Annotated in this window: 40 protein-coding genes and 1 pseudogene (2 of these 41 running past the window's edge); 16 read left to right on the top strand and 25 right to left on the bottom strand. The window is 38.4% G+C overall.

Annotated features, from left to right (window positions below):
- Both mazG and H4J70_RS04980 read left to right on the top strand, forming a co-directional pair.
- Positions 1–556, top strand: the 3' portion of a protein-coding gene (gene mazG / locus H4J70_RS04985; RefSeq protein ID WP_182213394.1) for a nucleoside triphosphate pyrophosphohydrolase. It extends 263 nt beyond the left edge of the window; 556 of the gene's 819 nt are visible here — the last part of the coding sequence; its start codon lies off the left edge, out of view; its stop codon occupies positions 554–556.
- Positions 553–1,356 carry an enoyl-CoA hydratase-related protein gene (locus H4J70_RS04980; RefSeq protein WP_182221109.1) on the top strand — a complete coding sequence of 268 codons (804 nt, stop codon included), beginning with the start codon at positions 553–555 and terminating at the stop codon, positions 1,354–1,356. The genes mazG and H4J70_RS04980 overlap by 4 nt, the downstream gene beginning before the upstream one ends.
- Before the next feature lie 113 nt (positions 1,357–1,469).
- On the opposite strand, the gene H4J70_RS04975 is transcribed toward H4J70_RS04980, so the two are convergent.
- The 5 genes from H4J70_RS04975 to H4J70_RS04955 form a co-directional block, all read right to left on the bottom strand.
- The gene (locus H4J70_RS04975; protein ID WP_070374723.1) at positions 1,470–2,198 is read right to left on the bottom strand and encodes a YebC/PmpR family DNA-binding transcriptional regulator; all 729 of its coding nucleotides are present in this window, start codon (positions 2,196–2,198) and stop codon (positions 1,470–1,472) included.
- A 298-nt stretch (positions 2,199–2,496) separates the two neighbouring features.
- Entirely contained in the window at positions 2,497–3,426 is a 930-nt protein-coding gene (locus H4J70_RS04970; protein WP_182213396.1) for a PDC sensor domain-containing protein, read from the bottom strand.
- A gap of 177 nt (positions 3,427–3,603) precedes the next feature.
- Positions 3,604–3,741 carry a hypothetical protein gene (locus H4J70_RS04965; RefSeq protein ID WP_182229998.1) on the bottom strand — a complete coding sequence of 46 codons (138 nt, stop codon included), beginning with the start codon at positions 3,739–3,741 and terminating at the stop codon, positions 3,604–3,606.
- Between the two features lie 35 nt (positions 3,742–3,776).
- On the bottom strand, positions 3,777–4,295 hold the full coding sequence (locus tag H4J70_RS04960; RefSeq protein ID WP_182229999.1) for a hypothetical protein: 519 nt from the start codon (positions 4,293–4,295) through the stop codon (positions 3,777–3,779).
- A gap of 125 nt (positions 4,296–4,420) precedes the next feature.
- Positions 4,421–5,302 (bottom strand): LysR family transcriptional regulator, encoded by an 882-nt coding sequence (locus H4J70_RS04955; RefSeq protein WP_231907471.1) that lies wholly within the window; start codon positions 5,300–5,302, stop codon positions 4,421–4,423.
- Positions 5,303–6,278: 976 nt separating this feature from the next.
- Here H4J70_RS04955 and astB point away from each other — a divergent pair.
- Positions 6,279–7,616, top strand: coding sequence for an N-succinylarginine dihydrolase (astB, locus tag H4J70_RS04950; protein WP_182221108.1), 1,338 nt, complete (start codon positions 6,279–6,281; stop codon positions 7,614–7,616).
- A gap of 105 nt (positions 7,617–7,721) precedes the next feature.
- On the opposite strand, the gene glsB is transcribed toward astB, so the two are convergent.
- The 4 genes from glsB to ltaE all read right to left on the bottom strand — a co-directional run bounded on the left by glsB (position 7,722) and on the right by ltaE (position 13,879).
- Positions 7,722–8,654 (bottom strand): glutaminase B, encoded by a 933-nt coding sequence (glsB, locus tag H4J70_RS04945; protein ID WP_182221107.1) that lies wholly within the window; start codon positions 8,652–8,654, stop codon positions 7,722–7,724.
- Positions 8,655–9,133: 479 nt separating this feature from the next.
- Positions 9,134–11,443, bottom strand: coding sequence for an ATP-binding protein (locus H4J70_RS04940; protein ID WP_182221106.1), 2,310 nt, complete (start codon positions 11,441–11,443; stop codon positions 9,134–9,136).
- 54 nt (positions 11,444–11,497) lie between these two features.
- Positions 11,498–12,760 carry a PotD/PotF family extracellular solute-binding protein gene (locus H4J70_RS04935; protein ID WP_182213400.1) on the bottom strand — a complete coding sequence of 421 codons (1,263 nt, stop codon included), beginning with the start codon at positions 12,758–12,760 and terminating at the stop codon, positions 11,498–11,500.
- 99 nt (positions 12,761–12,859) lie between these two features.
- On the bottom strand, positions 12,860–13,879 hold the full coding sequence (gene ltaE, locus H4J70_RS04930) for a low-specificity L-threonine aldolase (protein WP_182213401.1): 1,020 nt from the start codon (positions 13,877–13,879) through the stop codon (positions 12,860–12,862).
- 268 nt (positions 13,880–14,147) lie between these two features.
- Here ltaE and H4J70_RS04925 point away from each other — a divergent pair, with 268 nt between their 5' ends.
- A complete protein-coding gene (locus tag H4J70_RS04925; protein ID WP_404842484.1) occupies positions 14,148–15,662 on the top strand; it encodes a leucyl aminopeptidase in 1,515 nt (504 codons plus the stop codon).
- Positions 15,663–15,771: 109 nt separating this feature from the next.
- On the opposite strand, the gene H4J70_RS04920 is transcribed toward H4J70_RS04925, so the two are convergent.
- The 13 genes and pseudogenes from H4J70_RS04920 to H4J70_RS04860 form a co-directional block, all read right to left on the bottom strand.
- Positions 15,772–16,473, bottom strand: coding sequence for a VC0807 family protein (locus tag H4J70_RS04920; RefSeq protein WP_182230000.1), 702 nt, complete (start codon positions 16,471–16,473; stop codon positions 15,772–15,774).
- Between the two features lie 137 nt (positions 16,474–16,610).
- Positions 16,611–19,301 (bottom strand): nitrate reductase, encoded by a 2,691-nt coding sequence (locus tag H4J70_RS04915; protein ID WP_182250715.1) that lies wholly within the window; start codon positions 19,299–19,301, stop codon positions 16,611–16,613.
- Between the two features lie 97 nt (positions 19,302–19,398).
- Positions 19,399–20,853: pseudogene (nirB, locus tag H4J70_RS04910) on the bottom strand (nitrite reductase large subunit NirB); the annotation flags it as partial.
- 116 nt (positions 20,854–20,969) lie between these two features.
- The gene (locus H4J70_RS04905; RefSeq protein ID WP_182250714.1) at positions 20,970–22,154 is read right to left on the bottom strand and encodes an alginate export family protein; all 1,185 of its coding nucleotides are present in this window, start codon (positions 22,152–22,154) and stop codon (positions 20,970–20,972) included.
- Between the two features lie 60 nt (positions 22,155–22,214).
- Positions 22,215–23,075, bottom strand: coding sequence for an ABC transporter ATP-binding protein (locus H4J70_RS04900; RefSeq protein WP_182221102.1), 861 nt, complete (start codon positions 23,073–23,075; stop codon positions 22,215–22,217).
- Positions 23,076–23,099: 24 nt separating this feature from the next.
- Positions 23,100–24,056, bottom strand: a complete 957-nt coding sequence (locus H4J70_RS04895; protein WP_404842485.1) for an ABC transporter permease — start codon at positions 24,054–24,056, stop codon at positions 23,100–23,102.
- A 123-nt stretch (positions 24,057–24,179) separates the two neighbouring features.
- Entirely contained in the window at positions 24,180–25,526 is a 1,347-nt protein-coding gene (locus H4J70_RS04890) for a CmpA/NrtA family ABC transporter substrate-binding protein (RefSeq protein ID WP_182213585.1), read from the bottom strand.
- A 410-nt stretch (positions 25,527–25,936) separates the two neighbouring features.
- Positions 25,937–27,010, bottom strand: coding sequence for a CmpA/NrtA family ABC transporter substrate-binding protein (locus H4J70_RS04885; RefSeq protein WP_182250712.1), 1,074 nt, complete (start codon positions 27,008–27,010; stop codon positions 25,937–25,939).
- A 41-nt stretch (positions 27,011–27,051) separates the two neighbouring features.
- On the bottom strand, positions 27,052–27,687 hold the full coding sequence (locus H4J70_RS04880) for an ANTAR domain-containing response regulator (RefSeq protein ID WP_259366313.1): 636 nt from the start codon (positions 27,685–27,687) through the stop codon (positions 27,052–27,054).
- Positions 27,688–28,030: 343 nt separating this feature from the next.
- On the bottom strand, positions 28,031–28,366 hold the full coding sequence (gene nirD, locus H4J70_RS04875; RefSeq protein ID WP_182202631.1) for a nitrite reductase small subunit NirD: 336 nt from the start codon (positions 28,364–28,366) through the stop codon (positions 28,031–28,033).
- Positions 28,367–28,392: 26 nt separating this feature from the next.
- Positions 28,393–30,936, bottom strand: a complete 2,544-nt coding sequence (gene nirB / locus H4J70_RS04870) for a nitrite reductase large subunit NirB (RefSeq protein ID WP_182250711.1) — start codon at positions 30,934–30,936, stop codon at positions 28,393–28,395.
- 230 nt (positions 30,937–31,166) lie between these two features.
- Entirely contained in the window at positions 31,167–32,948 is a 1,782-nt protein-coding gene (locus tag H4J70_RS04865; RefSeq protein ID WP_182250710.1) for a bifunctional protein-serine/threonine kinase/phosphatase, read from the bottom strand.
- 6 nt (positions 32,949–32,954) lie between these two features.
- On the bottom strand, positions 32,955–34,427 hold the full coding sequence (locus tag H4J70_RS04860) for a NarK family nitrate/nitrite MFS transporter (protein WP_182213418.1): 1,473 nt from the start codon (positions 34,425–34,427) through the stop codon (positions 32,955–32,957).
- Positions 34,428–35,082: 655 nt separating this feature from the next.
- On the opposite strand from H4J70_RS04860, the gene H4J70_RS04855 reads away from it, so the two are divergent.
- The 11 genes from H4J70_RS04855 to H4J70_RS04805 all read left to right on the top strand — a co-directional run bounded on the left by H4J70_RS04855 (position 35,083) and on the right by H4J70_RS04805 (position 51,801).
- Complete coding sequence (locus tag H4J70_RS04855; RefSeq protein ID WP_182250709.1) at positions 35,083–37,551, top strand: S8 family serine peptidase; 2,469 nt, start codon at positions 35,083–35,085, stop codon at positions 37,549–37,551.
- A 184-nt stretch (positions 37,552–37,735) separates the two neighbouring features.
- Complete coding sequence (locus H4J70_RS04850; RefSeq protein ID WP_182250708.1) at positions 37,736–38,572, top strand: DUF6689 family protein; 837 nt, start codon at positions 37,736–37,738, stop codon at positions 38,570–38,572.
- Positions 38,573–38,607: 35 nt separating this feature from the next.
- Positions 38,608–39,510 (top strand): FHA domain-containing protein, encoded by a 903-nt coding sequence (locus H4J70_RS04845; RefSeq protein WP_182221099.1) that lies wholly within the window; start codon positions 38,608–38,610, stop codon positions 39,508–39,510.
- Between the two features lie 26 nt (positions 39,511–39,536).
- Positions 39,537–42,890, top strand: coding sequence for a serine/threonine-protein kinase (locus tag H4J70_RS04840; RefSeq protein WP_182250707.1), 3,354 nt, complete (start codon positions 39,537–39,539; stop codon positions 42,888–42,890).
- Positions 42,880–43,602, top strand: coding sequence for a sensor histidine kinase (locus tag H4J70_RS04835; RefSeq protein ID WP_182221097.1), 723 nt, complete (start codon positions 42,880–42,882; stop codon positions 43,600–43,602). The genes H4J70_RS04840 and H4J70_RS04835 overlap by 11 nt, the downstream gene beginning before the upstream one ends.
- A complete protein-coding gene (locus H4J70_RS04830; RefSeq protein WP_182213428.1) occupies positions 43,599–44,237 on the top strand; it encodes a response regulator transcription factor in 639 nt (212 codons plus the stop codon). The genes H4J70_RS04835 and H4J70_RS04830 overlap by 4 nt, the downstream gene beginning before the upstream one ends.
- Positions 44,238–44,338: 101 nt before the next feature.
- A complete protein-coding gene (locus H4J70_RS04825) occupies positions 44,339–46,813 on the top strand; it encodes a S8 family serine peptidase (RefSeq protein ID WP_182250706.1) in 2,475 nt (824 codons plus the stop codon).
- 179 nt (positions 46,814–46,992) lie between these two features.
- Positions 46,993–47,586, top strand: coding sequence for a PEP-CTERM sorting domain-containing protein (locus tag H4J70_RS04820; RefSeq protein ID WP_182221095.1), 594 nt, complete (start codon positions 46,993–46,995; stop codon positions 47,584–47,586).
- Positions 47,587–48,047: 461 nt separating this feature from the next.
- Positions 48,048–50,165, top strand: a complete 2,118-nt coding sequence (locus tag H4J70_RS04815) for a bifunctional diguanylate cyclase/phosphodiesterase (RefSeq protein ID WP_182250705.1) — start codon at positions 48,048–48,050, stop codon at positions 50,163–50,165.
- A 50-nt stretch (positions 50,166–50,215) separates the two neighbouring features.
- Positions 50,216–50,500, top strand: coding sequence for a MazG nucleotide pyrophosphohydrolase domain-containing protein (locus H4J70_RS04810; RefSeq protein ID WP_070374689.1), 285 nt, complete (start codon positions 50,216–50,218; stop codon positions 50,498–50,500).
- A gap of 479 nt (positions 50,501–50,979) precedes the next feature.
- Positions 50,980–51,801 carry an RMD1 family protein gene (locus tag H4J70_RS04805; RefSeq protein ID WP_259366312.1) on the top strand — a complete coding sequence of 274 codons (822 nt, stop codon included), beginning with the start codon at positions 50,980–50,982 and terminating at the stop codon, positions 51,799–51,801.
- A gap of 95 nt (positions 51,802–51,896) precedes the next feature.
- Here the strand turns inward: H4J70_RS04805 and speB are convergent, their stop codons facing one another.
- The 3 genes from speB to H4J70_RS04790 all read right to left on the bottom strand — a co-directional run bounded on the left by speB (position 51,897) and on the right by H4J70_RS04790 (position 56,567).
- Positions 51,897–52,823: an agmatinase gene (speB, locus tag H4J70_RS04800; protein WP_182221093.1), complete on the bottom strand. Its 927-nt coding sequence runs from the start codon at positions 52,821–52,823 to the stop codon at positions 51,897–51,899.
- A gap of 12 nt (positions 52,824–52,835) precedes the next feature.
- A complete protein-coding gene (gene speA / locus H4J70_RS04795) occupies positions 52,836–54,746 on the bottom strand; it encodes a biosynthetic arginine decarboxylase (RefSeq protein ID WP_182213454.1) in 1,911 nt (636 codons plus the stop codon).
- Positions 54,747–55,040: 294 nt separating this feature from the next.
- Positions 55,041–56,567: a carbon-nitrogen hydrolase family protein gene (locus tag H4J70_RS04790; protein WP_182213456.1), complete on the bottom strand. Its 1,527-nt coding sequence runs from the start codon at positions 56,565–56,567 to the stop codon at positions 55,041–55,043.
- Positions 56,568–56,934: 367 nt separating this feature from the next.
- Here H4J70_RS04790 and H4J70_RS04785 point away from each other — a divergent pair, with 367 nt between their 5' ends.
- Positions 56,935–57,671 carry the 5' portion of a transposase gene (locus H4J70_RS04785; RefSeq protein WP_182250704.1) on the top strand. Its footprint extends 238 nt past the window's final position, so 737 of the gene's 975 nt are visible here — the first part of the coding sequence; the start codon lies at positions 56,935–56,937; the stop codon falls past the right edge of the window.

Below are 57,671 nucleotides of genomic sequence, written 5' to 3'. Positions count from 1 at the left end.
TTTTGACAGTGTCGTCGCGGCCATTTGTGAGAAACTCATTCGTCGACACCCTCATGTCTTTGGCGATAAAAATCTAACATCTGATGCAGAGATTAATGCCAATTGGGAAAATGAAAAAGCGCAAGAAAGACAACAAAAAAACCTCAACGAACACATCAGTATTTTAGCCGATATTCCGCGAAATTTACCCGCACTTTCTCAAGCCGCTAAAATTCAAAAACGCTGCGCACATGCTGGTTTTGACTGGCATAACATTGAAGATGTCTTTGCTAAGGTTGTCGAAGAAGTCGAAGAAGTTCATCTTGAAATTGAGCAAAATAATCCGCAAGCGCTCGCTGAAGAATTAGGTGACTTAATGTTTGCCGTTGTCAATCTTTGTCGCCATGCCAAACAAGACCCTGAGCAGTTATTACGCCAAGCAAATCAGAAATTTACAAAACGGTTTCATGGTGTTGAAAAACAAGTGGCAAGCTCTGGCGTAGAATTTGAACAACATTCGCTAGAAAAACTTGAAGAATATTGGCAACAAGTCAAACTTGATGAGAAACAACGATGAAAGAAAATCTTCCCCAATTAGCCGACTGTCTACTCGCACTAGATAATAATATTGCTACGCTAACCTTTAATCGCCATGACGTACGTAATGCGCTAACAAGTACCGCAATTGCTGATGATATTGTTACCACCGTCGAGTGGGTTAATAAAACGGCTGATGTGGCTGTGCTGATTATTACCGGTGCCGGCTCTGCGTTTTCATCGGGGGGAAATATTAAAGATATGGCTGAACGTGGTGGTGATTTTGCTGGTGATGTACAAGAACTTGAAGCTCGTTATCGTCAAGGAATTCAGCGCATTCCACTAGCATTACATAAATGTGAAGTCCCTATTATTGCTGCTGTTAATGGTGCAGCAATCGGTGCCGGTTTCGATGTTGCTAATATGTGTGATATCCGAATAGCCTCAACAAAAGCTAAGTTTGGCGAAACATTTGCTAATTTAGGTCTTATTCCAGGGGATGGTGGTGCATGGTTTATGCAGCGAGTTATTGGTTATCAAAAAGCCGCGGAGTTAACTTTTACAGGCAGAATAATTAATGCCGATGAAGCGAAAGAAATGGGGGTGGTGTTAAATGTTGTTGATGCTGAGTGTTTAATGGATAACGTTATGGCTTTAGCAAATGATATTGCCAGTAAACCAACGGCGGCAATGCGTTTAACTAAGCGGTTAATGAAAATGGCACAACGTACCGACTTACCAGACTTTCTTGATATTTGTGCGGTATTTCAAGGAATGTGTCATAACAACCCTGAGCATTTAGACGCGGTAAACGTGATGATGGAAAAGCTGGCTAAATAAAGGAGCGTTCCCCTTTAACACCGATGTGAACAGCATATAAGGTTGATACATATTGATATAGTAGAAAACAGGATGTCTGATAACAGACATCCTGGACTTAATACTGTTGCAAATTACGACTCTGCAATATCGGCATTATGATAAACGTTTTGTACATCATCACAATCATCTAACATAGCGATAAATTTCTCGAAATTTGCTGTGTCATCTTCACCGGTAATTTCAGTGTAGGTTTGCGGTACCCAAGTGATTTCTTCAACTTCTAAATCAAACTCTGGCATTGAATTAGCAAATTCAGTTTTTATTTTGAAAAACTCAGTATGTGGTGCATAAACAGTAATGATACCGTCTTCAAGTTCAACATCTGTTACATCAATGTCAGCCATCATTAAGGTTTCTAATACAGTTTCATCATCTTCGCCTTGAAAAGCAAAGACAGCTTGATGATTAAACATATGAGAAACGGTGCCCGATGAACCAATTTTAGAATAGGTCTTGGTAAAACATTGGCGAACATCTTTAATCGTTCTATTACCGTTATCCGTTAAACAATCAATAATAACCATACAGTTACCTGGACCAAAACCTTCATACCTTGCGGCAACAAAATCTTCGCCTCCAGCGCCTGATGCTTTCTTTATTGCATTTTCAATGACGTGAGTAGGTACTTGATCTTTTTTAGCTCTATCGATTAAGCCACGTAGTGTTAGGTTACCATCTGGGTCAACACCGCCTTCTTTGGCACTTACATAAATTGCTTTACCGTATTTTGAATAAACTTTAGTTTTTGCGCCTGCTGTTTTCGCCATTGATAATTTGCGATTTTGGTATGCTCTGCCCATCTGAATGCATCTCGTCGTTCTTAATAAATTGATGGGCTAGATTCTACCCGCTGAAGTCAATTTTGACTAGCCTGTAGTGAATTAATCATCGATATTTTTATTTTGAACGCCATTAAATCATAGCTAAGGGACTTGAACTCTTGGTTAATTAGTGGAGCAAAATATTGCTAAAGATAAACTGACATGATTTTAGTAAAACCTTAAATAACTTCTGTCAGTAATAACAGTGAATATTGTCAGCCATTTAAATGAAATAGACACTAAGGTAATCTTTTTTTATTATCTTCATTGGAAAGTGTTATTTTTTTAGTAGTGTTTCTGCTTTTGCGCCAAGGTAAACATATAGGCCTAAACCAACAAGTAGGCCAACTGAAGTAGCCATCATAGCAACAGCATTAACTAAATATTCAGGGGAGCCAAGTACTGACTTAAACATTAGCAATAAAGCTTCTATTGAAACGGCAATTAAGATAGTGGCAATAAATCGAGTTATTGTTCGTCTTGTTGAACTATGGCGTAATATATCTTTTTGCATTAACACTTCTTCTTCTATCGTTGTTTTGCCTAAGTCGAAAATGGCCAGTGCTAAGGTCAGAAAAATAATAATACCAAAAGGTTTTATTTGTAGATCTTCAGGGGTTGGTGAGAGTAATAAATTAACTATTTCGCTACCGGCAGAATATAAAAGAATACCGACAATAAAGAATAGTCCAACGACAATACATGAATAGACACTGACGAAAAAAGGATGGAATTTTTTTCTTTTTACATCCCCCATTAAAAATTCAATGGCTTGAGCTAAGTTAATATCAATCACCAATACACCAATAACATCACCATTTTTATTAGCATATTTCATTGATGTAGAAATACATAGATTATGGCTAGAGGTTGATAAATAAGGCTCAGTAACAATGATGGTATTATTTTTATCTGCCTTTATATAATAGGGGCGATAAGAGCGGTCTATCCCAAGGCCTTCGGCAATACTTTTATTTATATTATTCTTCTTAGAAATATTTTTACTACTTTGAACGCCATCGCTATCTAAAGTGAACATCAACTCAATAAAAGGGTAATGTTTAGTTAGCCAGAGCATTGAAGTTTGTAGCAGGGTTTCGTCTTTAAAAAAGTTTTCATCAAAGGCTCCAGCGACGATTGACGCCATAAGTTCATGAATAGCATTGTGATATTCATGATATCTATCTATTACACTTATATAATTCATTAAACTCTACTTTGATGATAAATATTATTTAGGGGGGATTAGTAAGTCGAATAGGGTTAACCTACAGGTGTTTATATTATGAGTAAGCTGGGTGGGAAAGTAGCAACGCCATTGATATCCTGAAATATTTAGCGATTTCTGCTTGCGCTGCTACCGTTTATTAAATAAGCCATTCATTTACCTTGGTTGTCGAATTTCGTTAAAATTTTGGCTATTCTCTGTTTCTTCAATATCCCACTGACTCACAGATAAGTGCTTGATGTTAATGAGTAAACTGGTAAAAGATAAAATACTGTTTAGCATGCGTTTGATCATGATATATCTCCTGAAATCTAGTGTTAAGTTATTGATTAATCTGCAATCAGTGGTGAGGTTTCTGAAAGTGATGCCAATCGATATGCTTTTTGCTTGATAATTTTTAAGTTACCTAACGTAATTGTGTTTTCATCAATTAATATCGCTTGGTTTAAATCAGCTAGGGCACCGCTAATATCATTGTTTTTGTACCTTGAAATACCACGATTACTGTAACTTAATGACTTAAGGTAAAGTCCAATGGTGTTATTTAAGTTCATGGCTTCAATACTGTCGATTGCCGCAGTACATGCTAACTCTGACTGTTCTGCATTATCAGCTTGCAAATAGGCAACACATAAACTCATATGGCTGTTATACGAACTTTCATCTTGATGGCGTTTAGTGAGTTTCATAATGCTTTTATTAAAATTGCCTTTAACAATATCTTGAGTACCTCTGGCATCTTTAACTACCGCAACTTTTAATGCGGTGTCACTTTCAAAAGCTGATACAGGGTTACTTACTAGTAAAGTTATCAATAATGGGGTTAATAAAGCTAATGTAGTTTTCATTTTTTTTCTCTCTATTTAAAAGCGCATCCGGTTGATGCAGGTCAACTATAGAAATTTTCATTTCGCGAGACAAACGATTAAAATCGACGTATTGAGTGAATAAATTTCATCTATCATTGGCGTCGTTATTCGTTGTTATTGGCGAAGGTTTCTTTAACCCAGTCAGCAAATAAAGTTAGCTCAGTTTTATTTTCCATATTTTCATGTTGGATCAAATAGTATTTGTCATTGGTATTGAGTTCTTCATCGAAGAGTTTTACTAATAACTGTTCAGTAAACCATGTTTTACTGATCGGAAGAGGCACTAATGCTATGCCCATTCCTTGTTGAGCCGCTCGTGCAACGCCAAACATACTGTCAAACTGTATAATTTGTTTTGGATCAAAATCATTAATATTGACGTTGTCGGCCCATTGATGCCATGACCAAGGACGAGAGCGATGTAAAATCAGTGGGGTATTTCTTAATGCCGAAGTCCCCATGCTTTTAAGTTTTTTATAAAGTTTTTTATTACAAGCTGGGGTATAACGCACAGGGAATAATTCATGAACAATACTCGCATTTGGCTTGCCATTCGCCAATACTATTGATAAATCAGCAATTTGTGAGGGCTCACTGCCTGATTTTATCGTTTCTAATTGTAAGTTTATTTCTGGATTTTTTTCAGACCATGTACTTAACTGGGGAATAAATAACTCACTGGCAAAAAACTCAGGCAAACTAATGACAATAGTTTTATTTTGTTGATTATGAGTGAACTCCGAAATTGTTGATTCAAGCTGATGAATTATCGGTTGAATAGATTGATAAAACTGTTTCCCTGAACTGGTTAGCTCTATTGAACGTGTTCCTCTTTTAAAGAGGTCAAAACCTAATTGTTCCTCTAGCTGTTTTATTTGATGGCTAACCGCTGAAGGTGTTAAAAACAATTGTGCGGCAGCATGTTTGAAGCTTAAACATTTTGAAGCCACGCAGAATGACCGTAAACCACGGATGGGTGTTTGAATAGGCATGTGAGTAAAATAAATTGATGAAGACAACTAGTAATAGCAATAGTTATACCGAAGTGTAACTAGTTGATATTATTATTAATACTTTTTTTATAAAGCTGCCGTTTTTTTCGGTTTGCACCATGTTGGTTCATTTGCACTATAAGAACAATTTGTTTATAGAATTATAAGCAGAAAAAAAGGACATCAATGATGTCCTTAAATGTAGCAGTTTAGCAATACAAACAGGTGTTTTTAAAGAATCTATAAATTATTATTAGAGCGACTCAACAAACAACTGCATCGTAAATCTATTTATTAGGCACAGCAAACGAGATAAATTCATTCGATGGATCAATATTTTTCACCTATAAAATTAAATGGGAATAAATCATGCTATTAAAAAGGTATTTTTTACCCATCAACATAGTGTAATCAAGGGCGTTGTAAAATTATTAGCAAGTGTCAGTATTCAGTATAATTGAGATCAATAATGCTCATTCGTTAGAAATTTATTCGCTAGGGACAGTAAGTAAGATCCATTTTATAAAAGTTAGCTTATTTAATCGCCTAGCTAAAAAAAAGCTAAAAAAAAAGGACATCAAATGATGTCCTTAAAATGAAACAATTTAACAATATAAGCAGTACTATTAAAGAATCGGGGAAGATTCAAAATACAAATGCATCGTAAATTGATTCGTCAGTCACAGCAAACGAGATAAATTCATCTGATAGGTTAACTTTTTTCATCTATCAATTTTTATACAATTAATAAGTGTTTTCGGGCTTATAGCCCTTATGGTATTTATAACTTACGCGCTTTATTTACATTATAGATTGTTGCAGGTTATGTTCAGTTAATGACGCTATGACTACTGATAAATTAAACGTTAATATAAAATTTTTATATATTGATGATCAATATTTTGATTGGTGCGTATTTTACTATGATGTTAAAAAAAATTAAAAAAACGATTAAAAGGTTGAGGTAATAATGAAAAGTTTTGAAGTGAATTTTGATGGTTTAGTGGGCCCAACCCATAATTATGCGGGTCTTTCTGAGGGGAATGTTGCCTCATTATCAAATACTAATAACAGCTCAAACCCTAAAGAAGCAGCCTTGCAAGGTTTGAAAAAAATGAAAGCATTGCATGATATGGGGTTAAAACAAGGCGTATTTGCTCCTCAAGAACGTCCTGACCTCTATACGCTTAAAAGATTGGGCTTTCACGGCAGCGATGCGCAAATATTGTCAGCAGCTTATAAAGCTTCGCCAACACTACTCGCCGCTTGTTGTTCTGCATCAACGATGTGGACAGCCAATGCAGCAACCGTTTCACCATCAGCGGATACGGTTGATAAAAAGGTCCATTTTACCTCAGCTAATTTAGCGAATAAGTTTCATCGTTCACTCGAACCTGAAACGACCAGTAAAATCCTTAAAGCTATGTTCAACGATGATAAGTATTTTCAGCATCATCAGCACCTTAACGATAATGAACACTTTGGTGATGAAGGGGCTGCTAACCATACGCGATTATGTGAAGGTTATGGAGATGCTGGTATAGAGATCTTTACTTATGGTCGTTATGCTTTTAATCGAAATAAACCAGCACCCGTTAAGTTTCCTGCTCGTCAAACGTTGGAGGCGAGTCAGGCGATCGCAAGATTACATGGCCTTTCTGAAGATAAAGCTGTTTTTGTTCAACAAAACCCCGATATTATCGATCAAGGTGTTTTTCATAATGACGTGATTGCCGTCGGTAACCAGAATGTTTTTCTTTACCATGAGCAAGCATATTTAAATACGGCAGAATTCAAAGCCGAAGTCACTCGAAAGTATAACGGCGATAAACTGCACTTTCTTGAAGTTTCAACCGAGCAAGTGTCGATTGAAGCAGCGGTTAATACGTATTTATTTAATACTCAAATTGTCACATTAGCTGATAATTCTATGGCTATTATTGCCCCGATGCATTGTCGGGAAAATAGTCAGGTTAATCATTACCTACAAACATTAATTGCTGGTGATAACCCAATAAATCATGTTGAGTTTTTTGATGTCAATGAAAGTATGAAAAATGGTGGTGGTCCGGCATGTTTACGGCTAAGAGTTGCGCTCACCGAGCAAGAGTTACTTGGGGTTAATCCTGACTGCTTGCTAACACCAGCATTATATAACCGATTAGTGACTTGGGTTAATTGTCATTATCGCGACAAATTAGTCATAGATGATTTACGAGACCCACAATTAATTATTGAGTCACGCACGGCATTAGATGAACTTTCACAAATCTTATCTTTAGGTGCAGTTTATCGTTTTCAACAATAATTATATACTTGCACAATAAGTGACTTTGAGCAGCCGTTTTTAACTAGAAACGTGCTGCTTTTAGTTAACCTAGGTATTTAAGACACAAATAGCTGATGCCAGCGATTAATGGTAAATAGACAAGCCTAATTCTTCTGCAATACCTTCTACTAACTTCATACCAACAACAGAATTACCAAAACTGTTTAACGGTGGGCTCCATGTACAGATCACGCCATAATTTGGCACGATAGCAATTAAACCACCACCCACACCACTTTTAGCTGGTAAGCCGACAGAAAAAGCGAACTCACCAGATTGATCATACATACCACTGGTTGATAATATTGCATTAACGCGATGTGCATCTTTTGGGCTACAAATAACCCGTTTCGTTAATGGGTCGACACCTTTGTTGGCTAAAAATAGTAAACTTTGCGCGAGCTGCTCGCAACTCATGCTAATTGAACACTGAGTAAAATAATGGCTGAGTACATCTGGAATTTCGGCTTCAATATTACCAAAGCTTTTCATTAAGTAGGCTAGGGCGGCATTACGATTACCATGGGTGAATTCAGATTGATAAACTTCAAGGTCAACGCGAATGTCTTCATTGTTTGCTAGCTTCCTAACAAAGCCTAAAAAAGCCAACTTACTTGCTGAATAATGACTGGTTAATACGTCAGCCACTAATAAAGCACCCGCATTTATTACCGGGTTTCTGGGAATACCTTTTTCCCACTCCAACTGAATAATAGAATTGAAAGGTTGACCTGAAGGCTCCATTCTCACGCGTTGCCACAAAGAATCACCTAGGCGATTCATCGCCATTATTAAACCAAATATTTTTGAAATACTTTGAATAGAAAAAGCGTGCTGATAATCACCGGCGCCAACTGTTTTTCCGTCAATGGTCGCGACTGCGATGCCGGCAAAATCGGCTTTTACACTAGCAAGAGCAGGAATATAATCGGCTACAGCACCCTCGACAAAGCTATCACGGTAAGAAAGCAGTAATGCGTTTAGCTTACCTTGTAAGTCAACTATGTTGTTTTTCATATAATGGCTCGATGTTAAAAGTGCAGAGGCGCTATTATGCACAAAATAAATCTGAGATGTTGCCTTAAAGAGACTTATTTAACGCTTTGACCTTAAATAAGCATTCAACAATTAATGAGCTAATCATGCACTTTAGCTTTTTCTAGAGTTTATAGAATATCAATAATCATCGATTATGGGTACGAGATTATTCTCCTTTGCAATTTGCAAAAAAATTCATAATGCAATGGAAATTTAAAGATAAATAAGTGGTGTGAAAATAATAGAAAAATTATTTTTTACAATTTATTGGTTTTAATGGCCTTAGTGATATTACCCGCATTGAAATATCCTTTGCCGGTACTAAGCCAATACCCACTGCGTACCTGAACCGTCAACATGGGGTATTTTACTTTAGGCCTTGTCGTCTTAGTCACACGCCGATTTAACTTTTAGTATTGATGATTTTTATCACATCATTAATACTAAAAACCCTATTTTTATGACGTTTTATTATTTTTATTCATCCAAAACGTAAGTTTTTGGTGGAGTTTATTGATATCAATGGGTTTAGCCAGGTAGTCGTTCATACCGGCACTTAAACACCTTTCTTTATCTCCTTTCATCGCATTGGCAGTCATAGCGATAATCGCAATATCTTGATGCTCTTTCCCTGCCTCACCGGCTCGAATAGCTTTAGTTGTTTGATAGCCGTCCATTTCAGGCATCTGACAGTCCATCAAAATTAAATCGTAACTAGACGAGTTTAGTTTTTCTAGCGCGTTAATACCATTTACGGCTATGTCGGCGCTTAACGTTAATTTGGTTAGAATTTTAGTGGCAACAATTTGATTTATTCTATTGTCTTCCACCAAAAGTATTTTTTTAAAGGATAAGTTAACCGGGTTAATTGTGATGTCTGGCTCAACACTGTCAGTAATATCATTTTCTGGTTTTTGATAAACTAAATAAAAGGAAAAGCAGCTACCTTTATTTAAGGTGCTTTTTATATCTATACCTCCGGACATAAGTTCACATAACTGTTTTACAATCGTTAAACCTAAACCTGTACCGCCATATTTTCGAGTGGTTGAATTATCAGCTTGAGAAAATGGAGTGAAAATATTCTGCTGCTGTTCTTCTGAAAGGCCTATACCTGTGTCACTGACTTTACACGAGAAGTTAAGTTGTTCTTTATTTATTTCTGTCAGTTCAACTTCAAGGTCAATAGTGCCTTGCTCGGTAAACTTAATGGCATTACTTAGCAGATTAATCAGTATTTGTTTAAGTCTTGTAGGATCGCCAATAACGGTCTTTTGTGAAAGTGACATCGACCTAATGTTAAGTACTAATGATTTTTTTTCAGCAAGTGCATTCATTATTATGACCACTTCGTTAATAATATCAGTGACATTAAAATGAATACTTTCTATTGCTAGTTTTCCTGATTCAATTTTAGAGTAGTCTAAAATACTATTAATTAAGGTCAACAATGATTCAGAGCTCGAATTTACCAAATTAATATATTCTTTTTGTTCATCATTTAGTGGCGTGTTAGATAATAAACTCAGCATACCAACCACACCATTCATTGGTGTTCTAATTTCATGACTCATATTTGCTAAAAACATGCTTTTTGCTTTAGTTGCCTGTTCAGCCCTTTTTTGTGATAGAACCAGCTGTTGATTTAATTGTTGTGACTGTTGTAATAAATCATTGGTTTGTTTGTTTTTTAATTGAAATATAGTCGCCGATTTCATTAGATGACCTATCTCATCTTTGCGATTAACGTTAAGTTCAAGCTTTTCATTAATTATTTTATTTTCAGCAAGTGCATTAAATACTTGAGTTACTTTTTCTATTGGAAATATAAGTCTTTTCAAAATATAGACAGTAATAAGACTGGTCAGGAAAATACCAAGAATAAACATAATATTGCCACGAATAACAGACTCTTCAACTAGGGTGTTCAGCTGAGCGTTACTTGAATCAAGATGGGTTAAAGCAACTTCACTTAAATTTTTTGCTAAATATAAAAATTCGTTAGCAGAGCCAGACATAACCACATTGACTAAGTAATTATAATTTCGGGTTACTTGCGTCAACAAATTAAAGTCACTAGATAAAGCGGTTAATGTTGAAGTAAAGCCATCGATATTAAGTGGCGCTGCGGTACTTTCTACTTGGCTAAAAATAGACTGAAAGTTGGTAATATTCTCAGTATTAGGTCGGATAAAGTATTGATAAGCCGAAAGTTGTAGGGCCGAAGTCAGATCTGCAAGTCTCTTGGTTGTTACATGAGTCGTTTGAATAGATTGGTTAAGATGAATACCATTAGATGCCTCAGCGGTGATGGTATTTAGATGGCTTAAGTGAGTTACTATAGTTTTATTAAATAATTCACTTTTTTTATCGATGAGTAAGACAACCGAATCAAAGTTTTCTCGATAAGCTTTTAAGTGATCGCGCATACTCTCTATCGCGACTTGCTGATCGGTGCCAATGTTATTTTTTTCGATAAAGAGCGAGGTTATAGCTAATTTCCCCGTTACCGAACTCATAATGTCATTTAATCGTTTTAATACTGAAGAAGCTTGATTTTCTTTATAAATAAGCACATTGCGCTGTAAATCTAAAACATCTTTCTCTAATGCTTTAACCTGAACGACTCCATCAACTATTTCTTGATTAGAGGCTAAGCCCGTTACTAATCGTTTTTGGTTCTGATACGAAACAGTCTCCTGGCCGATAAAAAGTAAAATAATGAGGGCGAGCGAAAGCATCAATTGTGTTTTTAAACTTCGAAACATTACTGGCACCCTTGAGTTTGAATGCTTATTATATTGGCATAAAAATTTGATTGTTTAAGCATTAATAAATTCATACCACTTTTGCAGGCTATAGTCATAGGTTGGCATAACGGTATTCCAAACAGCAACATTGCTAAATCGTTTTTCATAACTGCCCCCGCGACGAATATTTCCTTTATAAACAGATACTTTATTATCAGTACCTTTTAAGTCGATCGCGGCGGGTTTTCCGTCATACCAGTAATCCCACTCTTGAGGAGAAAGGTAGCGAGCAGTACGCTCAGGGTTTGAAATATAATAGCCTTGTCTGGCAATGTAAGCACCTGGCCAACCAGATAGCCACCAATTCATATAATCATAGGCTGCGTCTTTTACCTTGCCAGTTGTCGCCTTAGATAAACACATGACTCCGTGCCAACCGCGATAACCCTCTTTAGGTGCAGCGTAAGTTACCGGCACATTCATCCCGTTTAGTGAGGCTACAGCAGGAGAAAACATGCTTTCTATTACCACACGACCCGATTTCATAAATTGAATCGACTCAGGCACCGAAGTCCATAAACCACTGAAGTGACCTGCTTGTTTCAATCCTATTAATATACCAAAAAGTTTGTCTAATTCTGGCTTGGTCATGGCGCCAATATTATTAAATGACATTAGATTCTTAGCTTGTGCGGCGAGAGCTAAGTCAAAAAGACCTATGGTCGGCGCATTGATAATACCGACACGGCCACTGTATTTTTCATCTAATAGCCAGCCCCAACTTTCAGTCTCGTAAGGTATGCCTTTTTTAATAAAGTCAGTGTTGTAGCCAAAAGAGTCAACATTATGCACATAGGGTAAGAAACTTAAATCGTTGGTATGGTTTTCGCCTAATTGATTGTTTTTTTGTACGTGTAATATTTTATAAGGTGCATCGCCGTCACCGAGTTTCGCCGACTGCGTTATTTTTCCTGTTTTACTTAGGTTATTAATTTCATCCCAATGGGTTATTCTTCTTTTGTCTATCGATTGAATAGCACCAGAGCGCCAAAGCACATTAATACTGTTTGACCATTGCTCATAGAGATCAAATGACTGAGGAAACATTGACGCTTTTTGTAAAACTGCAGCGCTACCTTTAGGCTCAAATATCAAATTTATCCCTAGGTCTTCCATCGCTTTTTGTCGTAATTCTTCTTGTAATGTTACATGCGTACCCAAAATGCGTAAGGTCACCTTATTGCGCGCAAATACATAGGGCGCTTTGGCAATGGCTATGGTTGCCGCGCCGCCTAAGGCTATTTTCTTAATCACGCTTCTACGAGACTTATCCATTTGATTTTTCGCATATAATTTATTTGATATATCGAGTATAGATAATTAATCAAAATAATCTATTACGAATAGCACAATATTTACTTTTTAGTTAAAAATTTAAGCTACGCTCGTTAAGTGATTTTTTACCGCTGTAATAAAGCTATTAATATCTGCTTTACTAATATCTAGGTGAGTTACCAAACGCATGTTTTCACTGGGGGATATTAGAATTTTTTTTGTTTTTAGCGCGTTAGCCATGGTATTAATATCGATAGAACTGTCGACTTTTACAAAGACCATATTAGTGGTGACTTGCTCTACATTAACAGTAAACCCGCTTATTTTATTAAGTTGCTCTGCCAAGTAATAAGCATTTTCGTGGTCAACTTTAAGTTTTTCAACATTTTCGGTTAACGCTATTTTAGCTGCTGCACAGAGAATACCGGCTTGACGCATTCCGCCACCCAGTACTTTTCGCCATCTTCTTGCCTGCTTGATGATTTGCGTTGAACCTAGTAGTAATGAGCCAATTGGTGCGCCTAAGCCTTTAGATAAACAAATCGACATGCTATCAAAATATTGGGCTATCTCAGTGATATCTACGTCTAATGCGGTCGCAGCGTTATATACGCGCGCGCCATCTAAATGCAAACTTAATTGATGCTTATTAACAAACTCGCGCAGTTCTGCTAAATAGTGTAGCGGCAGTACTTTACCATTTATGGTATTTTCAATGCTAACCAGTTTTGTGTGAGCAAAATGCGAATCATCGGGTTTAATCGCTTGGGCAAGCTTAATTAAGCAAAGGGTGCCATCTTTCTCATTTTCTATCGGTTGCGGTTGAATTGAACCTAGTACTGCCGCGCCACCACCTTCAAATTTGTAATTGTGGGCTTGTTGGCCACACAAATACTCGTCGCCTCGCTGACAGTGTGCCATTAAGGCGAGTAGATTTGCTTGTGTCCCCGAGCTACAAAAGAGTGCAGCATCAAAACCATGACGTTTGGCAGACCATTGCTCTAATTCGTTTACGGTTGGGTCGTCACCATAAACATCGTCACCAACCTCTGCCTGTGACATTGCATTACGCATTTTCAAGGAGGGTCTTGTTACGGTGTCAGAGCGAAAATCAATCATGTTAAATCCAAATCAAATATTAATAGCAAGAAAGTATAAACGGTTATGCCGCCCTAAATATAGGTAATTAACACCATTTTAAAAAAGACATACATTGATAATGTTTTTTATTAAATACCAGATAAAAATCAATCATATTAATCTTTAATTGATCGCTATAAAATCCTATTTTATATGAATATTTTCCTTGGAATAGTCATTGAACTAATATGACTTTATTGTCGTATATCTTAATATTATTCTTATTATCCATTAAATAGAGGTTTTTATGTTGTTAAAACGTACCACCATCTCAGTTGTTTTAGGCGCTATGCTTGCTAGCACAACGGTATTGGCAGAAACAATAACTTTTGCAGATTCTGTTTCAACGGTTGCAGATACCTTAGTTATCTTTCACACAAAAGAGGGGAAAAATAGTGATTTCTCTGCATTCGATAAGGAAAGTCAAGGTCACTTAAGTAGAGCTGTGAAAGCAGAAGGTTTCAGCAGTGAGTACGGTAGCTTTTTACAAGTTGTTGCACCTTATGGTTTACATTATGAGCGTGTGTTAATTGTTGGAACAGGCCCACAAGCACAACTGAGTAAAGATAAGTTGACCGCTTTGGGCGGTAACTTATTGGCTAAGTTAGACACTAAATTAACTCAGGTTATTAAAGTATCAACTGATGATTTAGTGTCTAGCAATACTGCCGCATCTTTATTGGCACATGGTGTAAGTTTACGTGCTCATCGTTTTGAGCAGTATCACAATGAAAAGCGTAGTGAAAAAACGTTTATGTTTGATGTTGAAAATGGCAAGCAAGCTCAAGCAGCGTATGCCCCATTAGCTAATATCGAGCAAGGTGTCTTTTTAGCGCGAGATTTAACCAGTGAAGTTCCCACTGAGATGACACCTGTTGCTTTTGCTAATGCGGCAAAAGAGTTAAAAAAACTCGGTGTTGAAATAAAAGTGTTAACGCCTAAACAGATTAAAAAATTAGGTATGGGAGCACTTGAGGCTGTTGGCCGTGGTAGTAAAGAAGGGTCACGTTTAGTTGTTGCCCATTATCAAGGCAACGATGAAGCACCGATCGCTTTAGTGGGAAAAGGTATTACCTTTGACTCTGGTGGCTATAGTATTAAAACCGGCGCATCTATTGCCCGAATGAAGTCGGATATGGCCGGTGCAGCTGCAGCGTTAGGGACTATTAAGGGACTTGCTTTAAATAAAGCTAAAGTGAATGTTGTTGCTGTCATGGGGATGGCAGCTAATATGGTCTCTCAATTTTCTATAGCACCTGGTGATGTCGTTAAAACAGCAGAAGGGCTAACGGTTGAGGTGGTTAATACAGATGCAGAAGGGCGCTTGGTTTTATCTGATGCACTCTGGTATGCGCGTCAATACTACAAGCCAGAAATCATGATAGATTTAGCCACTTTAACGGGCTCAAAAGTTCGAGCATTAGGTGATCGTTATGCTGGTTTATTCTCAGATGACGAAGCGTTAGTTACCGAATTAACCTTTGCAGGTAAACAAGTGAATGAAAATTTATGGCGATTACCGCTAGGGTATAAAGATATGCTTGAAACGGACATTGCTGATTTAAAGAATACCGGTTCAGGTGGGCCAGGTGCAACCACAGCAGCTAGTTTTCTCCAGCACTTTGTTGGCGATGTACGATGGGCTCATCTTGATATTGCCGGTAATGCGCTTAGCAGTAAAGCAAAAGATGAAGTACCCACCGGCGGTACAGGTTTTGGGGTGAGGTTATTGTCTGAATGGTTAATGACTAAAGAAAAATAGTACAGGGTTATTAACTGAGCAATACAAAAATTGACTTTATTGAAAATAGACGGAGTAGGTCGAGGGTTAGCCACTTACATCCGTCTATAATTAATCGGTAATTAGGGGGTTATTTCTCACCGTTTAATATTTTTTCTAACGTTAAATCTGTTAATTTCATGGTACTTTTTACCACATAGAACATAATTGCAATTAGCATCACCATTGAAGGTATGGCAATCACGGGATAACTTAACAGTGTCATTTCGCCAAGTTGCTCATTAAACTCTACTGTGCCAGCGGGGCTAATAACAATCCATTTAGCTAATAGGTAATTCATCGTGGCAGAAAAAACAAAGGTTGAAGCTAAAAGATGATTTGCCCACTGAATTCTTGCTTTAAACTGATCAGTTTTGTTTTTGCTTGCTAGCGTTTGATAGATTAAATCTAAATTAAATAACAGTGGATTTAATAATATTTTAGCAATTAAGGGTTTTCCCCAAAAACCAGATATCAGCACAACTATGCCGATAACAGATGGAATGGCAGCTTCTTTGATAGCGAGCCATTCAACGTCCAGTTCAAATAAACCTATGCCACCCGTTAACAAGGTACTGAAAAATCCTAATAAGGAAATAAAATTCATCGACTTGTTTTTAATGAAATCATACAAGCCATAACCGAGTGGAAACAATAAGGCAAAAATTAAGGCCGGTACAGTGCCTAAATACTCATCTGTCGAAAGTTTCATTAAAATAATCGATGGAATAGCAATATTATATAGGAGTTCTAAAAAGGTATTCGGGCGTTTAACAGGTGTTTGAATTGGCATTATATTTCATATTTAGGCACAACTGACCATCGCCAGTTTATTTAAGTCTGCCGACATTTTATCTAATAATAGCTAAAATGTCATATTATAATCTGATAGTGCTCACAAGCTTTACATTTACTGGCAAGCGCTATCCATTATTCTCCCCAGGAGCTGTTAATTAATGTGGCTTTATCGATGTGATGTTCACTAAGTAATGCAGCTAATTCTGATTTACATGAACCACAGTTTGTGCCACATTTTAACCCCTCTCCTAATTGTTCAACAGAACTACAGCCGCCTTTAATTGCGCCTACAATGTCTTTTTCACCAATATTAAAACAGCTGCAAATTTGTTTACCTTTGGAGAACTCTTCACTTGAAGTCCCTGCGAGTAAAGATTTAATATTAGCTTCGCTTAGAGATGACTGACCAAAAGCATAATTAAGCCATGCGCTTTCAATACGGGGCTGTGTTGTTGACACATAACACAAGAAAACTAATTTATTGGCTTGTAAGCAAATAATGTAAGAGGTGCCTGCTTGGCTAAATTGGTGCCACTCACCAGATATATGGCTGCTTGTTTGACACCAATTTAAAAGGTCACTTTCAAGTTCAATATTAGCAAATTGATAACTAAGGCCATAATGGGTACGTGCTTTACTCCAAAAGTCATTACTCATTTGGCATTGCACGATAAATTCTTCGCTAAGATGAAGTTGACCAAACTGGGCAAAATCTGTTTTGCTTAATGCGATCGCGCCATGCTTCATTTCAGGTTGACCAGAAAACGGGTCGGTAATGCTCTCATATAAGTTGTTAACATTTGCGCTAGACGCAAATTGCTTATTCCAATGAATAGGCATAAAACATTCATTAGAACGCTGGTTTTTATCTAACTTTGCATGCACTTTTGCTTGCCCAGTGTTTGATGCAATATTGACTATTTCATCATCTACTATGCTTAATCGCGCCGCGTCATCAGGATTAATATAAAGGTAACATTTATCGGTATGAGCGGTGAGCTGAGGAGATTTACCGGTTCGAGACATCGTATGCCATTGATCTCTTAATCGACCACTGTTTAATCTAAAGGGAAATTTAGCGGATAATTTTTGAGTTGGCTGGCGTGGCGTAATAGGAAAAAAGACAGCTTTACCTGAAAGGGTAGAAAACTTACCCTCTTCATAAACACGTTTTTTGCCTTCAGGATAGGTATCATTAACTGGCCATTGTAGAGGCTTTAAACGGTTATACTGTTTTGGAGTAATGGCTGAAAATGCAGAGATATCAAAGACACGTTTGCCATTGTTTTCAAAACCTGACAGTTGAGCGAACTCTCTAAATACCTCACTAACGTGTGAATAGTTAAAGCCTGAAAAACCCATGGCCGTGGCAACGTCCGCAATAATTTGCCAGTCGTGCTTTGCTTGTCCGCTCGGAGCTATAGCATTAGTTTGGCGTGAAATTCGGCGCTCTGAGTTGGTAACGGTACCGTTTTTTTCTAGCCATGGCGTTGCCGGTAGTTTTACATCAGCAAAGTCTAACGTATCATTGTTTTCAGCACAGTCTGAGACCACAACATATTCACATTTATTTAATGCTTGGGCTATTTTTTTAACGTTGGGCAAGCTTACCATCGGGTTAGTTGCCATTATCCAGACCGCTTTTATTTTACCTTCATCGATAGCGTCAAACAGATCAACCGCCTTATAACCTGCTTTAACAGCGATAGTGGGGGATTGCCAAAAACGTTGCACTGTTGAGCGGTGTTCAGGGTTTTCAATATCCATATGAGCGGCTAATTGATTAGACAAACCTCCCACTTCTCTACCGCCCATAGCGTTGGGTTGACCTGTGATAGAAAAAGGCCCACAACCGTCTTTGGCTATTTTTCCGGTGGCTAAATGACAATTAATAATGCTTTGACACTTATCAGTGCCTGAGTTTGACTGGTTAATGCCCATTGAATAAAAGCTGAGTACTTTTTCAGTGTCGGCAAATAATTGATAGACACTGGCAAGGGTTTGTTGGTCAATATCGCAATAGGCTGATACTTCAGCGAGTGACCATTTTTTTGCTGCTAATAAAGCTTGTTCGAAACCTTGGGTATGCTGTGCAATATAGTCATTATTTAAGCCATTGTTAGCGCTTAAGTAGTTTAAAAGACCGTTAAAAAATGCGGCGTCAGTGCCTGGCTTTATCGGTAAAAAATAATCAGCTATTTGACAGGTTGCGGTTTTACGCGGGTCAATAACCACAATTTTCATCGCTGGATTACGTTTTTTAGCACGTTCAATACGTTGAAATAATACCGGATGGGTCCAAGCGGCATTAGAGCCGGTAATTAATAAAAGCTCTGTACTGTCTAAATCGTCATAGCTACATGGTACAACGTCCTCACCGAAACTGCGCTTATAAGCGGCAACCGCTGAAGACATGCAAAGGCGTGAATTGGTATCTATATTGGCTGAACCTATATAGCCTTTCATTAATTTATTCGCCAGATAATAATCTTCAGTCAGTAGCTGTCCTGAGACATAAAAAGCCACAGCATCAGCGCCATGCTCTTTAATAATTTGTGTAAATTTATCGGCAACATGATTTGTCGCTGTTGACCAATCAACCGTTTTATTATTTATTTGTGGCTCAAGCAAGCGGTTGGTTAAATCTGTGGTGGCTAATAAATTGGTACCTTTAACGCACAGCTGTCCAAAGTTGGCTGGGTGCTCTATGGTGCCGACTAATGCACTGGCCTTGCCATTGTTAACCGTAATATCAATACCACAACCTACACCACAGTATGCACAAGTTGATTGAACAATATGTGACGATTGAGAACAACTCATAAAATTTACCTTTAAAACAGAGAATGATATACAGCCCGCTTTATATGGGATGTTTTGTTTATTTATTTATGTTCGAATTTTATTCGATGACATTTAGACAAATATCTTGTTTAACTTTCACAGCACGGCTTGCAAATTCTGCCTCAGCCAGATTTTTCAATAAAGCGCTACAACCGCCACATCCGCTACTGGCTTTAGTACAAATTTTAATATCATCTAGGGTATAAGCTCCTTGATCGATTGAGCTGATAATATTGCTTTTTGTGACCTGGTGACATGAACAAATAATCGCGCTATCAGGTAGTGCACCAACGTCTAATGTTGGCTGTTCACCTGATGAAGGCAATATCAGCGTTTCGGGTGATTCAGGTAAATCTATGGCATTAAGCATATATTGCAATAACGTGTCGTATTCACGGGTATCACCAATTAATACTGCGCCAAGCATTTTGCTTTTGTCACTAGAGATAACAATTTTCTTGTAAACGCCAGCCGGTTGATTTTGATAGGTATAGGTTATTGCCCCGGTTGTTTTTGCGTGAGCGTCACCTATTGAGCCTACTTCAACACCCATGAGTTTCAATTTGGTACTCATATCGGCACCGGTAAACAAGGTTTGTTCACCCATAATATGTTTTGCCGCCACTTTAGCCATCTGGTAACCCGGCGCCACTAAACCAAAAATGAAGTTGTTCCAAAGCGCACATTCGCCAATCGCATAGATATTTTTATCTGAGGTTTGGCAGTGGTCATTAATCACAATACCGCCTCGTTCACCCATTTCAAGCGCGAATGATTTAGCTAGATTGTCATAAGGGCGAATACCTGCGGAAAATAAAATAAGGTCAGTTTCTAGCTCGGTATTATCACTAAAACACAGTTTATAACGACAGATTTCGCCGTCTTCAATTACACTGGTGGCTTTTGATGTATGCACCTCAACACCCAAAGCTTCAATTTTTTCTTTTAATAAGCGACCGCCACCAGCATCAATTTGTACCCCCATTAATTGTGATGCAAATTCAACGACATGGGTTTTTAAGCCTAAGTGGCTTAGCGCATTTGCAGCTTCAAGGCCGAGTAAACCACCGCCGATAACCACCCCCACTTTACTGACCTTTGCGCTGGCCTGAATCTTATCTAAGTCATCTATGGTGCGATAAACCAAACAATGCTCGCGGTCTTTTCCTGGAATAGGCGGTACAAAAGGATAAGAGCCAGTGGCTAAGATGAGTTTGTCATAAGCGATAACTTGGCCGTTTTGCGTGACAACATGCTTATTGCTGCGATCGATATCAACAACTTTGGCATTAGTTTGAAAATTTACCGTCCAATCTTGGTAAGTTTTTTCGTCAGCCATGGCCAGATCTGCCGCTGTTTTACCGCTAAAGTATGTTGAAAGGTGAACACGGTCATAAGCAAGGCGAGGCTCTGCTGACAAAACGGTTATCTCAATGGCTTGAACAGCTGTGTTCATTTGAGCCAATTGCTCAACAAAATGGTGACCCACCATGCCGTTACCGACCACGACAACTTTTTGTTTCTCTATGATTTGTTGGTTACTTGAGCTAATTTTATTTACCTGCTGCAATAGTGATATGGGTTTACAATTTGTGATAACGCTTAACAAACCTGTAGAGCGTTATCATTATAAGTGTGTTTGGAGAGCTAAAAATTTGCACTTACCCAAAGCCAAATTTTATCTGTATCAACTTTACCTGCAGTAGAATCGCCTGCTGAGTAAGCCGCATACTTTAAGCCTGCCTTATAATTCTTAGCGAATTTTTTCGCGTAAACGGCATTAATTTCGCTACCTAAATCATCAACCGTATCGGTTGATTCATCAGCAGAATAATCATGAATTGTCACTGTCCAACCGCCGCCGAATGCTTTACCTGACACAGAGGCATAAAGATCAACCAAGCCTTCTTTTGGTGTACCTAAAAACTGATCTGCCCAACCGTTGAATTTATGCAGTGTCGCCAGGGGTGTTGAAAACCCAACCATTGAATCATCACTGCCTAGAACTTCTGCACCTAATTTAAGAGTTACCGCATCAAAGCTATAGCCGCCTTCTATGGCCATATAGCTTGCAGAGTAGTCAGTTGCGCCGCTTTCTGAATCTTGAGTAGCAAATTCGGCTGAATATGAAAACTTGTCTTTTTTACCGTTAAAACTCACCCCGAAAGTATCTAAGCTATTAGCGGTTCCTTCATCAACTTCTAAGAGATAGCTGTAAACGGTTAGTTTGCCATAACTCGTTTTGTAGGCGAGGTTAAGTAAATGGTCTTTTGCATTAAAATCTTTTTCATTGGAAAAAATACGATTACGTTTATTAATGTAGCTATAGCTCATTTTTACATTGTCTAATGCGTCATAAGTTATGGTCGCGGCATCAAATGTTTGTCTATCTTGACGCCATCCTACATGCCCAACATAACGATGATTATCTAAGGTCAGTACTTGGCGACCGACTTTAGCGGTGATCCCATCTTTTTTGTATTGCACATAAGCTTGGTCTAATTCAGTCGTTTCTGGATCGGCAATAACAGAATATTGAGTATTATTACCCACGGCATCGTTATACTTGTTAATACCCGCTACTTGGCGTGAGTCTTCAAATTCAACAACTGCGGTAAAATTATTGTAGCTAGCACTGGTGTAATTTAGACGAGTTCTTAGCGTTAACGCTGAGGCATCTTTTTTGGTATTGTCTTGATCAACTTTTTCATATCGCAAGTTTAAATCTATACTGGCTTTAGCTTTAGTCTCGCTATTTGCGGTTGCTGAAGCACTGGCACTTGCTAACAAAATCACTGCCGTAATTTTTGAGAATGTATGAACGTTTTTCATGGTTTATCCCTTAAAGTTTTTTTAAATTATTTTTATAATTTTTTAATTTAGCGAAATGTATTAAGCAACACTGGACGTCTTTTGTTTTACTTCAGCTTTTTCAGTTGATTTAGCCGATTTAGCTGTAGGAATAACTTCAACTTTTCTTTGTTTTTCATACAAAAAAGTTAAAACAGCTGAGCGCAATCGGTTATATTCAACATCTTCTGCTAGCGCTAAACGGTTTCTTGGATGAGGTAAGTTGACGTCTAATATTTCGCCTATTGTCGCGGCTGGCCCGTTGGTCATCATGACAATGCGATCTGATAATAAAACAGCTTCATCTACGTCATGGGTGATCATGATGACGGTGTTGTTAAGCTTTTGCTGAATTTCCATTAATGAGTCTTGCATATGAGCTCGCGTTAAAGCGTCGAGCGCACCAAAAGGTTCATCCATCAAAAGTACTTCTGGTTTCATTGCTAAAGCTCTGGCAATACCAATACGTTGTTTCATACCGCCTGAAATTTCATCAGGACGCTTGTCTTTTGCATGATCCATATGAACTAAACGTAAGTTATGTTCGATCCATTCTTTCATTTCGCTTGAAGACATTTTATTTTTGAAGACTTGTTTTACCGCTAACTCAATATTTTGATAGGCGGTTAACCAAGGCAATAATGAATGGTTTTGAAAAACAACAGCACGTTCAGGGCCGGGTTCTGTTACTTCTTTGTTATTTAATAATACGCCACCTAATGTTGCTCTGTGCAAACAGGCAACAATATTCAATACGGTTGATTTACCACAACCTGAATGACCTATAAGTGAAATGAATTCACCTTTTTTTATTTGTAAATCAACACCCTTTAACGCGGTAAAATCGCCTTTAGGGGTTGGAAATACCATATCTACTTTGCTGATGTCTAAAATAATGCTCATGTGATTTCCTTAATCCTATATTGGCTAAAGTTGTGCGCTTGATTTGTCCCAAGACAATATTCTTTGCAGTTGCAGCATGGTTCTATCAAGCATGTAGCCAATAAGGCCTATGGTTAATACTGCGGTCATAATGCGACTAAGGGATTGCGAACTGCCGTTTTGGAATTCATCCCAAACGAACTTTCCTAACCCTGGATTTTGTGCCAGCATTTCAGCCGCAATAAGTACCATCCAAGCAATACCTAATGACATTCTCATGCCAGTAAAAATGGCAGGAATGGAAGCAGGTAAAACAATTTTTTGAATATGTACGTGTTTAGGCAGGCTTAATACTTTACTGACATTCACCCAGTCTTGATTTATTGAAGCCACACCAAAAGAAGTGTTGATGACCATAGGCCAAAGACTACATAAAGTTACTGTGATTAAAGAGGTGATAAAAGATTTAGCAAACATAGGATCAGGAGATACATAAAGTGCACTGACTACCATGGTTACTATCGGTAGCCAAGCCAAAGGAGATACGGGTTTAAAAATTTGTATAATAGGGTTTATTGCCGTATTTAAATTTTTACTTAAACCAATGGCAATACCTAAGGGAATAGCAACAACAGCAGCCACTAAAAAGCCACTAACTACCGTCACTAAACTGGTGAATATTTGGTCTAGAAATGTTTCTTTACCGGTATAAACTCGTATTTTAGCTTGATAGCTTGGATCTTTTGCCATGCGCACTTTATTTCGTTCGTCCTGGCGAATATAAAAAGCATCTTCTTTGTCGCGTTCAGCATTATGTTCATCAATTAAATTAACTACTTGAGTAGCCACTGCACTGGGGCCAGGGAATTTTCCGAGCGAAGTATCAATGCTACTTGCCGTAAACGACCATAGCAGCATAAAACAGAATATACCGGCCATAGGTAATATCAACGCTTGTGCCTTTTCTGAAATAAAGGACCCGATTATTTTGTTATTACTCATTGGCACAATACCTAATATTTTTTTATTAATTACAGCAGTCATTTTTGTTCTCCTTTATGCGCTGCCGGTTAATGGACAGCGCATAACTACTTAGTAAAGTACTGGCTAAAATACGACAAGGTTCTAAAGTTTGTCACCGGCTTTTAGGCCAATTTTAAACTTGTTTATATAGGCGTTTGGTTGAGTACCGTCATAAACAATGTTGTCAATAAAGTGTTTTTGAGGAGCACGGAAACCGTCTTCACCGACTAAGTCTGAAAAGTCGCTTTTAGACAATAACTTGTCATCAACTAATGATTGCGCTGCAGCCATGTAAATATCAGGACGATAAACTTGTGCGGCAATATCTTTGTACCAACTATCAGGTTTGTCATCGCTAATTTGTCCCCAACGACGCATTTGTGTTAAATACCAAATAGCATCAGAGTAGTAAGGATAAGTGGCGTTGTAGCGAAAGAATACGTTGAAGTCAGGTACTGAACGCACATCGCCTTTTTCGTACTCGAAAGTCCCTGTCATGCTGTTTGCGATAACGTCGTAATCAGCACCAACATAGTTCGATTGAGATAAAATTTTCACTGCTTCTGGACGGTTAGCATTATTGTTTTCGTCTAACCATTTAGCGGCACGAATCAATGCGCGTGTTAAACGAATGGTGGTATTTGGGTATTTTTCAGCAAAGGCTTTAGTAATACCAAATACTTTTTCCGGGTTGTTCTTCCAAATTTCATAATCGGTAACGACCGGCACACCAATGCCTTTAAATACGGCTTGTTGGTTCCAAGGTTCACCTACACAATAACCATAAATAGTGCCGGCTTCCATTGTGGCTGGCATTTGTGGAGGAGGCGTTACTGACAACAGCACTTGTGCGTCAATCTTTCCTGATGTATCACCTTTATGAGGAGCGTAAAATCCAGGATGAATATCACCAGCCGCTAACCAATAGCGTAACTCGTAGTTATGTGTCGACACTGGAAACACCATACCCATGTTGAAAGGTTTGCCTTCATCAAGATACTTTTCTACAACAGGCTTTAAGGCATCAGCTTTAATAGGATGAACAGGTCTTCCATCGGCTTGCTTAGGAATATTGACCTTCATTTGCTTCCAAATTTCATTAGAAACAGTAATCGCATTGCCATTTAAGTCCATTGAAAAAGGCGTGATGATTTCAGCTTTAGTCCCGTAACCAATCGTTGCTGCAATGGGTTGGCCAGCAAGCATGTGAGCACCGTCTAATCGACCATCTATAACGCCATCAAGTAATACTTTCCAGTTAGCTTGAGATTCAATCGTGACGTATAAGCCTTCATCTTCAAAAAATCCTTTCTCATAAGCAATAGCGATAGGGGCCATATCGGTTAATTTAATAAAACCAAATTTAAGTTCTTCTTTTTCTGGGTAGCCTAGCTCTGCTGCTTGCAAAGACGAAGTCAGTAGGGAGCCAGAAATACATAGTCCTGCAATAACAGTACGGCATAATTTTTTACATTCATTTTTTAAAGTCGTTTTCAAAATACCTTTCTCCAAATAAAAAAGCCCACAGTACTTCGGATACAATCCGAGTACTGTGGGCTTCAATGCCAAACTAATAATGACTACGTCGTTGCAGTGCGATTAGTTTTAACGAAATAAGTTTTGAGTCAATTTTCACTTTATCGTTAAAACAACCGCTGTTGATTGAATTAACATGAAAACGCTATTAACTATAAAGCACAATTAGTGCCACCTATTAATTGTATTTAAAATCAGTGATTTACTTTGTTACATGTGTTTTTTATTAAATGCTTTGCTCTATTTGCTCCAAAAGTGAGAAGTGTTTGCACTATTTTGGTGTCTATAGGCCTGTAGGCAGATACTTCATTTTAATAAAGGCTCTACTTATTCTTATATATTACAGCTTGATAAATATCTTCCCTGTAGATCGAAGCAATGTCTAGATCCGTTATTTGTTGTCTGTTTATGTGTCCACACGCTTGCATTAATTTGGCAATGTTTTCACCGTAATGATGTGCTGGCCTATTGAATGTGGGATCACCTAATGTCGAAAATTGTTGATAGCTTTCTACTTTACGAGGTGATGTATTGTTAAGGGTTAGGCAACCCCCCATTAATGAAGGCGCAATTACGTCGATATGTGTGTCTAAATACTTTGCACGACTCAAGAACCTCGCTGCTTCAAAGCGATTGGGAATATTTTCAAGCCATTGGCATGCTTCATATAAAGCAGATACTAAAGCAAATGTTGTTTCTGGGTGCTTAACTTGCCAATCAGACATTAATCCAAGCACCTTCTCAGGTGAATCTTCCCATAAGTCAGAAGAAGTAACACCTGTGATGCCAACACCTTCTCTAACCGCTTTAGCATTCCAAGGACTACCGACACAAAAGCCATCAAGATCCCCTGAATGCATAGATGGCACCATGTTTGAAGGAGGTACAATTAATAAATTAATGTCTGATGGATCGATATCACTATTCTTTAGCCATTCAACAAGTTGATAATGATGACAGCTATAAGGAAAAACGACAGCGAAGGTTAATTTATTACCTTCTTTTTTTCGTTGCTCTATTTCATGTCTCAATATATTGGCCGAAAATGGCATACTGATCTCATTGGTATTGTGTTGTAATAATATTTTTTGGTAGAGTTTAGTCGATAACGTGATGCCATTACCGTTACGACTCAATATCATTGGGGCAATCACGGTTGACTTTTGTCCGTGTAAACCTAAGTTACAGGCAATGGGCATAGGGGCTAACATTTGGGCGGCGTCAATAACTCCGCTATGCAATTTATCTCTTAATGTGGCCCAAGAATTTTGTTTTGTTAGGTTTACGTTAAGCCCCCATTTTTCGAAAAATCCCATTTCATGAGCAATGACTAAGGGGGCACTATCTGTTAATGGCATAAAGCCAAGGGTTATATTTTTTTTTTCAATATTAAACATAATTGATATTCTCTACAATTCTTTAACACGTCTTTAAATATCTAAAAAATGCTAGCAACAGAAAGGATGTTTTTGGCAACATCATCCATTTTCTGGCTGTTATCCATCGCTATTTTTCGAATGAAGTGATACGCATCTATTTCAGACAGTTGTTTTGTTTCCATTAACCAACGTTTAGCTTTATCGATACTTTTCTGGCTAGACAATTTTTGTTTAGTGTCAGCAAGTTCTTGTTTTAGTCCTTGAAAAAGCTCAAATCTCGCAATAGCCACATCAATAATTGACTTCACTCTTGTTTGGTTAACTTCCCCTACCACATAAGCACTAACCCCTGATTTGACCATCTGATTAATGGTAGTATTGGCACATTGTTGTTCTGAAAAAACTACGATAGGTTTTGGGGCGAATTGAGAAATTTTATTGAGGTTTTCAAGCATATCTCTGTTTGGAGATTCTATATCAATAATGATAACGTCTGGGTTTAGCTGTTTAACATCTCTTAATAAAGGTACGCCAGAATGAGCAACATGATAGATATCATATTGCTCATTTATCAGTACGCTCATTAATACCTTTGCTTTTGCATGGTTTATTTCAGCAAGCAATACTTTTAATCCTGATGGAACATCCTGATATATCGTATTTTTATTAGGCAAAGACAAGGTTTTATTTTTCAATTTATTCAAATTAAAATTAAGAATTAAGTATATTTAAAGCACAATTCACACCAGAATTTTAATTACATTTATATCAATTGGTTAGGATTGTCCTTTGATTTTTATACTCGTTTTTATTAGTTTGTGATGCAAAGATGCACCAAAATAACCTCTTCCGGGATTGAACTGTTTAAACACCTTAGCATGTAGAATTGGGATAATTAATCTTCGCGTATGCAGACTTTTTTTTAGCAGATGCTAAGTGAGTCATATTAGGCTTAAATTTAATGATGAATGGTAAAAAATAAAAATCCCAGCACCGTTAACTTCGCTAGGATTTTTATGAAAATAAAGGATGAAATCCTTAACCAAATATTTCTAATTTTCCATCAGTAACACGTGTTTCATAGGTCTTAATCGCTAAAGTATCATCATCTAAACAGGCTCCTGAATTTAAAACAAAGCGTTGTTTTAATAAGGGTGAAGCAACGTAAATATTACCTTTAGTTTCACCAATTAAACCGCGGTATAAAACGTTTGCTTTACCAAAGGGATCAAAGTTAGAAATAGCATAAACGGTGTCCTTGCCTACTTGGAATAAAGCCACTTGTTCTTTGTTTGCTAATAATGCACAAACACCTGAGTTTTTAATTAAATCACTGGTTGAGCAAATGGTTTGCCAGCTATTTTCTGTTGTCATTTTATTTTCCTTATTCGTAAACGTATTTATGCAGGTGTTAAATCAACGGCTTGAATTTGAACGCCATATTTTTTCTCATCACCTTGAGCGGGTCTAATTTGATCACGCTCAGTAACGAATTCGATGTTGCCATCGACAGTGTCAGAGTTAACAAACTGACGAAAACGCTTTAATTGCTCTTCACTTTCGATGGTTGTTTTCCACTCACATTGATAGGTATCAACGACATTTTGCATTTGCTTTTCTAATTCATCATTAATCCCTAAGTGATCGTCCTTAACTATTTTCTCCATGTAGGCTAAGCCGCCTTCTAGGTTTTCTAACCAGACAGAAGTACGGGTTAAACGATCTGCGGTACGCACATAAAACATTAAGTAACGATCTATATATTTCACTAAGGTTTCATCATCTAAATCAGTCGCGAATAAGTCGCCATGGCGAGGCTTCATGCCGCCATTGCCACTGACGTACAAGTTCCAGCCGTTTTCAGTAGCAATAATACCAATGTCTTTACTTTGTGCTTCAGCACACTCGCGTGTACAGCCCGAAACCGCAAACTTAATTTTATGAGGAGAACGCAAGCCCTTGTAGCGATCTTCTAAGAAAATGGCCATTGCCATGCTGTCTTGTTGGCCGTAACGACACCAAGTGCTGCCAACACAAGATTTAACCGTACGTAACGATTTGCCATAGGCATGACCAGTTTCCATACCTGCATCAATTAAGCGTTTCCATATCGCCGGTAATTGGTCAACACGTGCGCCGAATAAGTCGATACGTTGGCCGCCTGTTACTTTGGTATATAGGTTATATTCTTTAGCGACTTCACCAATAACAATTAACTTATCTGGGGTTACTTCACCGCCTGGCATACGGGGAACGACAGAATAAGTACCATCTTTTTGCATATTACCTAGAAAGACATCATTGGTGTCTTGTAGTGATACATGGTCTGGTTTTAATATGTAATCGTTCCAAACCGAAGCGAGAATAGACGCAGCTGCTGGCTTACAAATTTCACAGCCTAAACCTGAACCGTGTTTTTCTACTAAAAGGTCAAAGGTTTTAATTTGTTCTGCTTGCACAATGTGAAATAACTCAACCCGGCTGTAAGCAAAATGTTCGCAAAGGTCAGTGCTAATTTCTACCCCACGTTTTTCTAATTCGTGATCTGTTACTTTTTTCAATAAGGCGGCACAACCGCCACAGCCTGTTCCTGCTTTCGTTGAAGACTTTACTTCACCGACATCAACGGCGCCACAATCAATAGCAGCAATAATATCGCCTTTGGTGACATTCAAACATGAGCAGATAGTCGCGGTATTAGGTAAAGCATCCACGCCTAAGGTGGGTTTTTCGCCTGAGCTGGGTAAAATTAAACCGTCGGGATTTTCTGGTAACTCAATACCATTTAATGCGTATTGCAATAAGGTATCGTATTCACTGGTATCACCCACTAAAACCGCACCTATTAATTCTTTACCATTGGCACTGACTACTATTTTTTTATAAATTTGGTCAGGTTGATTTGAATAGACGTAGCTTTTACAACCTTGAGTACGGCCATGAGCATCGCCGATCGATCCCACATCCATACCCATTAATTTTAGTTTAGTGCTCATATCTGCACCAGTGAACTGCTGTTCACCGCCAATAATGTTATCGGCAGCCACTTTAGCCATAGTGTAGCCTGGCGCCACTAAACCAAAAATAAAGTTATTCCACAAAGCACACTCACCAATAGCGTAAATATTTTCGTTAGAGGTTTTACAGTTGTTATCAACCACAATGCCGCCTCGCTCGCCAACCGCTAAATCAAATTCACGTGCCAAATTATCATAGGGGCGAATACCGGCTGAGAATAAGATAACGTCAGTTTCTAAATGTGTTCCATCGGCAAAATTCATTCGGTGAACACATTCTTCACCGTCGACAATTTCATTGGTGGCTTTTTGCGTATGTACCTGAACACCAATACCTTCGATCATTGAACGCAATAAAGCGCCGCCGTCTTTGTCTAATTGTACGCCCATCAATTGTGGGGCAAACTCTACAACGTGTGTCTGCAGGCCAAGTTCTTTAAGGGCGTTAGCGGCTTCTAAACCTAATAACCCCCCACCAACAACCACACCAACTTTACCCGCTTTAGCTGACGCTTGAATGTCTTCTAAATCTTGAATAGTACGATAAACCAAACAATGGTCACGTTCTTTACCTGGAATAGGGGGAACAAAGGGGTATGATCCTGTCGCCATAACTAATTTATCGTAAGCGAAAATGTCACCCGACTCAGTCGTAACAGTTTTTGCCGCTTTATCAATATTAGTGACTTTTGCGTTAGTAAAAAAATTAACGCCTATTTCGTTGTAATATGCTGGCGTAGTCATGGCTAAATCATCAGCAGTTTTTCCAGAAAAGTACTCTGATAAGTGAACGCGGTCATAAGCTAAACGGTCTTCAGCTGATAGAACGGTAATTTCATAGCCGGTATGTTTCGCCATTTCATCAACAAAGTGATGGCCAACCATGCCATTACCAACGACGACGATCTTCTGAGGTTGTGTACTCATTTTTGGAACCCTACTTCTTTAAATTACTGCTGTATTAGCAGAATTAGATAATGAGTTGTTATTTGCAATAAACGAACCAAGTGGTTTTTTTAATAAATTCAATTAGATAGTGGTTTAGGTGTGAGTTGTAACAGCGATTTTGCACTGCAGTGAAGGCATCAACGCACCAGAGGTGTGCATCATAATAATGAGTGATAAGTGCAAAGGGGAAGAAGTAAAGGGGTAACGGGTTAATTAACTAAAGATACCACCAAGGCAATAAACAATAAGGTTGAGACTAATTGCCAAAAAAAGATAGGATCACGCTTTAACAAGGGTTGGTTTTTGTATTCTTCAACGGCAGATGAACTCGGTTTATTTAAATCACTAAAAAATTCTGAAAAGGCTCTATAGCGCTGTCTTGGATCTGCAGCCGTTGCTTTTTGAAGACTTAAATCTAACCACAAGGGTAACTCAGGTCGAAACTGTTTAATGCTGCGATATTGCATATCGTTATAATTTTTAATAGTGACTTCAGCACGTTGCATTGGTTTGTAAGGAAGTTCACCAGATAACATTTCATAACAAATAACCCCCAATGAGAATAGGTCACTTTGATAATCAGCTTGCATATGCAATAAGGTTTCAGGTGCAATATAATTTAATGAACCGTGTGGTACTTGTTCTTTTATTGTTTCTTGGTTTTCATCAAGTGAAGCGACAAATACGGTGCCGTAATCAATCAATTTAATTTGACCATATTCATCGATCATAATATTGTCGGGCTTTAAGTCGCGGTGAACTAAATCTAAACGTTGAAATGATCGTAATGCGCCGATCACTTGTTTCATTATATCGCGGACCTGCGCAATGCTAGGTTTAGGGTTGTCATGTAACCATTCACCCAGGGTTTGCCCTTTAATGTATTCACATACATGGTATAAAAACTGGCTGTCTTTTTTAGCGGATAATACACGCATGACATTAACGTGTTTAATGCGTTCTCCCACCCAAGCTTCCCGCATAAAACCTTGTAAATAAAAGGCGTCATCTGAAAAGTTAGCAGAGGGTGCTTTTAACACATAAGGCTTATCTGTTTTAACATCGACGACTAAATACAAGTGTGAACGAATACTGGCGTGTATTATTTTTTTAACAAGATAATCATCAAGTTTCTGCCCAACTTTTAATGCTGGAGGGATCGCTTTTGAACTTAGGTCGCGTTCAATTTCTGCCAGTTTCCGATTCGGTATCGCGTCAATATAAACCAGTAAGCAGGTCACATTGTCATGACTACCGCGCTCAAGTGCGGTGGCAACAATTTTTTCAGAAAGAGCTTCTAAGTCAGACTTATTTGGTGATAACGGCAATGAATCAAAGAGTGTTTTAAAAGCAGCTTTACTAACAAAGTCATGAATACCATCACAACTTAGCATAAATAAATCTCCTGCCTGTAAATCGACTTGATAAACATCAACTTCTAAATGGCTATCAGCACCTAATGCGCGTGTTAATAAATCCTGTTGCCCTATTTGTTTACGATTATGATCACGGGTTATAATTTCTAATTGTTGCTGGCGATATTTTGTTATACGGGTATCGCCAACATGAAAAATATAACCGGTGTTTGATTTAGCAATAAGCGCTGAAAAAGTCGTTAGCCATTGAGGTGAGTCTTGATTAACTAGAGCATCAACAAATCCGCTTTGTGAATACAACCAGTTATTTAAACTGCTTAATACTTTAGCGGCAGATTTCTGTGTAGACCATGTTTCGGGCGTAGCAAGATACTCTTGAATAAATTGAGTGACCGCAAGTTGTGAAGCTTCAGCGGCTTTACTTGCGCTCGATACTCCATCTGCGATAGCCACAACCGCGCCTTTAGCGCGTAATTCAAGTTTTTTTGGCACAATAGCAGCAAAAGCGTCTTGGTTTTCTGCCTTTAAACCTTTATGAGAAAAACCACCAAAGCATAGTTGTAAATCTACAACCGTGCTTTGGAGCGTTTGCTTCTCTGTATTGATAACACTCATGTTAGCTTAGTGACCGACATTAATTAATTCAACTGTGCCATCTTCACGTACCTCAGTCATTGTGCCTTTTGGCTCTACCATAAAGAGTAATGTTATAAAGCCTACCACAGCGGTAGCGGCAATCACCATAAAGAAAGTCGAGTAATCAACCATAGTTAATACGGTTAAGTAAACCACCGCACCCACGTTACCGTAAGCGCCTGTCATACCGGCAATTTGTCCCGTTAAACGACGTTTAATTAAGGGGACTGCTGCAAATACAGCTCCTTCACCCGCTTGCACGAAAAAAGAACAAGCCATAGCTGTTACTACTGCTAGGGCTAATGGCCATTCTCCGGTGATTTCCGACATGGCAAAATAACCCGCAGCTAAACCTGCTGTTAAAATTAATAGGGTTTTCTTTCGGCCAAACTTGTCTGATAACCAACCACCACCAGGACGAGACATTAAATTCATAAATGCATAAGTAGAGGCTAACATCGCTGCGTACACCATGCTTAATTCGAATGTTTCAGCGAAGAATAATGGTAACATCGAAACAACGGCCAACTCAGAACCGAAAGTTGCAAAATAAAGCACATTTAACACAGCCACTTGCTTGAATTCGTAACGATGAATTTCTTCGACCGGTTTTGAAAATAAGTGACCGTTTACTTTAATGGTTTGTTTTAATTCAATGGCAAACAAAACCACTAAGCTAATGTAGGCAATGACGGCACTTTGTTCTGTTAATAAACTGACACCGGCAGGTGATAATTTCCAGGTGAGTAAAGCTAAAGCGCCATACATAGGAATTTTCATAATGAGTAATAAGAAGAAGTCGCCCGTTGAGGTCACTTCCATTGCACCTGTTTGTTTAGGCTTGAAATACGTTGAACCCTTAGGTGTATCCGTTACGTTTTGATACCAGACAACACTGAAAACCAAGCTTAATACACCGGTAAAAGCAACGGCGTATCTCCAGCCATCTTCACCACCAAAGGCTAACGCTAGTGTAGGTAGTGACATGGCAGCAGCGGCTGAACCAAAGTTACCCCAACCCCCATAAATGCCTTCAGCCGTCCCTAATTCGTTAGCGGGGAACCATTCAGAAACCATACGGATTCCAATAACAAAACCCGCACCAATAAAACCTATTAAGAAGCGCGAAAGTGCCGCTTGTTCAAACGTATCTGCAAGCGCAAACATAAAACAAGGGATACTACACACACCAAGCAAAACCGCGAATGTTAAGCGCGGACCGTATTTATCGGTAAGCATACCAATGACAACACGCGCTGGAATGGTTAACGCTACGTTTAATAACATTAATGTTTTTATTTCAGCTTTTGTTAGCCCTAATGAATCAGCAATAACTGACACCAAGGGAGCAAAGTTAAACCAAACAGCAAACGTAATGAAAAACGCTATCCAACTCATATGTAATGCTTTCATCTTACCTTTGAATGAAAATATATTGAGACCTTCTTGACCGCTCATGTACCACTCCTAAAATTGAGTCAATTAAATAAGCAGGTTTATTTAATACTCATCATTGATTGAGTTACGTAGAGCAAAGGTAATGCCATCATTATTGCTTTATCTATCACATTGTTTTAAAGGACTTTATTGTTATTTTTATTGTGTTGATAATTTTTGGTGCACAAGACAATGACGAATACGCACAAATAGAGTGCAAAAAAAGAGTCAGTAATCAATGCATCATTAATGAGCACTTATATTTAGCAGACACCTTTAAAAAGGAGTCAATAAAACCATTGTTGTTGAGAGAGATTAGTTAGATGAGCGCTTTATGGTTGAGTCAACAATGGCGTTGATTTGAGCTTAGTTCACCAGAAAATGGTGACTGAACTGTCCGCTTGATTAAGTCTCAGGTGATGTTATTTCAGATGTAGTGGTTTACTGTTTAAAAGTACCAAAGCCAGTTATTAGCGTATGAATTAAGAGGGTGAAAAAATGGCTGTGCTAAAACAGAACGCCGCTTAAATCTCCTTAATGACTTATCTGGAAAATTAACAGCTAGGGGTTTTCCCCCGCATAAAGTAGGGGCTGTTCCCGATGGTCTTATTTGCCAAAATCTAGTCAAATAATAGCGTAAATAAAATACACTTTTAAAGACGGGTAGATATAAAGTATGAAGGCAACAATAAAGAACATGGCATTAACCATGTCAATCGCAGGTATCAGTCTTAGTGCAACCGCAGCTGCAGTAATTGGTTCTCAATTAGAGCAACAATTACAAAATATGACAGTAACAGACAGCGCTATGGTTGTTGTTTCCTATGATCAACTTGATGCATTAACAACTACCCAGTTGCAAAGCTTATTAAACCTTGGTTTAACTCAAGGTGTACAGTTTAAATCATTACCTATCGTAGGTGTGATGGCAAACGCTAATCAGATTAATCACTTAGCGGCAATGCCAGGTGTTCGTTCGATATTCGCTAACCGTTCATTAGAATATTATAATGCTGAAGCACGTCAGATAACAGGTGTAGAAAAACTACAATCTAGCGCATTCGACAAAAACAATGGCATGAAATACACGGGTAAGGGCGTTACCGTTATTGTTAATGATTCAGGCATCGATGCAACATTAGATGATTTAGAATATGGCGTTAAAGTGATTGAAAATGTGCAAGGCGTTACCCATGCTCAAGCGCTTTCCTTAACCGGTTTTGACGGTATGTGGCTAGAAGGTCAACGTAACACTGACTTAAATGTTGGTCATGGTACACATTGTGCCGGTACTGTAGGCGGTTGGGGGACTCACTCTGGCGGCAAATACCAAGGTGCAGCACCCGGCGCTGATATTATTGGTTATGGCTCTGGAGCGGGTCTTTCTATTTTAGATGCGCTGGGCGGCTATGATTATGCTATTACCCACGTTTATGATTTTAACTCTCCCATTCGAGTGATGAGTAACTCTTGGGGCTCTAGTGGCAAATATGACTCTGCAGGTCCAATATCTTTAGCGTCTTATAAAGCGCACAGAGTGGGCATTATATCGGTATTTGCTGCTGGTAATAGTGGTTCAGGCGAAGACACGCATAATCCATATGCTCAAATCCCATGGGGTATCTCTGTTGGTGCAAGTACCAAGCAAGGCGACTTAATCGATTTCTCATCGCGGGGTAAACGTGGTGAAAGTAGTGATTTTACTATGCCAGACGGTTCAGCTTGGACTTATATCAATGAAGTGACTATTGTTGCCCCAGGTGTTGATATTATTTCGACACGTGCTAAAACCAATATCGCTTCTAATGGCGGTGCCGATGATATTGGCGTGATTGAAAACGAATACTTACCATTTTACACAAGAATTTCAGGCACTTCGATGGCAGCGCCTCATGTTGCCGGTATTATTGCCTTGATGTGGGAAGCTAATCCCAATTTAACCAATTTACAAATAAAAACTATTCTTCAAGAAACCGCTACTAATATGCCCGGTTACCAATCTTGGGAAGTGGGCGCGGGTCATGTCAATGCATATGCAGCAGTTGCTGGAGCCCTAGGTTATAACGAACAAAACAGTGCAACGGTGAATAATCTCAATAGCTTTAATGCCAATGCGATTATTATTGATGACGAAGCACCTGAGCCATTTAGCGTTCTATTTACTCCAGCAGGTGAACCTGAAGTCCATACATTTAACCTTCAAGATGATGCAGCATGGATAAGTGCTTCCTCTGAAACATTGGCCAATCTGGTTAAACTTAAATTGGAAGCTCCAGACGGTACCGTCTATTTTGGTAACTTAACAACGCCTGTGCTAAGTAGCACCATGCGAGTTTCTGCACCAGCACAAACCGGAGAATGGAAATTATCTGCCTTTGGCATCACTTCTTTATCAGGTGTACAAGCTGATCCAACAGGTACCACTAATGGTCCTGGTATTCCTGAATATATCGAAGGTGATATTTCAATTTTAACCTCAGGTGGCTACGAAGGCCTAAGCGACATTGCCGGACATCGTGCAGAAAAAGCAATTGAATTTGCGGTCAGTGAGCGTTTAGTTGATAGTAAAAACGATCAATCTTATCGTCCTGATGCTAAGTTAAGACGTAAAGAGCTGGCGCAATATTTAGTTATGGGTATGTCAATTAGGCAGCACCGTGGCTTCTTAAATGATAATAAAACCGTCTTTACAGATGTTAACGCAAAACACGCCCCCTTTGTTGATGCCGTCACAGAAACTGGCTCAGCGCTTAAAGATCGAGTACAAAACCAAGCACCGGTGATGATCTCTAATGGTGATAGTTTTCAACCACACGCTAAGGTGAATAAACAAGAGTTAGCTTATTCACTGGTACAGGCACTCGGATTAGAAAGACAAGTTAAAGACTTTAGTGGTGATATAACTGTCGAATATAATGGTGAACGTATTGCTGTTAAGGACTCAAGTGATATTAATGAAGCGCTAAAAGGTTATGTGCAGGCTGCAATAGATATGTCATTAATCGGGGTTCGTTTCGCTATTGAACAAGGACCTTATGACCTATCGCCAACCGTTGTTGCTTACTTTGAACCAGCCAGCGATGTTAAGCGTGGAGACTATGCCATTATCATTAGTCGGTTATATGATGGATACTTACGTAAATAACTGTTAACACTTAACATTTATATAATTAACATTGATAACAAAACCAATCTTACTAGGCTTGGTTTTGTTGTTAGTAAAAGCACCATAGAACTTGCTAATTGACGTAGATCAACGTAGGTTCTAGCTAGAACAGTGTAAAAAATAATTTGATGACATTGTCAGATTACTACCCAGAGGACAAAATATGTTGCATATAAAAAAGCTACTTACTTTAGTACTAACATCAACAGCTATGTTGGTCAGTACAATCTCATTCGCTTCTGAATCGGTGTCAGTCAACGTACAAGGTAATAAGGTCGAGGCTGTTATTCATTTACCGGGCAACATTTCTGCCGATATGACTCTACAATTTGAAAATGCGGTTGGTTTAACGAAAGAGAGTTTAGGACTAACGGCAGAAATTATTGACGTTACCTCATTAGATTTCATTGACCGTTTACCCGATGGTTTAAATATCTCTCCCTCTGCAGCATTTCCAATGATGATTACCATTGAGCCTTTGGCGAACAGTGGCTTTTCATTTTCAGGCTTAGCTTCGGTTGATTTACACACGCATAATTTAGAATATACCGCGGGTACACCGCTGCGATTCTTTAAAGCGCCACTTAATGGTGAGTTTAAAGATATCACCATGACTATGGGGGCAGGTAGCTATAGAACACGTGGTTCAACAGGGCGTTTCTCACAATTTATTATTGTTGCCGATTTACGGGCTCCGTTGGTTGTTGTTAACCAAAAACTTAACGATTTACAAACCGCACTCAATGATTTTTCACCCAAAATAAATGCAGCGGTTTATTCGATGTTACTGCAAGATGTAAATGAAATTAACCAACTTATTTTGTCGAACAATTACCATATGGCGAGTAGTAAGCTCAATGACTTTAATCGCCGTATTAATGATAATAAAGGCATAAATATTCCTGATGTTTGGCGTTCAAGTCGAGATATTCATAATGTTGCTGGCGAGCTTATGGCTTATGCCAACACCCTACGATTCAGCTTGCGATTAATCAAATAGCATCGACAAAATAGTGTTTAATTAAGGGTGATCTTATGCCAGCTAAAATTACGATTTGTTATCCGGACCAACCAGCGATAGAAAGTTTTCTTTATGAAGATAATGGTTACCGTTTAGGACGTTCTCACGAATGTGAGTTGTTGCTTGATCACCCAACCGTTTCTCGCCAGCATGCTAAAGTTGCCCATTTAAACGAAATTTGGCAACTTGATGATGAGCGCAGCCGTAATGGCACTAAAGTTAATGGTATAGCAATTACCCATTCCACTTTAAAAGATGACGCGATTATTTCTATTGGCGAACTCGATTGCCTTTTTGAAACTAAGTCGTCAAAACAAGTTGATGCAATAATTACCCACAATGCATGGCGCTTATCGAGTAGCCAAACACCTACTTCAATACCGTTGACCGAGCATTTAAAACAAAATCTCTCTGAACAATTGCAAAATATTATTATGTTAACGGGCACTCAACGCGGTATCGTCTTACTTGGCGATACGTTAGCTTCACTTAATGTCAGTATTGCCCATGGTATGCAGCGAAATGATTTTAAACTATCAGATTTTGAAGGCAGTGTTGGCGCGATAACACGTTGTTTTGAAAGCGGACAAAACGTAGTTGCCATGGATGTTTCATGCCATGAACTGTTAAGTGCTCGTAAAAGCATCGAACTGAAACAAATTGCTGCTTTAGCCTGCATTCCACTGTTTTATGAGCATAAAGTGGTGGGAATTGTTTATACCGACAGCAAAATGTCTGATAAAGTGCTAACCGAGTTGGATATAGAAATTTTAAGCAGTATGAGCCAACAACTCGAAGCAACCGTTCAGGCGATGTTGCTGCAACAATCTATTGATTCATTGCAACTAATTCTTAATGAGAACTCGATATGGACATCTAGCGATAAAGACTGTAGTTTGCTTAATTTGTGCCACTAATACTATATCATTAGTAAAAAGGCTGTATGAGCGATTTAAAATCACCCAAGTTAACACATAGCGATGATGATCAGCTAAATGCGACTCAAATAATACCCTTGTCTAAGCCGCTTGCTGCTGGAGAGTGTCTTGTTGGTCGTTTTGAAATTGAAAGTCTGCAAGGACAAGGCCGTTATGGTTTTGTTTACCGCGCCTATGATAAGCAGCTCGATACCCTTATCGCCATCAAAGTCCTCAATAAATCGCTGAGTCAAGATAAGCAAACCATTGCTGATTTTAAAAAAGAATTATTATTGGTTCGTCAATTAAGTCACCCCAATATTATCCGCGTTCATGAATACTACCAAGATGAAGATGTTCACTTCTTAACCATGGATTGGATTTCGGGTAGCAGCCTAGAAGAAGCTATCGCATCGAATTCACTCACAACGGAACAAACTTTTCAAATTATTGAGCAATTATTAGATGGCTTAGCCTTTGCTGAAAAAGCGGGCGTTACTCATAAAGATATTAAGCCTGAAAATATCATGTTAGATGAGTCAGGTCGGCTCTTTATTGCCGATTTTGGCTTGTCTGCTTTTAATAAAGAAAGTAACGCTGACCGTGTTTCAGGGACTCCTTATTATGCGCCACCTGAGTATTTACAAACCGGTAAAATAAACTTAACCACTGATTTGTATGCCGCAGGTGTAGTGATCTTTCAATTATGTTGTCACGGTTTACCATTTAGTGGCCATTCGATTGATGAAATTTTACAGACTAAGTTGTTAGATAAACCTAAATTTAAGGCTGTTAAAGAAGAGTTTAACTTTCTAAAGTCATGGTCATTGGCACTCATTTCTCCGCATCCCGCATCCCGCCCCACTAATATTAGCCAAGCGCAGAATCAATATATTAGTTTATTAGCAGAAAAAGATAATAAACCTATCAGCAAAAAACGGTTAATAGTGACGGTTATGTCGATGATGGTATTTTTTACCATCGCAGTGGTTTTGTTTCTGAGTCGTCAAACACCCATTAAAGCCAATGCAGTCGATCATTACGCGGTGGCGATATTGCCTTTGCAGACACAAGAGGGCGAATTTGATCAAACTTTTGCTAACTATTTGAATTACCAATTAACCGATATTAAGAATTTACGGGTGATTGAACAATCGAGATTAAGCCAGCTATTTGCGCAACTGGGTATTACGCCTCCCATTGATGACGCTAATATGGAGTTGATATCAGACTTACTGCAGATTGACGTGCTCATTAGCCCACAAACATTTATTGCCGGTTCTGAGGCTAAAGATATTCAGTTTCAGTTGGTTTCTGTCGATGGTTTTAACATTCAACGCGAAACCTTAATAAAAGCCCCTTATGACGAGAAAGATTGGCAAGAAGTGACTCGACATTTTGTCGATAAATTTAGGCAACGTTTAGACATAGAAGTGAATGCCGAAAAAACCATTGAGATTGAAGAAAACCCTTTGGTTGATTTATTTCCTATTAAAACACTTATTTTAAAGGGTGACTTTGAGCAGGCGCAGCAAGCGTTAAGCCAAATATTAGCGAGAGAACCTGCTTCTGCGCAAGCTTGGCTGCAACAAGGTGAATTAAACCTGACGATAGGTTTATTCATGGAAGCCGAACAGGCTTATAGCCAAGCGATAGCATTTAGCGCCACTAATTCTTATACGGCGAAACTAGCGAGTGCACGCTTAAATGATTTAGCGGGTAAAATCGAACAAGCTCAAGCCGATTATTTAAGCTTAGTGAATGCCTTTCCTTACAACACTGAACTTAAGATGATGCTATCAGAGTTCTATTTTTTAATTGAACAACATAAAAAAATGGAAGTCTTATTACAAGAAGTGGTAAAAATTGATCCAAACCATCCTAGTGCATGGTTTATGTTAGGAAGAGTGGCATTTTTACAAGGTGATTTTGAAAAAGCGTTAAATGAATATTTTGTTAAGGCACTAGTCACCGCTAAAAAACTAAAAAACCGTGTTCAAGAAGGTGAGGCGCTAAATGCCTTTGGTGTTGTTTATGAACAGTTAGGAGAAACAGAGCTTGCCTTTGATTATTATCAACAATCGTTAAAAATTAGAAGACAACTAACTAACTTAGCCGATGCAGCGACCACTATGACTAACTTAGCCGCTATGCATTTAGCTGTTGGCGAATACCAGCAGACTGAACAATACCTAACAGAAAGTTTAGCTATCTATCAGAAGTTAGACGATCAAGAGGGCCTTTCGAATACTTATAATGAGTTAGGAAAATTGGCTGAAGAGCAAGCTTCGTATCAAACGGCCTTGGAAAATTATCGCCATGCGTTAAATATTCGAGTTGAACTCAATAACTTAATGCTCCAAGCAGAGAGTATGAATAATATTGGCTTCACTTATTTTATGCTGCTTGACCCAGAACATGCCTTGGTTTATTGGCGTCAATCAGAGCAGTTATATCAGCAAGTACAGTTTCCTATTGGCATTATCCATGTACGACAAAACTTAGGGCAGATGGAACTCGCTAAGGGAAACTGGCGCAATGCCTATCACCTTTTTAACAACACTTTAACCGATGCTGAAAAACTCAATATTACCGAAGAGTCGATCGTTTCGCGTAGTTACCTAACAAAACTCGCTTTTTTACAAGGTAATTTTTATGCGAGCATTGAAGAGTTAACGTTAACTTATCAAGCGGCGGTTAAAGCTAATGACGTACGAGCTATGGCTGAATTTGGTCTATGGTTAGCCGATTGGTCATTGCAGCTTGGCGACCAAGAGCAAGCTGCTAAGCACTTAGCCAATATAAACGATATAGTTTCGCGTCATGGCAATAAAGAACATATGAGTAAATTTCAGTTCTTAAAAAGTCAGACGGTAGGGAATTTATCTACAGCTGTTATGGAAAATAAAAATAATAGGGTTTTAGATCATGCCCATCAATCTATTTATATTCGCCAATTAATTTATCAGGCAAAACAGTCTTTACACCAAGGCAACAAAGATATCAGTGCTTATTTGACACCACTGGCTAATGTTGATTTTAGCCTGCAACAATATCAGTATATTGAATATTTAGAGCTTTTAGCCGTACAGCAATATTTTTCAGGAGCTTGGCTTGATTTAAAAGCCACACTAAGGTCAGCCGATATTTTATTAAGAAAAATGGGCGATTATTGGCGCAGCTTTCAATTTGATCGTCTGCGTGCCCAATTGGCGATTGTCAATCAACAAGACCCAACAAAATATTATAAAAAAGTGACTAAAAAGCTGATGCATCTTAAGGCTAATTTACCTCCAGAATTTTCTGGTAAATTCATAGAAACTCAAGATTATTTTGAATTAAATGATTCATTAATGGAGTTATCACGCCATGACCAATAATGCCAATATTGCTAAAATGGTTGACCAACTTAATGAAAAGCAAAAACAAATATCACAACAGCTTTATTCGGGTAATGAGCAAATGCGTGGTTTGGCAAAACGCGTTTGGCGAGTGCAAGAAGATGAACGCAAGCATATCGCTCGAGAATTACATGATGGAGTAGGACAACTGCTAACGGCCTTGATTAATCAACTGCAGCAAGTTAAAAAAGGAGACGCGAGTATAGCGCTTGATGAGAGTATAGATCTTGCACGTCAAGCCTTATCAGACACTCGCGTGATTTCTCGCTTAATGCGCCCAAGAATTTTAGATGACCTTGGGCTTATCCCTGCCCTTGATTGGTTAGTGCGTATTATGGCGGAACCCGAAAAAGCGACAATTGAATTTCATCATCAAGTTGACAGTATTTTAGATAGTGATACTCAAACCCTGGCGTTTCGAGTAATACAAGAAGCGCTGACCAATGCGATTAAGCATGCACAAGCACAAAATATTATTCTCAATTTAATTGCAACTGATAATCTTTTAATGATTAAAATAAAAGATGACGGTATTGGAATGAAAGCTGATCAAGAATCTAGTCCTGAGGGCTTTGGCTTAGGCGCAATGCGCGATAGAATAAGTGCCTTCGGTGGTCAATTAACAATAAATTCGCAGCCAGGACAAGGCTGTGAAATAAAAATATTGGTAACGGGGAGGAATGGCCGATGATCCGTGTTCTTATTGCAGATGATCATACTATCTTACGTCATGGACTGGTCAGTTTATTAAGTAAAGATAATGATATTCAAGTGGTTGCTGAAGCAGCAGATGGACTTGAAGCCGTGAGTAAAGCGCTGGAATTAAAACCCACCGTTATCGTTATCGATATTAGCATGCCAGGATTGAACGGTATGGAAGCGGTTAAACGCTTAAATGGCCAACTGCCAGACACAAAAGTGTTAGTGCTAACTATGCATGAAGAACAAGAGTATGTCATTCATATGGTTAGAGCGGGTGCTTCTGGTTATTTATTAAAAGACAGTGCAAGTGACGAACTCATCGATGCGGTAAAAGCATTAGCTGCGGGGAAAACCTATTACAGCCAATACGCGGCAAGTGTGTTGGCATCACAATACAATAAGCCGGCAGAAAATTGGCAAGACCCCTACAAAAACCTGACTAATCGTGAACGTGAAGTCTTTCATTTAATCATTGAAGGTAAAACTACCAAAGAAATTGCTCGTTCATTAGATATAAGTGTTAAAACAGCAGAAAACCATCGCGGTAAAGTGCTAGATAAATTGAGCGTTGCCAACGCTGCTGAATTGGTCCGTTATGCGGCCAAAAACAATCTACTGCTATAAACAAGGTATATTAACCTCTTCCTTGTAGGGGTTTTACCTGATTATTTTAAACCTTAATGTTTGGCATGCTCGATGTATCAAAACATATAAGGTTTATTCCAATGCTAAAAACACAATTAAAAAATAAAATATTAATCGCTGGCCTTATTGGTGCAGGCTTAACTTTCATGTCGCTAAATATTGCTGCTAAATCTATCGGACCTGAACTGAAAGGTTTGATGGCGACTGCTGAAGTACATGAGGTTTTTAACGTCATCGTTACTTTCGAAGGTAAAGGAGCTATTAATGCACAACAGCTAAACGTTATTGAATCAACGGGTGTTATTGGTGGCGTAAGCTTTAAGCAGTTTCCTATTGTCGGTATAACGGCAACAAAGGCGCAAATAGAAGCTATTTATAAATCAAATAAAGTACGCTCTGTTTACTACAACGCGCCATTATCATTAGAAAATGATAGAGCGACACAAATTACCGGTGTTGACCGCTTACGTGATGACAGCTCTTTACGTAGTAAAGGTATGCCATATTCTGGACGTGGTATCGGGGTTGTGGTTAATGACTCGGGTGTCGATGGCACGCACAGCGACATTAAGTTTCCTAACCACGTTGTTCAAAACGTATTAGCACAAACTAACCTACATTCGTTATCAGATATTTTACCCATAACTTACCAAGAAGATACCGCGAACAGTGATATTGCTGGTGGTCATGGTTCTCATGTTGCGGGTATTATTGGCGGCAATGGCGCGATGTCGAGTGGTAAATATCAAGGTGTTGCTCCTGGCGCAAAAATTGTTGGTTATGGCTCAGGTGCTGGTTTATTTATTTTAGACACTATCGGTGGTTTTGATTACGCTAAGACGCATCAATTTGATTATAATATTCGCGTTATTTCAAACTCCTTTGGTAGTACAAGTGATACAGGTACTGACTTTAACCCTGACCATCCAACCAATGTTGTCACTAAAACATTATCAGATGCGGGTATTATTGTCGTTTTCTCTGCGGGTAACTCAGGAAGCGGCGAAGCGACAATCACAGGTAACTTCAAAAAAGCACCTTGGGTCATTACCGTAGCAGCGGGTGATAAAGACGGTAAATTAGCTGACTTTAGTTCACGCGGTGTTAAAGGTAAGGGTGGCGAAGTTACGGTTGATGGCGAGCTTTTTCAGTGGGAAGACCGTCCTACTGTAACTGCGCCGGGTGTTGATATTATTTCAACCCGCGCTTCATTATCTAGCTTAAGTGCCTTGAGCATTGCCGATGATAGCGACGTGATGGACGCAAATCACGTACCTTATTATACTTCTATGAGTGGTACATCAATGTCAGCTCCACATGTTGCTGGTGTTGTTGCCTTAATGTTAGAAGCTAACCCTGACTTAACGTGGCGTGAAGTGAAGTCAATACTACAAAAAACAGCAACCAATATGCCTGGCCGAGAAACATGGGAAGCTGGCGCCGGTTATGTCAATGCCTACGCGGCAGTACAATCAATTGTCGATGAAGATTTATCTTTTGGCAAAACAACTAAAATCAACCGTGATTTTAATGCTAAAGCGTTAACCTCAGTACAGTCAGAAGATGATATGTCTGTGCCGTTTAGTCCTGTTGGTGATAATGAAGGTGTTGTTTTGACCGTCAATGCCGAAGCTTCTATGGTGATGGTTCGAGCAAATGTTGATGATAATACGGTAGCACTTACCTTGATTAGTCCTTCGAAAAAACGTTACGGGTCAAGTATTGCTTTACCCGTTTTAGGTCAAAACATTGCAGTGACAGCACCAGCGGAAGCGGGTGAATGGATACTTAAAGCAGGCGGTATTGGTAGTCTTTCTGGTGTTGCGCTTGACCCTGCTGGATTAACCAATGGTTATGCGGTACCTGGTGATATTGACGTAACGGTTAAGATTATAAAAACTGATGGTTATCTTGGTCTTGATGATTTGACTAACCACCCTGCTAAAGCGTTTATTGAATTCGCAGTTAGTGAAGAATTAGTCGATGCAAATGCGCTAGGTTTCGAACCAGATAATAACCTTACCCGTCAAGACCTAGCTGATTTTTTAAGCTTAGGTGCTGGTATTCGTCAATCAAATTTGGCAGCAACAAGCATATTTGCTGATGTCACAGAAGATACTACTTACACTGCTGCTATTAACGCGGTTAGTGAAAAGGGTGCCGCTTTACGAAATGGTGCACAAGATCAACATGCAGTAATGTTGACTAATGGTGATTATTTTAATCCACAAGACTTAGTTAATCGCAATGAGTTAGCTTATTCTTTTGTACAGTCATTAGCTTTACAATCGACTGCAGAAAGCTTTACTGGTGATATTACCGCTATTTATGGCGAGCAACGTATAGCGATAGCAGACCAAGCTGATATTCCACAAGCAATGAAAGGTTACGTACAATTAGCCTTAGACCTAGGAATATTAGGCGCAAGCTTTGACGTTCAACAGGGTACTTATGATTTAGTCCCTACTATAACGGCGACCTTTAACGGTAAAACACGAGTTAGCCGCGCTGATTACGCAGTAGCCGCGACACGTTTTTTTAATAACTACCTATAGACTGAGTATCAGGGTAAACAAAGCCTATCGGGTAACATCGGATAGGCTTTAATTACCCACTATTATTACAATATATACCAGTATCAGATTAGCTTTTTTATTAACACAACACATTGATGAATTATCTTTTTTAGCATTACTCATTAATATTATTTTTTGGGAATAAATAGGAATATCAAATGAAAACTAAATTTATAACAGCCAGTGTCACAAGTTTTATCTTCGCGTGTAGTTGTTTAGTTAATGTCGCATCGGCATCACTAATTACTATCGATTTTGAAAGCTTCCCTGAAAGTGATTTTAGTCAAGGTAGCGAAAACGGTTTTAATATTAGTGCTAATGGGCCAGATACTAAGATTGTAGACCCAGGGTTTAATAGCGGTAATACCGCTTTTTCTGATGGTGGCTCAACATTACTACCATCAAATTGGTTTTTCTCAACTAACGGCTTATTTACTTTTGAAAAGCTTGATATTGGTTCATTCTATAATCAGGGGGACTATGTCATTGTGACGGGGTGGCTAGGTAACGTACTTCAAGCAGAGGACAACTATAAAACGACTACCTCACAATGGAATGGTCAGTTATCAACTAAAGAAGCGATTAATTTGAAGGGTATTATGGTCGATAAAATTAGCATCTCGATGTTAAGTACCAGTAATCTTTATGGTGTTATGGATAATGTCGTAATGAATAAAGTACCAGAGCCGACCAGTTTAGCTATTTTTGCCTTAGGTATAATGGGATTAGCAGTACGACGCCTTAAGCAATAAGCGTAATGATTGTTTAGGTTGTTAACGTTTTATAAAAAACACTGATGGTAATCATCAGTGTTTTTTTATGATGTGAATTTGGGTATTAAGCCTTTAAGCTTGTTAATAGCCGAACAAGGTTATAAGTAAAGCTAATAAAATAGCTCGAATTATTCTCTGTTTTATTAAAATAATTATATTTTAATAAAACAATTCTTACTTTTCTAAGGGATCGCCCGCTGGCCAGTCAATAAACTGGCGAGTATCTGCGCACTTGACATCCCTTTAGCCTAACCTTATATTTAAAACACTTTGCCTTGAAACAATCAAGGTTGCCTAAAGAGTCTCAAGTGCAATATTTGGGCAGGCGAAGTCTCCAATATCGATTTAAAATAAACGTATAGTAAAGTGTATTACTTGCAACTTCCGGTAGTGTTATTGAATACCTTTTGCTTGAATTGCTCAACAAGGAACTATGTTAAATGGTGTCTGAACAGGATCAAAATACTACTGCGTTAGATCAATTCGAAGTAAATTCACATGATATAGAGATGTATCTCGATGTGGTTTTTAATAATCACGACGATCCTATATTCGTAAAGGATAATGAATGTCGATTGTTACTCGTTAATGATGCTTTTTGCCAGGTTTTTAACTTAACTAGAAACGAAATCATCGGAAAAACACTCGCTGAAACAGTACCTCCAAGCGAGCGTGATCATTTTTTAGCAATTGATAGGTTAGTACTGGATAAAGGGGAAGCGATTTTAAGTGAAGAAACCCTGACGATTAATGGCTCAGAAACTAGAGTTATATTAACTAGAAAGAATCGCTTCATAGATGGTAAAGGTGACTATTTTATCGTCGGTGTCATTAATGATATTACCAAACGAAAACTAGCCGAAGAAGAATTAAAACTCGCTGCCAGTGTTTTTACTCATGCCGGTGAAGGCATCATGATAACCGACGCCAAAGGGATCATTATTAATGTCAATAATACCTTTGTCACTTCAACTGGTTATAGCGCTGTTGAGGCGATTGGACAGAAGCCGAATTTTTTACAATCAGGAATACACCCTGCCGAGTTTTATAGCGAGATTTTGCAAGTGCTGCAGAGTAAAGGGGCGTGGTCTGGTGAAATATGGAACAGTCGTAAAAACGGTGAAATTCATGCTGAAATGCTTAATATTAGTTCAGTTAAAGATGTTGATGGTCAAATAAGTAACTATGTTGGCTTATTTACTGACATCACTCCAATGAAAGAACATCAAACTCAGTTAGAGCATATTGCCCATTATGACGTACTGACTAACTTACCGAATCGGGTGCTACTGGCTGACCGATTATCTCAATCTATGTTGCAGTGTAGCCGCAATATGCAAACACTCGCCGTGGTCTTTTTAGATTTAGATGGCTTTAAACTTGTTAATGATGAGCATGGTCATGATGTGGGTGATGAACTGCTGGTTGAAATTTCCATACGAATGAAAACGGCACTTCGCGAAGGTGATACTTTAGCCCGTATCGGTGGTGATGAATTTGTTGCGGTATTAACTAATTTAACAAAGGTTGAAGACTGTGAGCCGATATTAGATCGCTTGTTATTAGCCGCATCTGAGCCAGTGACCGTTAGTAACATCGTGTTAAATGTATCAACCAGTATCGGTGTAACACTTTATCCACAAGACAGCGTTGATGCTGACCAACTTATGCGCCATGCTGACCAAGCCATGTATGTGGCTAAAGAATCAGGTAAAAATCGTTATCACTTATTTGATACTGCGCAAGATGATGCGGTTAAAACACAACAGGAAAGCCTTGAGGCCATTCGCAGTGCACTCGATAACCAGCAATTTGTGCTTTATTATCAGCCCAAGGTTAATATGAAAACAGGGAAAGTGATTGGTGTTGAAGCCCTTATCCGCTGGCAACATCCCTACAGAGGGTTATTAAATCCCATCGACTTTTTGCCTATTATTGAAAATAATCCGATGAGTATCGAAATGGGCGAATGGGTTATTGATACCGCACTAACACAAATAAGCCAATGGCAAAAATTGGGTCTCGACCTTCCAGTTAGCATTAGCGTAAATATTGCCGCGGTTCAATTACAACAGCCTGACTTTACTCAGCGATTAACAACTTTACTAGCAGCGCACCCTAATGTTAAACCTTGTTATTTAGAACTAGAGGTACTGGAAACCAGTGCCTTAGATGATGTTCATCATGTCTCAACAACCATGCTGGAGTGTATCGCATTAGGCGTAAGCTTTGCCTTAGATGATTTTGGCACGGGGTATTCCTCCTTAACTTACTTGAGACGGTTACCCGCAAACTTAATTAAGATAGATCAAAGCTTTGTTCGAGATATGCTGATCGATACCGATGATTTTGCCATTGTTGAAGGTGTTATCGCCTTGGCTAAATCATTCAAACGTGAAGTTATTGCTGAAGGTGTTGAAACGATTGAACATGGTAAGGCGCTGTTGCAACTAGGCTGTAATTTGGCACAAGGTTATGGCATAGCCAAACCTATGCCAGCGCATGATGTGCCAGCATGGGTCAACAATTGGCGACCAGATGCGAGTTGGCAACTGTAAGTACTAAATATGTACGATAAAAGACAAATTTAAAAAAATAAGTGAAAAAAATGAAGATTAACGAAATAGCAGAGAAGAACTATCTTTGGGTAGAAAAAATGGGTTGGCATAATAAAACAACGTTAGAAGCATTGGCCCTTGTTGCATCAGAAGTCGGTGAGGCTATTAATGAATGTCGGCACGAAAAACCTAGTGATGCCTTTGGCGAAGAGCTTGCCGATATTATCCTAAGAGTACTAGATATCTCCCATTGGCAAGGAATTGATATTGAAAACGAAATTTTAAAAAAAATGAGCAAAAATGAAATCAGAGGCACTAGGGGAAGACTTAAATAAGTTAAAGATCAATGCTTATTTCTAGTTGCTTTCGCTGCAAGTAAACGCTGACATTTTATTTATTATAACGTGCAGTAGCAACCAAGTTGTTGCTGTTAATTTAACCTACAAAGAACATCCTCTTTTTACAAAAAAAAATTACTACATCTTTACTATTCTTGCAAAACTCCTACCGAGGTACTCATTACGGTAGCGTCTTAAGGTGAGTTTAAGCCCTATTTTATTTTTAAAGCTAAAAATATTAACTCAAATAGAGCAAGTTTTATCGCTATTATATGCGCCGATAAACAACTAAACGATATCAATTTTTTTATCAGACTGATTAAAAAATTGATATTGAGTATTTCTATTAATAGCGCAGAATCTAGCAAATTTAGTTAGTGTTCATTAATAAAACTTTTTTGTTGATCACTAGTGACTAAATTTTTTAATGCATTTTAAATCGAATAAAAATCAGACAACCACTTATAAGAGCAATCATGAGTAACTTAATGGCAGGTAATGAAGTCATTTTTAGCGACGATAAATTATCAGTTTATAATTTTGGCGATAATTTTTTATCAGAAAAATCGAATATAGATAAACGCTTTTTTGAAGGCGGTACTCGTTATAGAGACGCTGTACAAATAATCGTGGCAACGGGAGAGTATTGGATATTTGACTATGGTGTAGTGGTTTTTTGGGCGGTAGCCGCAGGTGAACGTCAAGTATTAATCAACCGACTTAAGAGTGATAACACCCCTTACATTGAAAATATTGAAGAACATTTACGCTTTACTTTTTCTAATGAACTGATCATTAAAAAAGATACCATAGTACTACCTGATAACGATCCGTTGACACGTCTGGCGATAAGCCATGCGTTAGCGCAATCTAACAAGTTGATGGAATTTGAACTTCAAGCGCAAAATAAAATAATGGATTATTCTCATATTCCTGAAGAATTGGCTAAATTAGGTAAAATATCAATTAGCCAAAAAGAAATCGCTAAAATTAGAGGTACGCTACTGAGTACTAAAAGCGATATTATTTTACATTATGGATTACTTGATACCCCAGATTTTATTTGGGAATACCCTGAATATGAAGCGACTTACGAACGTATGGCGCGTTATATGGATATTCATCAACGCGTGGAATTATTATCTAAAAAGCTCTCGACCATTCATGAACTATTTGAAATGTTAGCGGCTGAACAAAAGCATCAACATTCATCATTTTTAGAATGGATTATTATCGTGTTAATTGGTATTGAGATTGTTTTGTTTCTTGTTCAAGAGTTGAAAAGTTTGGCGAGTTAACTCGCCAATTTTTATTGTTAATATTTACTTTTTTAATGTGGGTTTTAAGTTAGTCAGCAGGTAAGTTATTGAGTGAAAATAACTGACCTGCTTTGTTATACAAGCTTATGCTTAGCGGTCCAAATATGTGCCAACTCTAACGCTATTGTTGCAGCGGCTAATGCAGTAACTTCACTGTGATCATAAGAAGGAGCGACTTCCACTACGTCCATGCCAATCAGATTAATACCCACTAAACCTCTCAATATCTTCAACACTTTATCTGTGGTTAAACCACCACATACTGGCGTACCTGTACCAGGAGCAAAGGCGGGATCTAAACAATCAATATCAAAGGTTAAGTAAGTTGGTGTATCGCCAACTCTAGCTTTAATTAATGCGGTGATCTCACTGACACTCATATCATTAGCTTGCATGGCATTAATGACAGAAAAACCATGGTCTTGCTCTTTGTAATTGGTGCGAATACCGACCTGAATAGATTTATCTTTATCTATGAGATTTTCTTTAGGCGCATGATAAAACATAGTGCCATGGTCATAACAGCTACCATTGCAATAAGTATCAGTATGCGCATCGAAATGTATCAGTGCCATAGTGCCAAATTTTTTCGCATAAGCACGCAGTATCGGCAACGTAACAAAATGATCGCCGCCTAGCGATAAAATGGTTTTGTCTGCATCAAGTAACTGACCTACAGCCGTTTCAACTTGCGTACAAAAATGTGCAGAGTCTCCAGGAGAAAAAACCAAGTCGCCAGCATCAATAATTTTACAGTGTTTTAATAAGCTAAAAGGCCAAGGAAATCGCTTACCTTCCCAAGCCAAATTAATTGAAGCTTGCCTAATCGCAGTGGGGCCCATTCGAGCGCCTGAGCGCCCGGTGGTAGCCATGTCATAGGGTAAGCCTAAAACAACAATATCAGCAGCCGACTCAATGGGATTTTGCACTAAAGGCTGACGTAAGAACGTCATTGCATTTGAGTAAATTGACTCATCAACTTGATTGAAAATATTTTTCATTGTGCTTAATCTCTACAAATCTTCAAGGTAGGTGTAGCCTTGTAAGCCATCAACTAACTCTTTAAAAATTTCTTCACCTTCGCTTTTTGATAATCTAGCATCGATAAGCTCGGCATAGGTTTTTTTGAATAATTCGGCATCTAAATGCACATAATTCAGCATATCTTCTACCGTATCACCTTCATTAATTTCAGTGATTTCTGCTTCACCGTCGTCATTGATGAAGACCACAGCACTGTGAGTGTCACCGAATAAATTATGCATATCACCCAAAATTTCTTGATAAGCACCCACTAAGAAAAAGCCAAGTAAATAAGGCTCATCTTCTGTCCATGCTGGCACCGGTAATGTGCTTTCAATACCTTGTCCGTCAACATAATGGTCAATAGTGCCATCGGAATCACAAGTAATATCTAATAATACCGCTCGTTTTTCATGTGATTTCTCTAAGTTACTTAAAGGTAAAACAGGAAAAACCTGATCAATTCCCCATGCATCGGGTAATGATTGAAATAAAGAAAAATTAACAAAAAATTTATCAGCAAGTTTCTCTGTTAAATCATCCATTATTGGGCGATGAAAACGATTTTTACCATCCATTAATTGATTTAATTCATAACAAACACGTAAATTAATTTGTTCAGCCCAAGCGCGTTGGGTTAAATTTAATAACCCCATCGAAAACTGGTTGTGTACTTCAGCTAAATCACTTTGGGTGTCATGATAAATTTCAATTAAGGCACGATCATCATTACGATCATTTAGTTGCGCTAACGAACGCCACATATTACTTAATAAAATAGATTCATCAGGCGTAGGCGCTATGATATTTTCTGGTTCGTAAGACTCAGTGCCAATAACATTAGAAATAAGTACCGCATGATGTGCGGTTAACGCTCTGCCTGATTCCGAAATAATCATTGGCATAGGTTGATGATAACTTTTACAAATATCACCAATAGTATGGACGATGTTATTAGCGTACTCAGCAACACTGTAGTTCATTGAGTTATGAGATTGGCTTCGAGTACCATCATAGTCAATGGCCAAGCCGCCACCAACATCCATGCATAAAATACCTGCGCCTAGATTGCGCAGCTCGCAATAAAAACGCGCCGCTTCACTAACACCTAATCTTACATCTCTTATATTGGCTATTTGTGAGCCTAAGTGAAAATGAACAAGTTTTAAGGCGTCAAGCATGTTTTCTGCTTTAAGGACTTTTACAACGTTAAGTACTTGCGAAGCTGACAAACCAAACTTTGATTTTTCACCGCCACTGGCTTGCCATTTACCTTTGCCTTGAGAGGCTAAACGAACACGGATCCCTAAACGAGGTTCAACATTGAGTTTCTTTGCTTCGGTTAAAATCATTTCTAATTCAGACATTTTTTCTAAAACGATATGAACTTTATGACCTAACTTTTCGCCAATTAATGCTAAGCGCACATATTCTCGGTCTTTATAGCCGTTACAAACAATAACCGATGAAACCTTTTGAGCCATAGCTAAAACAGCTAATAATTCTGCTTTACTGCCTGCTTCGAGGCCAAGTTGTGTGGATTCTTTATTATTTTGGCTCGCCAAAATTTCATCAACAACTTCGCGCTGTTGATTGACTTTAATAGGATAAACTAATAAATATTTTTCCTGGTAATCATAGTCTTCTATCGCCTTATTAAAAGCTTCACATAGACTGTGAATGCGATGATGAATTATTTGCGGGAAACGCACTAATGCAGGCAGTGTTAAGCCTTTATCTTCAATCATTTTAGCGATATTGATTAAATCTACTGTGTGATCCTGACGCTCAAATTTTGGCGCGACATATACATTTCCAGCATCATTAATACCGAAATAGCCCTGACTCCAGTGACGTACGTTATAGTGTGCGCGAGCGTGAGCAAGATTATCTTTGTTCATTGATTTTCCTTTACTTATTCTACTTAATAATAGAATGGCAATTCTTCATGGGTAATTAGGGCGAATTAGAATTTAACAGCCGCTTAATGTCCAACAAAAAAAATAATGATAGGTAACAATTATTATTGATGAGTGCTGGTGATAATTCAACTTGAGACCTGAATTAGTGCACTAATTGATAGGGGGGAATTAATTTGCGGGGCTAGTGCACTGATTATGATATTCAATATTAGTGCGTTAACCTCGCAGATTATTAGCAGGTAAATATATTTAATTACTTATAAAAATGACCAACTAATCTTTTTTATGTTGGGTAATACTGTATAAATCATGGCGTCTATCACGCATGGTATGTACAGCGCCATGACTATGTAACTGTTTCAATAAATCTAGATTTACGTCTACAATAACAGTCATTTCTGAGTTAGGTGTTGCCTCTGCTTTGATGCCCGTTGTTGGAAAAGCAAAATCAGACGGCGTAAATACCGCAGATTGGGCATATTGAATATCCATATTATTTACTTTTGGCAAATTACCTACCGCACCAGCTATAGCAACATAACATTCATTTTCAATCGCTCTTGCCATCGCACAGTGACGCACACGTGTGTAGCCATTCTGGGTGTCTGTTAAGAACGGCACAAACAAGATATTCATCCCTTGGTCGGCAAGTATTCTAGAGTACTCTGGAAATTCAACATCATAACAAATCATGATACCAATTTTGCCACAGTCAGTATCAAACACCTTGAGGTTTTTACCACCCACCATAGACCAACTACGCACTTCTGCTGGCGTTAAATGAATTTTATCATAACGTTCCCATGAACCATCACGACGACACAAAAAGCCTGAGTTATAAAGATTGCCATCAACAAAAAACGGCATGCTACCGGTAATAATATTAATATTGTAACTTATCGCAAACTCGATAAATTTATCACGAATTTGTTCGGTATATTCCGATAGTCTGCGAATACTCTCTGTTAAACGTAAATGGTTAAATTCTGCCATCAAAGGTGCATTGAACAATTCAGGAAACAGCACAAAATCACTTTTATAATCGGATACGGCATCGACATAAAATTCCATTTGTTCAAATAAATCATCAATACTTTTCATTGAACGCATTTGCCATTGCACTAAACCTAAACGAACCTCTGAGCGCGGCGCATTGATAAGTTTTACCGATTTAGTATAAAAGATATTTGGCCATTCAAGTAACGTGGCATACTCCATTGATTCCCTATCGCCCGATAAGTAACCGGTTAGTAACTTGCGGACATAAAAATCATTGGCGAGTTGAAAGCTTAATACCGGATCATATAATTCTTTGATTTTTACTTTTTCAATATACTGTTTAGCGCTCATTTTATCTGAATGTTGCGCATAGTTTGGCATACGACCACCGGCTACAATAGCGCGTAAATTCAAGTTTTCACAAAGTTCTTTACGAGCATCATACAAGCGTCTAGCCAATCGTAAACCGCGATAATCAGGGTGGATAAAGACCTCTATTCCATATAAAGAGTCGCCTTTAGGATCATGATTATCAAAGGTCATATTGCTAGTGATTTCAGAATAAGTATGTTCATCACCAAAATCAGCATATTCAATTATTAATGAGAAGGCACAACCGACAACAATGCCATCAACAACTACACAGATTTGCCCATCTGGAAATTTAGTTAATAAGGCTTTAACCGTGGGTTCATTCCACGTTGCTAATTCTTTATTAAGGTAAACTGATTCACTCGCCTTGCGAAGCTCTGTCATATCTTGCAACGTTAAATGACGGACGGTAACGCTATTTGCTTCCATTTAAATTCCTAATTAATTTTGGTATTAATCATACTTTTCTCTCATCGTAGAGTGCAAAAAGACGATTATTGTGATTTGTATACCAAAAAATCAACTTATACAAGCATATTAAAAAAAATCAGAACAAAGATACAAACCAAAATACCTAAGCAGACACTCACTTAAAAAGATCTAAGCGGACACTCACTTAAAAAAGACCTAAGCTAAAATACTTAAGCAGACACTCACTTAAAATTGAGACCTAAGTTAATAGATCTAAGCAAGATCTAAGCAGACACTCACTTAAGATTGAAATCCACTTAAAATTGAACAATAACAGTCTTTGCACTAAGCTAAAATAAGGTAGCTATGTTATTTAGGATGAATGATGGCAACGCCAAGGAAGCAACAAATTAGTTTAGAAGACACCCCTTATTATCATTGTGTAGCTCGTTGTGTTCGACGGGCTTTCTTATGTGGTGAAGATAAATATTCAGGCCAAAGCTATGAACACCGTCGAGGCTGGATAGAAGACAAACTTCATTTTCTTACGCAAGTATTCGCTATCGATGTCTGTGCTTATGCTGTAATGAGTAACCATTATCATGTAGTAGTATTTATTGATGAAGCAAAAGCTAAGCAATGGAGCATGATAGAAGTTCTTGAACGTTGGCATACTTTATACAAAGGCACTTTACTGACCAAGCAATATTGTCAGGGTGAAGTCTTAGCAAAGCCATTACTTGATATAGTTAAGTCAACCGCTGAGGTTTATCGAAAACGTCTGATGAAAATTAGTTGGTTTATGGGTTATATTAATGAGGGTATTGCTAGGGCCGCTAATCAAGAAGATAACTGCACAGGTAGATTTTGGGAAGGTAGATTTAAATCACAAGCGCTATTAGACGAAGCTGCCCTTGCATCTTGTATGGCATATGTTGACTTAAATCCTATTCGAGCTAATGCCGCAGAAACACCAGAAAATTCAGAACATACCAGTGTCAAACTTCGATGTGAACAGGCAGCAAAAAGCAAACAGCCCAGCACGCTATTACCCTTTATTGGCAATCCAACAAAGGGTATGCCAAAAGGTTTACCTTTTGAACTCAAAGATTATCTTAAATT

Origin of the sequence: Colwellia sp. BRX8-9, from assembly GCF_014077245.1 — a bacterium.
Lineage (GTDB): Bacteria > Pseudomonadota > Gammaproteobacteria > Enterobacterales > Alteromonadaceae > Colwellia_A.
This window is presented reverse-complemented; position numbering and strand designations above follow the sequence as displayed.

What these genes read in the sequence shown, in the direction of transcription:
- ltaE (WP_182213401.1), bottom strand. Translation starts at nt 13,879, where the DNA reads ATGATTGATTTTCGCTCTGACACCGTAACAAGACCCTCCTTGAAAATG.
- H4J70_RS04980 (WP_182221109.1), top strand. Translation starts at nt 553, where the DNA reads ATGAAAGAAAATCTTCCCCAATTAGCCGACTGTCTACTCGCACTAGAT.
- H4J70_RS04820 (WP_182221095.1), top strand. Translation starts at nt 46,993, where the DNA reads ATGAAAACTAAATTTATAACAGCCAGTGTCACAAGTTTTATCTTCGCG.
- H4J70_RS04940 (WP_182221106.1), bottom strand. Translation starts at nt 11,443, where the DNA reads ATGTTTCGAAGTTTAAAAACACAATTGATGCTTTCGCTCGCCCTCATT.
- astB (WP_182221108.1), top strand. Translation starts at nt 6,279, where the DNA reads ATGAAAAGTTTTGAAGTGAATTTTGATGGTTTAGTGGGCCCAACCCAT.
- H4J70_RS04825 (WP_182250706.1), top strand. Translation starts at nt 44,339, where the DNA reads ATGCTAAAAACACAATTAAAAAATAAAATATTAATCGCTGGCCTTATT.
- nirD (WP_182202631.1), bottom strand. Translation starts at nt 28,366, where the DNA reads ATGACAACAGAAAATAGCTGGCAAACCATTTGCTCAACCAGTGATTTA.
- H4J70_RS04900 (WP_182221102.1), bottom strand. Translation starts at nt 23,075, where the DNA reads ATGAGCATTATTTTAGACATCAGCAAAGTAGATATGGTATTTCCAACC.
- H4J70_RS04810 (WP_070374689.1), top strand. Translation starts at nt 50,216, where the DNA reads ATGAAGATTAACGAAATAGCAGAGAAGAACTATCTTTGGGTAGAAAAA.
- H4J70_RS04905 (WP_182250714.1), bottom strand. Translation starts at nt 22,154, where the DNA reads ATGAAAAACGTTCATACATTCTCAAAAATTACGGCAGTGATTTTGTTA.
- H4J70_RS04845 (WP_182221099.1), top strand. Translation starts at nt 38,608, where the DNA reads ATGCCAGCTAAAATTACGATTTGTTATCCGGACCAACCAGCGATAGAA.
- H4J70_RS04830 (WP_182213428.1), top strand. Translation starts at nt 43,599, where the DNA reads ATGATCCGTGTTCTTATTGCAGATGATCATACTATCTTACGTCATGGA.
- H4J70_RS04835 (WP_182221097.1), top strand. Translation starts at nt 42,880, where the DNA reads ATGACCAATAATGCCAATATTGCTAAAATGGTTGACCAACTTAATGAA.
- H4J70_RS04805 (WP_259366312.1), top strand. Translation starts at nt 50,980, where the DNA reads ATGAGTAACTTAATGGCAGGTAATGAAGTCATTTTTAGCGACGATAAA.
- H4J70_RS04885 (WP_182250712.1), bottom strand. Translation starts at nt 27,010, where the DNA reads ATGTTTAATATTGAAAAAAAAAATATAACCCTTGGCTTTATGCCATTA.
- H4J70_RS04895 (WP_404842485.1), bottom strand. Translation starts at nt 24,056, where the DNA reads ATGAGTAATAACAAAATAATCGGGTCCTTTATTTCAGAAAAGGCACAA.
- nirB (WP_182250711.1), bottom strand. Translation starts at nt 30,936, where the DNA reads ATGAGTACACAACCTCAGAAGATCGTCGTCGTTGGTAATGGCATGGTT.
- glsB (WP_182221107.1), bottom strand. Translation starts at nt 8,654, where the DNA reads ATGAAAAACAACATAGTTGACTTACAAGGTAAGCTAAACGCATTACTG.
- H4J70_RS04915 (WP_182250715.1), bottom strand. Translation starts at nt 19,301, where the DNA reads ATGAGTTGTTCTCAATCGTCACATATTGTTCAATCAACTTGTGCATAC.
- speB (WP_182221093.1), bottom strand. Translation starts at nt 52,823, where the DNA reads ATGAAAAATATTTTCAATCAAGTTGATGAGTCAATTTACTCAAATGCA.
- H4J70_RS04790 (WP_182213456.1), bottom strand. Translation starts at nt 56,567, where the DNA reads ATGGAAGCAAATAGCGTTACCGTCCGTCATTTAACGTTGCAAGATATG.
- H4J70_RS04970 (WP_182213396.1), bottom strand. Translation starts at nt 3,426, where the DNA reads ATGAATTATATAAGTGTAATAGATAGATATCATGAATATCACAATGCT.
- H4J70_RS04935 (WP_182213400.1), bottom strand. Translation starts at nt 12,760, where the DNA reads ATGGATAAGTCTCGTAGAAGCGTGATTAAGAAAATAGCCTTAGGCGGC.
- speA (WP_182213454.1), bottom strand. Translation starts at nt 54,746, where the DNA reads ATGAACAAAGATAATCTTGCTCACGCTCGCGCACACTATAACGTACGT.
- H4J70_RS04860 (WP_182213418.1), bottom strand. Translation starts at nt 34,427, where the DNA reads ATGAGCGGTCAAGAAGGTCTCAATATATTTTCATTCAAAGGTAAGATG.
- H4J70_RS04855 (WP_182250709.1), top strand. Translation starts at nt 35,083, where the DNA reads ATGAAGGCAACAATAAAGAACATGGCATTAACCATGTCAATCGCAGGT.
- H4J70_RS04840 (WP_182250707.1), top strand. Translation starts at nt 39,537, where the DNA reads ATGAGCGATTTAAAATCACCCAAGTTAACACATAGCGATGATGATCAG.
- H4J70_RS04960 (WP_182229999.1), bottom strand. Translation starts at nt 4,295, where the DNA reads ATGAAAACTACATTAGCTTTATTAACCCCATTATTGATAACTTTACTA.
- H4J70_RS04865 (WP_182250710.1), bottom strand. Translation starts at nt 32,948, where the DNA reads ATGAGTGTTATCAATACAGAGAAGCAAACGCTCCAAAGCACGGTTGTA.
- H4J70_RS04975 (WP_070374723.1), bottom strand. Translation starts at nt 2,198, where the DNA reads ATGGGCAGAGCATACCAAAATCGCAAATTATCAATGGCGAAAACAGCA.
- H4J70_RS04850 (WP_182250708.1), top strand. Translation starts at nt 37,736, where the DNA reads ATGTTGCATATAAAAAAGCTACTTACTTTAGTACTAACATCAACAGCT.
- H4J70_RS04920 (WP_182230000.1), bottom strand. Translation starts at nt 16,473, where the DNA reads ATGCCAATTCAAACACCTGTTAAACGCCCGAATACCTTTTTAGAACTC.
- H4J70_RS04925 (WP_404842484.1), top strand. Translation starts at nt 14,148, where the DNA reads ATGTTGTTAAAACGTACCACCATCTCAGTTGTTTTAGGCGCTATGCTT.
- H4J70_RS04815 (WP_182250705.1), top strand. Translation starts at nt 48,048, where the DNA reads ATGGTGTCTGAACAGGATCAAAATACTACTGCGTTAGATCAATTCGAA.
- H4J70_RS04965 (WP_182229998.1), bottom strand. Translation starts at nt 3,741, where the DNA reads ATGATCAAACGCATGCTAAACAGTATTTTATCTTTTACCAGTTTACTC.